The sequence below is a fragment of the Bacillus sp. ABP14 genome (assembly GCF_001831375.1).
Taxonomy (GTDB): domain Bacteria; phylum Bacillota; class Bacilli; order Bacillales; family Bacillaceae_G; genus Bacillus_A; species Bacillus_A paranthracis.
Genome location: NZ_CP017016.1, coordinates 1,427,911 through 1,485,084 on the forward strand (window position 1 = coordinate 1,427,911; position 57,174 = coordinate 1,485,084).

Below are 57,174 nucleotides of genomic sequence, written 5' to 3' on the forward strand. Positions count from 1 at the left end.
AACAACTTTCTTTGCATTCTTCTTATCTACTCGAATTACAGCGCCACTTCGTAAAATGCGTGAGGTTGCTTTTGAGGTGTCGCGTGGGAAGTTTGATGCAAAAGCTCCTATGGTATCCCAGGACGAGATTGGTGAGCTTGCAACAGCCTTAAATCAAATGGGGAAACAGTTGAAGTTTAATATGAATGCCCTGCAGCAAGAGAAAGAGCAGTTAGCTAGTATTTTAAGTAGTATGGCAGATGGGGTTATTACATTAAATCAAGAGGGTGAAGTCGTTGTAATCAATCCGCCGGCTGAACATTTCTTACAAGTTTGGCAAGAAGAAAAAGAGATAGAGCTCAGTAAAAAACTACCTTCTGAACTTGTTGAACTATTCCATCTCGTTGTAGAAAGCGAACAACAACAAGTGGTTGAAATTAATTTACAAAAAGGTAACTATGTAGTTCTTATGACGCCGCTTTACAATCAAACGAAAATTCGCGGGGCTGTAGCTGTATTGCGTGATATGACGGAAGAACGCCGTCTTGAGAAGATGCGTCAAGACTTTATTGCGAACGTATCACATGAACTTCGTACACCGATGGTCATGCTTCAAGGGTATAGTGAAGCGATTTTAGACGATATTGTGCAAACAAAAGAAGAAATTAATGAGTTTGTTCAAATCATTTATGACGAATCCGTTCGTTTAGGTAAACTTGTAAATGAATTGTTAGATTTAGCGCGTATGGAAAGTGGTAATGTAGAATTACATATAGGTGAAGTTGATATTCATCCTTTCGTTGAAAAAATAGGTCGTAAATTCCAAGGGATTGCAAAGGATAAAGAAGTCGCGTTAACGGTTGATTTCAAAAATCCAATTGAGCAATACCCGTTTGATGCAGATCGTATGGAACAAGTATTGACGAATTTAATTGATAACGCAATACGTCATACGAACGCAGGTGGACACGTAACACTTGTAATTGATACGAAAAATAATGGTCTTATTTTTGAAGTGCAAGATTCGGGCGCTGGTATTCCAGAAGAAGATATTCCATTTTTATTTGATCGTTTCTATAAAGCTGATAAAGCAAGAACCCGTGGGAAAAAAGGTGGAACAGGACTCGGGCTTGCGATTGCAAAAAATATTGTGCAAGGCCATGATGGGAAAATTGCTGTTTCAAGTGTTGTTGGAGAGGGAACTACATTCTCTGTATATTTACCGAATCGTATAATTTAGATATGTGTTTTTTAAGTTGATAATGAATAAAGTTCTACTGTTGTTTATTTTTTTGTAAAATCAATTAAATAAATAATAGTAGAACTTTTTTTCTAACTTAGTCGAATAAAGAATGATGAGAGGGGTGTCGTAAAGTGATGAAATTATATACAAAAACAGGAGATAAAGGGACAACAAGTGTAATAGGCGGCAGAGTGGATAAAGATAATATCCGAGTTGAAGCATATGGCACGATAGATGAGGCGAATTCTCATATTGGATATGCGATGACTAAACTACAAGGCGGGTCTTTCGGAGATATTTACAATGAACTTGAAACGATTCAACATGAACTATTTGATTGCGGGGGAGACTTGGCGATAGTAGGCGAGAAAATTCCTTATAAAGTAAAAATTGAAATGGTCGAAAACTTAGAAAGTAGGATTGATTCGTATATAGAAGAAGCACCGCCACTAGAACGGTTTATTTTACCAGGTGGAAGCGAGTCGGCAGCTGCTATTCATATTGCACGTACAGTTGTAAGGCGAGCAGAACGATGTATCGTGTCCCTGCAAAAAGAAGGAGAAATAAATGAAGTTGTTCTAAAGTATGTAAATAGATTATCTGATTATTTATTTGCAGTAGCTAGAGTAATAAACGCTCGATTACAAGTAAAAGATGTAGAGTATAATCGCAGTGCAATCGTTTTTCGTGATAAGAAAGAGAAGGAAGTGGAGTGATTCACTTTCTTTTTTTGTATAGTTTTTTCTGTAATATACCAAAATAGAGAAGGTATGGTCGTAATTAGAAAACGGAGGATGTATATGAAAGCTTTAAAATATGGCGTCATGTTATTGACAGTACTGTTTTTATCTCAATTACATGTGTACGCAGAGGGAAATCAATGGGCATGGCCTGTTGAAGGGCAGATAAGTGATTATTTTGGGACAAGGCACGGAAAACACTACGGTATAGATATAGCGGCACCGATCGGCGCGCCTGTGTCAGCTATTCAAGAAGGTAAGGTAACAAAGTCTTATTATTCAAGTAGTTATGGAAATGTTGTTTTTATTAAACATGGAGAATATGAGGCTGTGTATGCACATTTAAATAAGAGATATGTAGTTCAAGGGGATTATATTTCAAAGGGAGAAATAATTGGAGAAGTAGGAAATACAGGAGAATCCCGAGGTGCACACTTACATTTAGAAGTTCATCAAGGAAGATGGACGATGGCAAAAAAAAATGCGATGAATCCATTGCTTGTTTTACATGAACAAAGAAATGAAGCAGTTTCTTCATCGTTATACGTCGTCCAAAAAGGCGACACTCTAGTTAGCATTGCGCGGAAATTTAGAATGTCAGTTAAGGAAATTCAAGAAAAAAATGGGTTGCAACAAGAGCTGATTTATCCAAATCAACAATTATATGTAAAGTAAAAAAAAGAGCTAGTTTATAACTAGCTCTTTTTTACCAAAAAATAAAGACACATATAAATCCAGAAATAGCTAAGTAGCTATATAAGTAAAATACTTTCGCTCTTGTTTTTTCGTTTGTTCGAAATAGTACAATAGTCGGTTCAATTAAACCAATTGTCAAACAAAGTAAACCAAGAAGCATACAACCGATTGAAATAGAGTACAGGGCGATTTGTGGTCCTTGAAATGGAATCATCCATTTTAATAAAAATGCAATGAGTGCAGTATAGCAAATGCTGCCGATGTATTTATTCAATGGTGCATTAGAACGGAAACCAGGAAGCTTTTTTAAGAAAGAGCGGGAAACAACTTCAGTTTGTAAAGATGTATGCTCTTCTATTATTTTTTGAGCTTCTTTTCCTTTTTGGAAAAGGGATAATATCCAGTTTCGCTCACCTTGAAAAATAAATTGTGAAGTTGTCAAATAATGATCAACCTTTACTTTATTCCAACTCTTCCATGGATGACGCTCACATAATTTTAATTTACTTTCTGTCTTTTTATCATACTGATAAATACTGATGCCATCTTCATCGAAAGCAGCATAGTATGTCTCGCTTGAGAATGTGCCTAAATCAATTGGACAGTAGAAAAGTAATTCTTTTTTTAAGTAAAAGTATTCTTTCCTTAAGTTTTTTTTCATTGTTTCTCGAATAGAGTGTCTCTTCTCTTTCTTCATGACATTTCCTCCATAATCCAGAAAATGTTCTTATCTTAACAATTCAACATCTTATCACTTTTAATTATATATGACTAGGGGATTCATAGGAGAAATGCCGAATACTAAAAAATATGGAGTGTATTGTAAAATATAATGAATGATTTTGATTATGTAAAATTAATAACTTATTTTTAATAAGTTACGGTTTTTTTGTTCACAATACGATCATGTTGTTGTATAATGAAGTAGAAAATAGAATATCGGTCTATCTTCGGGGCAGGGTGAAAATCCCGACCGGCGGTGATGAACTATATGTGATTTTGTTCTAAGCCCGCGAGCCGTTAAGGCAGGATTTGGTGTGATTCCAAAGCCGACAGTACAGTCTGGATGGGAGAAGATGGAGGTTCAAGCGTTCAAAAAAGATAGGTATTTGAACGTCTGTTTGATGTGCCTTAAATTCTCCCTTTGTGTAAAACACAAAGGGTTTTTTCGTTCTATGAAAAAGTAGGCATAGCAGAACCTTTCCACTTTCCATGAGATGATCGATGGAAAAGGAGAGAGAAAGATGAAACAAAAAAACAGTGTAGTGCAGATGGTGAGTGTAGCAATGCTAAGTAGTATTGCATATTTACTGATGATGTTGGATTTCCCGTTCCCAGGGCTTCCGCCATTTTTAAAAATTGATTTTAGTGATGTGCCAGCTTTAATTGCTGCGATTATTTTCGGACCAGTTGCAGGGGTAATTGTAGAAGCGATAAAGAATATTTTACATTACGGGATTCAAGGGAGTTTAACGGGAGTACCAGTTGGAGAAATTGCTAACTTTATTGCAGGATGTTTATTTATTGGACCAGCAGCTTTCTTATTTAGGAAGTATCGTACTGTTAAGAGTTTAACGACAGGATTAATGCTAGGGACAATTACAATGGCGCTCATTATGAGTGTATTAAATTACATCATCATATTCCCAGCTTACACTTGGTTTTTAAATTCACCAGCTATGTCTAGCGAAGCGATAAAAACAACGGTTGTAACGGCAATCTTACCATTTAATTTGATTAAAGGAATTGTTGTAACAATTGTATTTGTAGCGTTATTCTCACGCCTGAAAGTATGGGTATTTGCAAAAATGAAAAATGCATAAATATAAAATAAAACCATTAGTAGTATACAACTACTAATGGTTTTTTATTAAGGAGACTGAAAATAGAAAACAAAAAATACCCCTCAAATGAATGAGGGGTATTTTTTGAAGTTAATAAAAGACTATTCGAATTTTAAAGCATCGCCGTCGAATGATTCGTCAGCAACTTTAATTGAGTCAGTTGGACAACCTTCGAATGCATCCATCATATCTTCAAGTAATACATCTGGAATTTCAACGATACCTTGGTTATCGTCTAATGTTACGAATGCAATACCTTCATCATCATAGTCATAAATGTCTGGTGCAGCAGCACCACAAGCACCACATGCAATACAAGTATCTTTATCAACGATTGTATATTTTGCCATCTTTTTTCCCTCCTGATAATATGTATGTGAAAAGCTCGCCATAAAAATTATAACCTTATTGTAAAACGGTTTTTAAAACTTTTCAACATAAAATTATAATGATAATCCTTATCAATTAGAGTGTCAACTAATTTTTGCATTATGTCATAAGATTTTCAAAATACGTAAATGTTATTTCGTTTGGTACAATATAATATATACAAGTATATATTGCCCATATGATAAGTTTAATGAGTAACGGTAGAGGGCGCAATCATATCAAAAGTAATTAGGTTAGATTGAAAGGTGGAAGCGGTAATGCAACTGCAATATACTGTATTGTATTGTTTAAAACAATTGAATGGTGAAAGAACCGTTTCTTCTATTTATTATTTATTAAAGGGAAAACGTTCTTCGCAAACGTTACAAGATGGAAATATGTTCCGAATTTCTTTTTTGTTTGGAATATATAAATCGTTAAATAGAAATGAATATGATCGTGAAGTTGCAAAGTTGTTGCAAGCAGATTTAATTCAAGAAATACATGAAAATACATATTTGTTAACACCTAAAGGTAAAAAGCAGTTACATACATGGGAGGAAGGGTATGCTTTTCCAGCCCATTTGCATGGTTTGCACTATGGTGAATTAGGTGAAACGTTTTGGAAAAGATTATCTTTAATTATTCAAACTGTATCTAATTTACAACAGAATAATACGAAGTTTATTCCTATTCAACAAGATACAGAAATAATGGTGTGGGTGAAGCGCTTTTTAACAGGTATGCCATATAGGCGAAGTGAATTGGCGAAAAGATTATGGAAAGAAATACATATTCTTTTAGGGAAATGTGATGTGATAGAAGCGACAATTGTAACATATAGATTAACAGGATATGAACGTATCGGTTGTACATTGCAGCAGTTAGCGGAAATTACGAAACGAGATATTTTCAGAGTATATTTTTTATTTTGGGGTACAATTCATTTCCTTATACAAGAAGTTCGCGATAAAGAAAATGAATTTCCGTTATTAGCTGAGATTATCTCTTATCCAAATGAGAGAGCTGAATTATTTAGTTTATCAACAAAAAAAACATATAATTTTTGGAGACAAGGGCGCTCATTAGAAGAAATAGCGACAATTAGAAATCTAAAGGTAGCAACGATAGAAGATCATTTTGTTGAAATTGCTTTGCGAGAAAGAGATTTTTCTATTGAGATGTTTATGGAAAAAGACAAAATAGATAAAGTAACAGAAGTAATTGATGCATTACAAACACGTAAGCTGCGTGAGTTGAAACAAGCTGTTGGAGAGGGTATCTCTTATTTTGAAGTTCGTCTTGTATTGGCGCGGATGGAGGGTATAAATGAAACTTGAGGAATATTTATATAGGTGGTTTGGATATTCTGAATTTCGTCCAGGTCAAAAAGGGGTAATTACAGATTTATTGGAAGGAAAAGATGTTATAGCGATGCTTCCGACCGGAAGAGGGAAGTCTATGTGCTATCAACTTCCAGGGCTCATGCAAGAAGGGACAGTACTTGTTGTATCACCATTATTATCTTTGATGGAAGATCAGGTTACACAATTAAAATATGTTGTGAAAAACCGAGTGATAGCATTTAATAGTTTTCGGACATTACATGAAAAAAGAGAAGCAATGAAAAGGTTAGCTTCCTATAAATTTATTTTTGTTTCACCTGAGATGTTGCAGTCGGAATTGTTAATAAGAGAATTGAAGAAAGTTCATATTTCATTATTTGTTGTGGATGAAGCTCATTGTATTTCGCAATGGGGTTATGATTTTAGACCAGATTATAAAAAACTAAATGTAGTTATTGAAAATATCGGGTCTCCTACGGTGCTAGCATTAACTGCAACAGCGACGAAAGATGTACTCCGAGATATAGCAGAGAGTTTGAATTTGGAGAATGTGACGCAGCATGTGTATTCTATTGATCGTCCAAATATAGCAATGGAAGTACAATTTGTGGAGACGATAGAAGAGAAGAAAGAGGCGCTTTTGGAACAGGTGATGTATTTACAAGGGCCGGGGATTGTATATTGTTCAAGCAGAGCGTGGACAGAACGTTTAACGGAATATTTAAGAGGAAAAGGCGTTACTGGTGTCGCTTTCTATCATGGTGGTATGGAACATGAAGAGCGCATGTTAATTCAACAGCAGTTTATGAATGACCAGTTGCAGCTTGTAATATGTACAAGTGCTTTTGGTATGGGAGTAAATAAATCAAATACGAGATACATTATTCATTTCCACTATCCGACTAATATAGCTTCTTATTTACAAGAAATCGGAAGAGCTGGAAGAGATGGTGAACCTAGTATAGCTATTTTACTATGCAGTCCGTTAGATCACGATTTACCAATTTCAATCATTGAAGATGAATTGCCAAGCCAGTCACAAATACAATTTTTATTTTCTTTACTGCAGGAAAGAATGTTTCAAACGAAAGAATTACCAATAGAAGAGGTAGAAGAAATTTGTTATAATGCAGCAAGATTTAATGAACAATATTGGCGTTTCATCCGCTATCATCTTGAAAAGCTTGGAATCATACAACAGAGAAAATTAATATTAGAGAGCTTGTCAGATGAAATTATGACAAGATTAATAGCTGAAGTAGAAATCAGGCTACGTAATAAATATAGTGAGCTAGAAAACATGAAATCATGGATACAAGTGAAAGAATGTAGACGAGAATATTTGCTGCGACAGTTCGGTTACAGAAAAGAGGGCGAGTTAAAGAATTGCTGCGACTATTGTCATATTACAAAAACAGATTATAAAAAAAGACAAGCGCAACAATCGGATTTCGACTATAATTGGGAAACAGAGTTACAAAAGCTTTTCGGTCTAGAAAAGATGGGGGAATGATGAACATTCAAAGGCATAATATTGAAGACATGAGTCCGAAAGAAATAAGGCTGAATCTGTATATCACACAGTTCATTATTATCGGTATCGGTTGTTTACTAGCATATATACTATTCCGAGATATAAAATCGGTGTATAGTCTGTGGAAATGGGAACCGGTGTCTATACTTATAATAGGTGGCTTGTTAGCGATTGGTATTGTGTTATTAGATTATGTTGCAATGCGAGTATTTCCAGAGTCTTGGTTTGATGATGGTGGTATTAATGATAGGATGTTTCAAGGGATGTCGGTTATGCATCTACTTGTTATTACATTCATTATCGGCTTTGCGGAAGAATTTTTATTTAGAGGTGTAGTGCAGACGCACTTTGGAATTGTAATAGCGAGTTTTGTATTTGCAGTGTTACATATTCGGTATATGAAAAAGCCATTTTTGTTTTGTTTCGTCTGTTTAATTAGTTTTGTCTTTGGTTACGTATTTGAATGGACAGGAAATTTGTTTATAACAATCTTTGCACACTTTCTTGTTGATTTTATAATGGGACTCCAATTAAGAAAATAAATGGAAGGTGGTGGTGAACAACATGAGGAAACGAATTCCTGATTTTGAAGAGGAATTAGAAGTTGAGCGAGTGGAAGAAAAAGAAGGTTTACCGCCGCGTAGTGAAATTCATAGAAATAAAGAAAAAAAACAAAAGTTTAAAATGAATCATATTTTCGTTCGAGTTTTAACATTTCTATTCATATTACTACCAATTAGCATCTTATGGTATACAGATAAATATATTCAGGTGAAAAGTGATAGTAATAACGCTGGAAAAAGTGCATTTGAGGTCATTTTCTTTGATTCAGCTAAATCTCAGTCCGAGGCATCATCTGAGAAAGTCGTCACGCATACGGTGAAAGAGGGAGAAACTTTAGAAAGTATAGCGAAGCAATATTTTTCAGATGAAACTGGGATCGAAGTGATTAAAAAGTATAATGATTTACAAAAAGATGAAGTGAATGTAGGTCAAGAATTAAAAATTCCGATAAAAGATAAGTCCACAAAGCGAGAGAGTTAGTAAAATACTTACTATAAAAACTGGGAATTATCTTTATGAGGAAGGGAGTAAAAAATATATGATATGGATTATCTTATTAAGTACTCTCGTTTGTATTGGTATTATATTTCTTCTTGTAATGTATACGGAAGCAACGCGTGATACGGTGCTAGAACATACTTTAATATTTGAAGAATTTCCGAAAAGTTTTCAAAAAGTAAATGTATTCTTTATATCAGATATTCATAGAAGGGGCATTTCGAATTCGTTAATTGAACAAGTAAAAGGAAAAGTAGATCTTGTAATTATTGGTGGTGATTTAGCGGAAAAAGGTGTCCCTTTATCGAAAATCTCTGCAAATATACAAAAGTTAAGAGCGATAGCTCCTGTATATTTTGTATGGGGAAATAATGATTATGAGATTGAATATCATGAATTGGATGCTTTATTATTAGAAAATAATGTGAAAGTTTTAGATAATACAAGAGTTGTATTTGAGTCTGAATTAGGAGAGAAAATTTGTTTGCTCGGTGTAGATGATGTTGGCTTGAAACGTGATCGTTTAGATTTAGCGTTGGCTGATTGTAAAGAAGATGGTTTTCGCATATTAATTAGCCACAACCCTGATATAATAAATAAAATATCTGGAAAAGAACAAATTTCACTTGTGTTAAGTGGACATACACATGGAGGACAGATTCGATTATTCCCATCTAAAAAATATTTAAAAGGTGGCGTATATAAGCATTCAAATATGACTCTTTTTGTTAGTAATGGGTATGGAACAACGTTGGTTCCACTTCGCTTCCGAGCACCTGCTCAAACACATATTATTACGTTATGCGGAGGGAAATGATGCCAACTCTAAACGGAAAATATAACATAAAAGCTGTTTCGAATATAATTGGAATTCAACCAAGTACGCTTCGTGCATGGGAAAGACGATATCAAATTATAGCCCCAAAGCGGAATCACGCGGGGCATCGATTATATACAGAAGAGCATATTCAAATTTTGAAATGGTTAATGGACAAGGTTTCATCCGGCATGATGATTGGACAAGCAGTTCAATTATTAGAAGGGAATCGTTTGCAGAGTAATGTTCAAAATGAAATACATTACGATAGAGAAGTTGTTTTAGTGGACGATTTACTACAAGCTTTGTTAAAATTTGATGAAATTACAACTTCTGCATTGTTAAACGAGGCTTTTAGTATTTATGCAACAGAAAAAGTTATAGCAAGTATTGTTCTTCAAGTGTCAAATAAATTGTTAGCGTTAAAAAATAACAATGAAGTTACAATGGTGCAATTCCAATATGTCGTATCATTTTTACAAACGCGTCTAGGGATGGTATATCATAATGCATCATCGTTTTCTTCTATACACAAAGTTGTCGTGTTAGAAAGTAATATGTTGAAAGGGTTTGTTTTCTCAACGTATTTACGATTAAAAGGATATGATGTGATATATATTCGGGCAAACTTAGCGGAAGATAGTATTTCGTTAGCTGTTGAGCAAATAAGACCTAAATATGTAGTAATCTCTTGTGATGACGGACGAGAACGGAAGAACGCAATGAGCTATGTGGATTTTTTGCAAGAAAAAAATGAGAACCTTTCTGTTGGGATTATAGGAGAAATAGGTGCTCGAGATCAGTTGAACATTCAAACAAGCCTAATTGGTGATACGAAAGAAGAATGGGATAATTGGTTAAACATGTTAGAATAGTTGTTCGAAAAGAACCATCTATTTTCTATTTCATATAATAAAAATTATATTCATTGGTTGCGTAGGGAGGGTATGAGATGAGGCTGGAACGATTAAATTACAATAAGATAAAAATTTTCTTAACATTTGATGATTTATCTGAAAGAGGATTAACGAAAGAAGATTTGTGGAGAAATGCACCGAAAGTACAGCAATTATTTCGTGATATGATGCAAGAAGCAAATAAAGAATTAGGATTTGAAGCGGATGGTCCGATTGCAGTTGAAGTATTTTCTCTACAAGCGCAAGGAATGGTCGTAATTGTAACGAAAGAACATCAAGAAGCGGATACAGATGATGAGTTTCGTGACGAGTTTATTGAAATGCAAGTGACTCTAGATGAAAGCGAGCATATCCTTTATGAGTTTGCTACACTAGATGACGTAATTAACCTGTCGAATCGTTTATATAACCTTGATGTAACTGGCGGAAAATTATATACGTGGGATGGGCGTTTCTATCTTTGGATGGAAGAAGAGGAGCAAATTCAATTACTGAAGGCAGATTTTATAGCTATTTTAGCGGAATATGGTAATCCGTCTACAGCAACTATTTATCGTCTAATGGAGTATGGTAAAGAATTAATGGCTTCTCAAGCAATTGAACAAATACACAATTACTTTGTGAAAAAACAAAACCTTAGCTAATGTAACATAGCTAAGGTTTTGTTTTTTTACCTTACTTAAATGTATCTTTTCAAAGTACTGTACATGAATACAATAAAAAATATTTAAATATTTAAGTATTTTACTTTTCTAAAAGTAATAAAAGGACTATAATGATAGTGAAAACGCTTGCAAAAGAAAATACTTTGTATATATTTGTTAGCGTTTTCTATTGCATTCCAAATTTAACGGTGTATACTAGGCAATGAAGGTTTACTAAACAAGTGAAATTACAGGGGGTTTACTTACTATGGTAGCCGAAAAGGGAACTCAAACAAAAACACAACAACAAAGGGAACAACATTTTGAACTATTGAATTCAACACAAATTGTTATCAGTGAAGCGTTAGAAAAATTGGGTTATCCAAACGAAGTATATGAATTATTAAAAGAACCAGTTCGTATGATGACAGTGAAAATACCAGTTCGTATGGATGACGGGACTGTTAAAATATTTACAGGATATCGTGCACAACATAATGATGCTGTTGGTCCAACGAAAGGTGGAATTCGCTTCCATCCGAATGTAACAGAAAACGAAGTGAAAGCACTTTCAATTTGGATGAGTTTAAAATGTGGTATTGTCGATTTACCATATGGCGGAGGTAAAGGTGGAATTATCTGTGACCCACGTGAAATGTCATTCCGTGAGTTAGAAAGATTAAGCCGCGGTTATGTACGAGCAATTAGTCAAATCGTAGGGCCGACGAAAGATATTCCAGCTCCAGATGTATTCACAAACTCTCAAATTATGGCATGGATGATGGATGAGTATAGCCGTATCGATGAATTTAACTCACCAGGATTTATTACAGGTAAGCCACTTGTATTAGGTGGATCACATGGACGTGAAACAGCAACGGCGAAAGGTGTTACAATTTGTATTCGCGAAGCTGCAAAAAAACGCGACATTGATATTAAAGGTGCACGCGTTGTTGTTCAAGGATTCGGTAATGCTGGTAGCTTCTTAGCTAAATTTATGCATGATGCAGGTGCAAAAGTTATTGCAATCTCAGATGCTTACGGCGCATTGCATGATCCAAATGGATTAGATATTGATTATTTATTAGACCGTCGTGATAGCTTCGGTACAGTAACAAAACTATTTAATAATACAATTTCAAACAAAGAATTGTTAGAACTTGATTGTGACATTTTAGTTCCAGCTGCAATTGAGAATCAAATTACAGAAGAAAATGCTAATGATATTAAAGCAAAAATTGTTGTTGAAGCTGCAAATGGTCCAACAACATTAGAAGCAACTAAAATTTTAACAGATCGCGGAATTTTACTTGTTCCAGACGTATTAGCGAGTGCTGGTGGGGTAACAGTATCTTACTTTGAGTGGGTACAAAATAACCAAGGTTACTACTGGACTGAAGAAGAAGTAGAACAACGTTTAGAAAAAGTAATGGTAAGATCATTTGATTCTATTTATGAAACAGCACAAGTTCGTAAAGTGAATATGCGCTTAGCAGCGTATATGGTCGGTGTTCGTAAAATGGCTGAAGCAAGTCGCTTCAGAGGTTGGGTATAATATTATATTGTGAGAAAACGTGATTCCTTTCGAGGGAATCACGTTTTTTTGTTGAGGTATTAGAGTGAGGTGTTGTAAATGGGAAATGAAATGATGGAACGGGTAGAACAATTAGAAGAAAAGGTTAAGAGGTTAGAGGGAGAACTCGTAAAAACGAAGCAAGACCGAAAAGCAAGTACCGCTCGGGTGTTCGGAGAAGGATTATTGTTTTTAATATTTGGTGCGGTTGTAGTAGGACCGATTATCGCTTTTGTATTAGTAATTATTAATTGGTTTGTTGAAAAATAAAATAAAAACAAAAAGAACGCTTGTTCTACACGAACAAACGTGCTATACTCTCTTTAGATAAACAAAACGGAAATGATTTTAAGGAGAGATAAATGATGAAAATGACAGTAGACCAAAGATTTATGATGCCAGCAGATGTTGTAGAACGAGTGGAAGTATTAAGAAACAAACAAAGTAAGCGCGGCACATTATTACAATCAGTAAATAAATTTTTCGGTTTAGATACGAAAGAAGATTGTGTTTGGTTTTACGGTTTTTATGGAGTTGCTGTAAGTATTTTATTATTTATGGTGTTCACATCAAATATTTTCGATTTTCTCTTCGCGTAAGAAATATGCTATAAGGACATTGCTACCGAATACATATATAAAGAAGTAAGGTAATCTTCTGAAGCGGGAGTTGGTAGTAATGGCGATGTTTCCTATAGAGCGTAACTATATTGGATATGGAAGTTCACGACCGGGTATTCCTCTTTCTAAAGTAAGGTTTATTGTAAGTCATGATACGGGGAATCCTGGTAGCAATGCGATTGGGAATCGGGATTATTTTAATGAAATACAGCCGAAAGCTTCGGCACATACATTTATAGATGATAAAACGATATTGGAAATTATTCCTATAAATGAAGTTGCCTACCATGTTCGATATGGTGTGCCGACAGATAATGACTTATATGGGTATGATGCCAATAAGGCTGCCATTGGAGTAGAGCTTTGTTATGGTGGTGATGTTAACTTTTGGGAAGCATATACCCGTTTTACGTGGTATCATGCGTATTTATGTCAAAACTTCGGCTTGAATCCGAAAAAAGATATCGTATCACATAAAACACTTGACCCAGCTAGAAAGATTGATCCTGAAAATGTATTAGGGAAACAAGGTATTAAATTTCAGCAGTTTTTAGCAGATGTCTATCGGATGTACGTTTCGTTTAGATGACAAACATATGAAAAATGAATACAATAAAGATAGGTGCCTACTGCTGTAAGTAGGTTTTTTCTTGTTTTTATAAATAGTGTATTGGTAGAAGACTAGGAGTGAACCGAGTATGCAGAAAGAAACAGCTATTATAATTGGAGGCGGTCCGTGCGGATTAGCAGCAGCAATTTCGTTGCAAAAGGTAGGGATAAATCCGTTAGTAATTGAAAAAGGAAACATTGTAAATGCAATTTATAATTATCCAACTCATCAAACATTTTTCTCCTCTAGTGAAAAATTAGAAATTGGTGATGTAGCTTTTATTACAGAAAATCGTAAGCCTGTTCGAAATCAAGCGCTTGCGTATTATCGTGAAGTAGTAAAGCGTAAATCTGTACGTGTAAATGCTTTTGAACGAGTGGAGAACGTTCAAAAAGATGGAGAAGCTTTTCAGGTTGAGACGACAAAGCGTGACGGAAGTAAAGAAATATATATAGCGAAATATATTGTAGTAGCAACTGGATATTATGACAATCCAAATTATATGAATGTTCCTGGTGAGGAATTGAAGAAGGTAGCTCACTATTTTAAAGAAGGACATCCTTATTTTGATCGAGATGTAGTCGTTATAGGTGGGAAAAACTCGAGTGTAGATGCCGCTTTAGAGCTTGTGAAAGCTGGTGCGCGTGTAACGGTTTTATATCGCGGAAGTGAGTATTCACCAAGTATAAAGCCGTGGATTTTGCCAGAGTTTGAGGCGTTAGTCCGAAATGGTACAATTGATATGTATTTCGGGGCTCATGTGAAAGAAATTACTGAACATACATTAACGTATACAGTTGATGGCGAAGCATATACAATCCAAAATGATTTTGTATTTGCGATGACTGGTTACCATCCTGATCATAGTTTCTTAACAAAGATGGGTGTTCGGATTGATGAAGAGACAGGACGTCCAATTTATGCAGAGGATACGATGGAAACGAACGCTGAAAATATTTTCATTGCAGGTGTAATTGCTGCTGGAAATAATGCAAATGAAATATTTATTGAGAACGGTCGATTTCATGGGGATGCGATTGCGCAAACCATTGCAACAAGAGAAATATAAAAAGAAGCTGTCGGAATAAACTTCGACAGCTTCTTTTTTAATCGTGCATAAACATGTTTTGGATTGCTTCATGAGAAGTTGTATTCTCTAATGCAACTAATAATTTAATACGTGCTTTTTGAGCGTTTAAACCGTATGTGAATACAATACCCATATCTTTTAATTGTTTGCCGCCACCTTCATATGAATATACATCTTGAACGATCCCGTTGAAACAGCGAGAAACTAATACGACAGGAATTCCTTTATTTATTAGCCGTTCTAGACTAGGAAGTGTTCTTGGAGGTAAATTACCTTGTCCAAGCGCTTCAATAACAATCCCGTCTACCGGAAGATTTTCAATTGCTGCTAACAATGTATCGTCCATACCAGCGTACGCTTTTAGAACGACTACATTTTTAGAAACCTTATTTACTGAATATGTTTCGTGATGTACTAAAGCATGGTGGAATACAACACCACGTTTTGTTACCATACCGATTGGTCCATACTGTGGACTTTGGAATGTTGCTACATTACTTGTATGTGTTTTCGTTACGTTTGTAGCGCAATGAATTTCGTCGTTTAATACGACTAAAACGCCTTTTTCGGCAGCTTCACTACTGCTAGCGACTTTTACAGCTGATAAGAAGTTATATAGACCATCAGCACCTAATTCATTGCTAGAGCGCATTGCGCCTGTTACAACGATCGGAATAGTTGCTTGTACTGTTAAATCTAAGAAGTAGGCCGTTTCTTCTAATGTATCCGTACCATGCGTAATGACTACGCCATGAATGTTGTCTTGTTTTACTCTTTCATCAATGATGACTTGTAATTGTAACATTTCGCTCGGTGTCATATGAGGAGATGGTAGATGAAACACATCTTCAACGATTAAATCAACATCGTCTTCTAAATCAGGAATGAATTTTAAAAGAGGATTTTTTTCACCTGGTTGTACGACCCCAGTTTCTTTATCTTCCTCCATTGCAATTGTTCCACCTGTGTGTAAAACTAGGATTCTTTTCAATGCTTATACCCCTTTCAAGTAAAAAAATACATTTAGAACATAACATGTTTTGAGTAAATTCGACAATGGAAATGTATAAAAGTATGCCTCGAAAATGACAATAAAATGAAATGCTATATGTACGATGTATAAAATTACGAAACGAAATGTGCAAATACAGTATAGGAGGGAGCCATTACGTTGAAAAAGATGGAGAGAATGCTTATTCGTATATTAATAATACAATTCATTTGTCTTTCTGTTGTGCAATTGTTATTTATACATAAGTCATCAGTGAAATATTTATCTAAAATTGTTTATTATGAAGGTGTCATGGTAAAAAACAGAGCAGAAATCTTACGGGTGAATAGGTAGTTTTCATTTTCTTCTATGAAGGATTATGCTACAATAATTGAGGATTTAATGACGTGAAGCAAATGAAAAGAAGCAGGAGAATACCTGCTTTTCGTTTTGTTTTATAAGTGAAAAAATGAGGTGTTACAATGGATAAACGAATTTCAATTGCTATAGATGGTCCAGCAGCGGCTGGAAAAAGTACAGTTGCGAAAGTTGTGGCGAAGAAGCTTTCTTACGTTTATATTGATACAGGCGCAATGTATCGTACAATTACATATGCAGCCCTTGAGCAAAAAGTGGACATTGAAAATGAAGAGCAGTTAATGGAAGTTGTAAAAAATGTGAAAATTGAGTTTCAGCAAGGAGAAAATACACAACTTGTATTTTTAAATGGACAAGATGTTTCGGAAGTCATTCGTACACCTGAGGTGACGAATCGAGTATCGATTGTGGCAAAACATCGCCTTGTTCGTGAAGAAATGGTACGTCGTCAACAAGAGTTAGCAGAAAAAGGCGGCGTTGTAATGGATGGCCGTGATATTGGTACACATGTGTTACCAGATGCTGAAGTGAAGATCTTTATGCTTGCTTCTGTTGAAGAAAGAGCAGAGAGAAGACATTTAGAAAATATGAATAAAGGCTTCAATTCTAATTTAGAGCAGTTAAAAGAAGAAATTGCTCAGCGTGATAAATTAGATTCAGAACGTGAAGTTTCTCCTCTAAAAAAAGCTGATGATGCATTGGAATTAGATACAACTTCTTTATCAATTGAAGAAGTTGTCCAAAAGATTATGAGTATTGTTTCAGGAGTGTTTGCGAAATAAAGAAAGGGCATAGCCCCTTTCTTTTTTTATTTATGAAATGTAAAGGATACGTGAATTGTGAGTCTCTTTCCTTGACAAATAATCAGATTTGTAAGAAGTTAATAAAAGAGGGATAAAACTTTCAGAATATATTCGCTATTATATTTCAAAACATACTTTCTTCAAGATGATTTTGCTGTATACTATTTATATAGGTTTAATATATTTTCTAGTGAAATGTATGAAGCTTACGTATGTGATGATAAATTCTTAAACATGCAAATGAAAACAATTGTTTTCATTTCGTATATACATAAAAAATGCTTTGTCAATTCTGTAGGGAGGTATTTCCATGGTAGAGAAAATGAATGAAGAAGTTATGGATTCAAAAGAATTACAAGTTGGTGACGTTGTTACAGGTTCTGTAACGAAAGTTGAAGAGAAACAAGTGCTTGTAAATGTTGGATACAAAACAGATGGCGTAATTCCAATTAGTGAATTAGCTAACGTTCATATTGAAAAAGCAAGCGATGTTGTAGAATTAGATCAAACACTAGAATTAAAGGTTATTAAGTTAGAAGAGGATGATCTTGTATTATCTAAACGTGCTGTTGATGCAGAAAAAGCATGGGTAGAATTACAAGAGAAATTTACTTCTGGTCACGTATTTGATGTTACCGTAAAAGATATCGTGAATGGTGGATTAGTTGTGGACCTTGGTGTTCGTGGCTTTATACCAGCTTCACTTGTAGAAGTACATTATGTAGAAGATTTTACTGACTATAAAGGCAAAACATTAGCCGTGAAAATTGTTGAATTGGACCGTGAAAAAAATCGTGTGATCCTTTCGCATAAAGCGGTAGTAGAATTAGAACTAGATTCTAAGAAGAAAGAAGCAATTTCTTCATTAAAAGAAGGCGACGTTGTTGAAGGGACAGTACAACGACTAACGGATTTTGGTGCTTTCGTTAATGTTGGCGGTGTGGACGGTTTAGTTCATATTTCACAAATTTCACACGAACGTGTAGAGCAACCTTCTGAAGTATTAGAGCAAGGTCAAAAGGTAAAGGTGAAGGTGTTATCTGTGGATGCTGATACACAACGTATTTCTTTATCAATTAAAGCAGCTCAACCAGGACCTTGGGAAAATATTGCTGGTGAAGTAAAAGCTGGTGATATTCGTGAGGGAATAGTAAAACGTCTTGTTACATTTGGTGCATTCGTTGAAATTTTACCTGGCGTCGAAGGTCTTGTGCATGTATCTCAAATTGCAAATCGTCACGTGAAAAATCCAAATGAAGTATTGGAAATGGGACAAGAAGTAAAAGTGAAAGTACTTGAAGTTCATGTAGCAGAGAAACGTATTTCTTTAAGTATAAAAGAAGCGCTTGAGGAAAATAATGTAACTGAAGATTATAGTCAGTATGAACCGAATGCTGATTCTGCTACTTTCCAATTAAGTGACATTATTGGTGAACAACTGAAAAAATTAAAGAAATAAAGAGGGGTACAAGTGGTAAGGGCAAAACGTAAATTAGATCATATTGAATACGCTCTTTCTACTGGTCAGTCTCGTACGCATGGCTTTCATGATATTGATTTTGTGCATCAAAGCTTGCCAAATTCAAATTATGACACAATAACATGTGAAACAAAAATCGGCGAACTTTCACTAAGTTCGCCGATTTTTATCAATGCGATGACTGGTGGTGGAGGAGAGAAAACGTTACATATTAATGAGCAATTAGCATATGTAGCGAAACATCATAATCTTGCTATGGCTGTAGGATCGCAAATGGCTGCGTTAAAAGATGAAAGTGAGGCTGCTTCTTATAAGATAATTAGAAAGGTAAATCCACATGGGGTTTTCTTTGCTAATTTAGGTAGTGAGGCAACTACTGAGCAGGCAGAGCGTGCCGTTGATATGATTGAAGCGAACGCATTACAAATTCATTTAAATGTCATACAAGAGTTAACGATGCCAGAAGGAGACCGTGACTTTACTGGTGTGCTTCAGCGTGTTGAGAAAATTGTTTTAAATAGTAAAGTTCCTGTCATTGTGAAAGAAGTTGGATTCGGAATGAGTAAGGAAACAATGCAACAGTTAGCGAGCATAGGTGTAACGGCAATTGATATTGGCGGACAAGGTGGTACGAATTTTGCTGCTGTTGAAAATGAAAGAAGACAGCGAATGCTTTCTTATTTTAATAACTGGGGCATACAAACAGCAACCTCGATTATTGAAGCAACCTCTACAAATAATAACCTCTCTTTTATTGCATCTGGGGGTATACAAACAGCGCTTGACGTAGCGAAAGCAATCGCATTAGGGGCGAATACAACTGCTTTTGCTGGATACTTTTTACGCATTTTAATGCAAGATGGCATCGAGAAGTTAGTGGATGAAATTGATCTTCTACATACAGATTTGAAATTTATTATGACAGCTCTCGGTGCGAAGACGATAGAAGAGTTACAATCTGTACCTCTTGTTGTAAAGGGCGAAACGTATCATTGGTTAACGCAGCGTGGTATTGATACGACGCATTATAGTAGGAGATAAAAAATCAACCGTTTGGTTGATTTTTTGTTTTCTATTCATTTTAGTAATATAAAGCGAGGGATGGAATTGATATTCTAGAAAAATGAAATAATTCCTATATATAAACAGTATCTTGTAAAATTTGCGACTGAGAAATGTAGATAATGTGCCATTGAATTATTGCAGAAGGTTTAATTTTGCTAAGAAAAATAGGTATGGATAAAAATAAAGTTTAGAAAGATTTGTATGTGAAATGTTATTTCAATATGAATAGAAATTATGAAGAAATATGTAAAAGACGGTTTCGTACAATATCGAAACCGTCTTTTTGTATTCATTAGTGCTGATTCTGTTTTCGAGCTTGCTCAGGTGTATCAAGTCCAGTTGCACCCGGATATTGTAGTGATTGGTCACGATCAGATTCAACGCGGCGAGATTCTCTTAGTTTTCGTTCTTGACGATCTTTACCCATAATGAATAGCACCTCCTTATTAAAAGTGTTGCTGTTATATGAAAAAACTATGCGCGAAGAAAGTGGATTAACTTTCATAAAAAGTTCCCATAATGGAAAACATAGGAGGTGAAATGATGGAAGGGAGTACTTTTTATTTTGTAGCTTGGATAGGGTGGATTGTCGTAACATTTTTTATGAAAAAGGACTCTATTCGGTGGAAGATAAGCGCCTGTATATTGATTTTTATTATTTGTTCTCCGTTACATGTAACGATTGCTTCATTCACAGTATCAGTAAATGCACTTTTACTTTCTGGTATAGCTTTTATAGGACTCACCCTCTATTCTATTTGGAAAAAATTATATAGCTTACTTTCGGCACTTATTATTGCAATGTTATATACAAGTTTTCATTTGTTAGAAGTATATGATCCAATTTGGATTGTGGTGGACAGGTTGTTTTTGTTAAGTAGTGCTCTTGTATATGCATCCGTTTTATTACATGAGGATCGCATATTACGACTATGTTCTCTTTATATAGGAATGTTACAGGGAGAATTGTTTGTGACAATTATTTTTCGGAAACTGCATTTTCCTTACGATTACGGTAGTTTAGCGTTTTTTGATATCGTTGCTGTTTCTACATTATTCATGGCAATTTTATTTTGGATTGCGAAAGTCTCCGTACACATGGAACAGTTTAAGAGGAAAACACGTAAAAGAAAGGCGAGGGTAATACATGATTGAATATACACCGGCCATTTTATGCGGCGTAATAGCAGGGACAGTAACGAGAGTGCTCATGCTTCGGACAGATACCCGGCAATATCCGACGAGGCTCCACGGGAAAATTATTCATATTGCGATGGGGTTAATTGCGGCGGCTTTAGGAGCGATTGCGATTCCGTCTATATTGAAAAAAGATTTTTCTGCCATTACGTTTCTTACGTTAGCAGCAACACAGTTTCGTGATGTGCGTAATATGGAAAGAAATACATTGCAACAATTAGATGGTTATGAGCTTGTACCACGTGGGAATACATATATTGAAGGAATTGCATTAGTTTTTGAAAGTCGCAACTATTTGGCGATGTTAACGTCGTTTGTAACGACGTTTGCTTATATAGGGTTCCGTTCATGGATTGCTGGAGTAGTTATGGCTATCATCGCATTTTTTATCGCGAAAAAATTAATGTCTGGTAAGAGGTTGCATGATCTTGTTGATATCGAGCATGTTCCACTTCGTTTTGAAGGAGCGGGGCTGTATATTGATAATATTTACATTATGAATATTGGATTGCCAGCAAGACAAGAGGAAATTATGAAGTATGGAATGGGTTTTATTTTAAGACCGAAATCAATTGATGCGATGGTGACAATCTCTAACTTAGGACAACGACAAGCTATTTTACATGATGTTTCTGTTGCTTTAGGAATTTATAGAGATTCTGGTACGCCGGCACTTGTACCGTTAGCAAAGCGTGATTTAGAAGATGGCAGGGTTGGAATCTTTGTCTTGCCACAAGATCAAGATGTGGAGAAAGCAATAGGTGTCATAGGGAACGTGCCGACGTTAGAAAGTGCTGTTCATATGTCATCGGAAGCCCCGAAAGGAAGGGGAGAAAAGAGATGATGTTAGAAAGTGTAATTCTTGCAGTTATTACAACGACCCCGGAGAAATTTGCTGGTGGTGCTCCTCTGTTTACTTGTGAATCGACAGAGGAATTAGAATTTGTTGCAAATAATTTAGAGGCAATTCTAGATGGCATTGCGCATCGCTTACAAGAGAATGTATATATTATTGTGAAACATTAGCAACGTGTGTTATAATGTGAGTTGTTTTGATACGTTGAGAAATATTCTGGAATGCAAATCCCTTCTTGCACAAAGAAGGGTTTTTTACATAATAAACAGAAGCAAGTTGAAAGGATGAAAGTATATGCCGAAACCAGTAATAGCAATAGTAGGCCGCCCGAACGTAGGGAAATCTACTATTTTCAATAGAATTGTTGGAGAGAGAGTTTCAATCGTAGAAGATATTCCAGGTGTAACGCGCGATCGTATTTATAGCGCTGGAGAATGGTTAAATCATGAATTTAACATTATTGATACAGGTGGAATTGATATTGGAGACGAGCCATTTTTGACACAAATTCGTCAACAAGCTGAAGTGGCAATTGATGAAGCGGATGTTATCATTTTTATGACAAATGGTCGTGACGGTGTAACAGCAGCTGATGAAGAAGTTGCAAAAATATTATATCGTTCAAATAAACCGGTTGTACTTGCAGTAAATAAAGTGGACAATCCGGAAATGCGCAGTGATATTTATGATTTCTATGCATTAGGATTTGGTGAGCCATTCCCAATTTCAGGTACACACGGATTAGGGTTAGGTGACTTATTAGACGAAGCTGCACAGCATTTTCCAAAGATTGAAGAAGACGGATATGATGAAGATACAATTCGTTTCTCTTTAATTGGACGTCCAAACGTAGGGAAATCATCACTTGTAAATGCTCTTCTTGGTCAAGAGCGTGTAATTGTTAGTAATGTAGCAGGAACAACTCGTGATGCGGTCGATACACCATATAGTAAAGATGGGAAAGATTATGTAATTATCGATACAGCTGGTATGCGTAAAAAAGGGAAAGTGTATGAAAGTACAGAAAAGTATAGTGTACTTCGTGCACTAAGAGCGATTGAACGTTCTGACGTTGTTTTAGTCGTTTTAGACGGTGAAGAAGGAATTATTGAACAAGATAAAAAAATCGCTGGATACGCTCATGATTCAGGGCGAGCTGTCGTTATCGTTGTTAACAAATGGGACGCAGTGAAAAAAGACGAGAAAACAATGAAAGCATTTGAAGAAAACATTCGTGCTCATTTCCAATTTTTAGAGTACGCACCGATTGTATTCTTATCTGCAAAAACGAGAAAACGTACACAAACGCTAATACCGGTTATCGATGAGGTAAATGAAAGTCATAGTATCCGTATTCAAACGAACGTATTAAATGATGTAATTATGGATGCGGTAGCGATGAATCCAACGCCAACGCATAACGGTAGTCGTCTGAAGATTTTCTATGCAACACAAGTTGCGGTAAAACCACCAACATTTGTTGTGTTTGTAAACGATCCAGAACTATTGCATTTCTCATATGAGCGTTTCTTAAAGAATCGTTTACGTGAATCATTCGGCTTTGTGGGAACGCCGATTCACATTATCGCTAGAGCAAGAGACTAATGGAGAGGATGTGATTTTATGACAAAAATCACAGTAGTTGGAGCAGGTAGCTGGGGAACAGCGTTAGCGATGGTATTAGCTGACAATGGGCATGATGTACGTATTTGGGGAAATCGTTCTGAACTTATGGATGAGATTAATACAAAACATGAGAATAGTCGATATCTTCCGGGAATTACATTGCCAAGCACAATCGTAGCCTACTCTTCTTTAGAAGAAGCATTAGTAGATGTAAATGTAGTATTGCTTGTAGTACCAACGAAAGCGTATAGAGAAGTACTACAAGATATGAAGAAATATGTATCGGGTCCGACTACTTGGATTCATGCAAGTAAAGGAATTGAACCTGGTACGTCAAAACGTATTTCGGAAGTGATTGAGGAAGAAATTCCAGAGGACTTGATTAAAGATGTTGTTGTACTGTCTGGACCGAGTCATGCTGAAGAAGTTGGGTTACGTCAGGCGACAACTGTTACGTCTGCAGCAAAGCGTATGGAAGCGGCTGAGGAAGTACAAGATTTGTTTATGAATAGTTACTTCCGTGTATACACAAATCCAGATATCGTTGGAGTTGAACTTGGTGGTGCGTTAAAAAATATTATCGCATTAGCTGCTGGGATAACTGATGGTCTTGGATTAGGTGATAATGCGAAAGCGGCATTAATGACGCGTGGTTTAACGGAGATTGCTCGTTTAGGAAGAAAAATGGGTGGAAATCCGTTAACGTTTGCTGGTCTAACTGGTATGGGAGACTTAATTGTAACTTGTACAAGTGTCCATAGCCGAAATTGGCGTGCTGGGAATTTGCTTGGAAAAGGACACTCTTTAGAAGAAGTGTTAGAAAGTATGGGTATGGTTGTCGAAGGTGTAAGAACAACGAAAGCTGCGCATGAGTTGGCAGAGAAAATGGAAGTGGAAATGCCGATTACAGCTGCTTTATATGACGTCTTATTCAATGGGAATAATGTAAAAGATGCAGTGGGCTCATTAATGGGGCGTGTTCGAAAACATGAAGTGGAAGCTATACCTGACTTACTTTAAAGAAAAGCGACAGAAGTACAATTGTACTTCTGTCGCTTTTTATTTTTTTGGGTCTTTTCACCATTTTTTTATTTTTGCATAGGATGAAGAGTAACTTGAGGAGAGGGTGAAAAGAATGGATAACAACATTTTTAATAACATTGAAAAAGAAGCGAAAGTGAATAAAGAAGATATTTTTAAATTAGCATCATCTGTACAAAATGCGAATTTACGTGATGAGACTGTACTTCGTCAATTGATTCATCAAGTGGCTCTTATGGCAGGACGTGAGGTGCCGAAAGAACAAGAGGATCAAATTGTAAAAGCGATTATTAACAATAATATGCCGACAGATTTTGGCTCGTTAAGCAAAATGTTTAAAAAATAAAATATGAGAAACAAAGAGTTTGTAAATTGCATATGATAGCCATGAAAGTATGGGAATAGAGCTGTTTTGGGCATATTTGGTCAACCGAAGCGAGAGGTATGCTTGCTTCGGTTTTATTTTTATCTAGACTGGTGGAAAATGTTGAAAAACCTATTGATTAAAACTACATATTCTCGATTTGTAGTAAAATGTTCTTTTTTGTATTTGTTTAAAGATTTTAATTTGTTAAAATAGTATAAAAATAGATTAATAAAAAGGGGTGTGTATATGTCGGAAGGGCTTATAAAAATGTGGTTTGCTTTAGGAGCAATTGGATTTATGTTTTTTGCAGTAAGTTTTATTTTACTAAGCAGATATAAAATAAAGAATAAAGTTTTGAAAGGGATTACAGCATTGGTAGCGTACACCCTCATGATTGTGTCAGGAATTGTTATTTTTCTTGTTGTATTTAGTGGTCCTGTACAGCAGTAAAGGGCATGGTACGGAGCGAGTTATATTAGTATGAAAAGGTGATTACTAGTGAAAAAAGTCCATATTATTTTAATATTTTGTTGTATGAGCATTTTAACAGGATGTCTGTATCCAAAAGAAAATATGAAACAAAATGCTGTTCCTTATGAAGATCAGCTACAAGTCGTTCAAAAAGCTGTTGTGACATTTAAGGAGCAAAATGACGGGATATTGCCAATTAAGACGCGGGATATGAATACGCCTATTTATCAAAAATATCCAATCGATTTTCAAAAGATTTCTCCGCGTTACATACAAGAAGCACCAGGGAATGCCTATGAAAGCGGGGGAGTATATCAATACGTATTAATAGACGTTGAAACAAACCCAACAGTAAAGTTAATTGATGTTAGGATGGCTGAACAAATTCAGCAATTATCATTAAAGCTTAGGATGTATCGAGATGAACATCAATATCCACCTTTTAAAAAGGTAATTTCAGATGGTGTGTATGAATTAGATTTCAGAAAACTTGGATATAAAGATGTACCGCAAGTGACAAGTCCGTATTCTGGTAAAGGCCTTCCTTTTGTAATTAATGAGAAGGGAGAAATTTATGTTGATTATAGAATCGACTTATATGAAGCGTTGAAAAAAAATGAAGGGCAATTTAAGGAGGGAGAAGATATTCGAAATATCCTTTCGAAAGATTCTCCGTTTGTACCTGCGTATTCTTTACCGTATACGGTAAAGAATGGAGAACCAATTTTTTTAAAATCATAAGTCATGAACCTTTCTTTTAGTGAATAAGTTCTAGAAGAAAGGTTTTTTATGTTACACAACTTGCGATGCAAACAAAAGGTATTTTTTAATAGTCATATGAAATTGGACAAAATTATATGATATATTGTCCGAACTTCTAGAATACCATTATATTATATCAGATATTATAGGCAACGTTAGAGAAGGTATTAGTTGACTATAAACGTGGAATTATTCCCAAAAATATTGAGGGAGGGAATCAATTGGAAAAGGTAGATATTTTTAAAGATATTGCGGAACGCACAGGCGGTGATATTTATTTTGGAGTTGTAGGAGCTGTTCGAACAGGGAAATCAACATTCATTAAAAAATTTATGGAACTTGTAGTTATTCCTAATATTGAAAATGAGTCTGACCGTCAAAGGGCGCAGGATGAACTACCTCAAAGTGCTGCTGGCCGTACAATTATGACGACGGAACCGAAATTTGTTCCAAACCAAGCGGTTTCTATCGAAGTAGATGAAGGTCTTGAAGTGAATATTCGATTAGTAGATTGCGTCGGATATACTGTTCCAGGAGCAAAAGGTTATGAAGATGAGAATGGCCCGCGCATGATTAATACTCCTTGGTATGAAGAGCCTATTCCATTCCATGAAGCTGCAGAAATCGGAACACGTAAAGTAATTCAAGAACATTCAACAATTGGTGTTGTAATTACAACAGATGGAACGATTGGTGAAATTCCAAGAAGAGATTATATAGAGGCAGAAGAACGCGTCGTAAATGAGCTAAAAGAAGTCGGAAAACCTTTCATTATGATCATTAACACTGTACAGCCGTATCATCCAGATACAGAGCAATTGCGCCAAAGCTTATCTGAAGAATATGATATCCCAGTCATTGCGATGAGTGTTGAAAGTTTAAGAGAAACAGATGTATACAATGTACTTCGAGAGGCGTTATTCGAGTTCCCTGTTTTAGAAGTGAATGTGAACCTTCCGAGCTGGGTAATGGTACTAAATGAAGGGCATTGGTTACGCCAAAGTTATCAAGAAGCCGTTCAAGAGACTGTGAAGGATATAAAACGTCTTCGTGATGTAGACCGTGTCGTATGGCAGTTTAGTCAGTATGAATTTATTGATCGAGCGAGCCTAGCTGGCATTGATATGGGGCAAGGCGTAGCAGAGATTGATTTATATGCACCAGATGAATTATATGATCAAATTTTAAAAGAAGTAGTAGGAGTAGAAATTCGAGGGAAAGATCATTTATTGAAGCTTATGCTCGATTTATCTCATGCGAAAATAGAGTACGATCAAGTGGCGGATGCTCTGCGTATGGTCAAACAAACAGGATATGGTGTAGCGGCGCCTGCGTTAGCTGACATGAGTTTAGATGAACCAGAAATTATTCGTCACGGTTCAAGATTTGGTGTGAAATTAAAAGCTGTAGCTCCATCTATTCATATGATTAAAGTAGATGTGGAGTCTACGTTTGAGCCAATCATTGGTACGGAAAAACAAAGTGAAGAACTAGTTCGTTACTTAATGCAAGATTTTGAAGATGATCCATTATCAATTTGGAATTCTGATATATTTGGACGTTCACTGAGTTCTATTGTTCGGGAAGGCATTCAAGCGAAACTATCTTTAATGCCAGAAAATGCGAGATATAAATTAAAAGAAACGCTAGAAAGAATTATTAATGAAGGATCTGGCGGATTAATTGCGATTATATTATAAGAAAAAATCCCTCTCATCGTAGAGGGATTTTTTAATTTTCGCATATAGAATAGGAAAATAAACAGCTATTATCTAATATATTGTTGTAAATTGTCAAGTTTCATCAGATTTTCACATTTTAAGAGTAACAATTTCCTTAAAAATATTGAATTATAAAGGAGAATCGTATAATATAGGCGTTGATAATGATTTATCTACATCTTTGTAGTATAGAATTTGCAAAAATTGCCTACAAATGAAAGTAAGACTCATTTTATGATCATTATACAGTCTTATCTTTGGGAGGAGGTGAATGGCATGAACAAGACAGATTTAATCAATGCTGTTGCAGAAGCAAGTTCCCTTTCTAAAAAGGACGCAACAAAAGCAGTAGACGCTGTTTTTGATTCTATCTTAGAAGCTTTAAAACAAGGTGATAAAGTACAACTGATCGGATTCGGTAACTTCGAAGTTCGTGAGCGTGCGGCTCGTAAAGGTCGTAACCCACAAACAGGTGAGGAGATTGAAATCGCTGCAAGTAAAGTACCTGCATTCAAACCTGGTAAAGCATTAAAAGATGCGGTTAAATAATCCTTACATATTAACAGGGAAGAAGAGTTTCCTTTTTGGAAACTCTTCTTTTTGCTTTTAAAAACATAAATATGCTAGAATGTGTTCGTATCACTTTTAGGTTTTCGGGAGGGCTAGCGGATGGCAAAAGTTAATTTAGAACAAATTGAACATGCAGTACGCCTTATTTTAGAGGCAATTGGAGATGATCCTAATCGAGAGGGAGTACTTGATACACCAAAGCGTGTTGCAAAAATGTACGCAGAAGTGTTCTCAGGTATGCATGAAGATCCGAAAGAACATTTACACAAAGTGTTCGGAGAAGATCATGAGGAGCTTGTACTAGTAAAAGATATACCGTTTTATTCGATGTGTGAGCATCATTTAGTTCCATTCTATGGAGTTGCTCACGTTGCATATATTCCGCAAGGCGGAAAAGTGACAGGGTTAAGTAAATTAGCTCGTACTGTAGATACAATTGCACGTCGTCCACAACTGCAAGAACGTATTACATCAACAGTAGCGAACTCTATTATGGAAGTACTAGAGCCGCATGGTGTAATGGTAGTAGTAGAAGCGGAACATATGTGTATGACGATGCGCGGTGTGAAAAAGCCAGGTGCAAAAACAGTAACAACAGCAGTACGTGGTGTGCTAGAAAATGATGCTGCAGCACGTAGTGAAATTTTATCTTTTATTAAAACGAAGTAAAGAAAAGTGGGAAACTGCTTTTCTTTTTTTTTTTTGTAAATAAATGATATAGTTTTAGCGAGGCAGAGTGAGAATAGAAAGATTACTTAAAAGAATAGAAGATGTTATGTAGTTCGGTAGAAGTTTGGAAAGAGTAGCCAAGTTTTGGTTATAGAAAATAGAGTGTATGTGTTATAATAAGTTTTATGAATTAGAAAACAAGGGTGATTTTTGTGTGTGACATCTACGGAGGGTATGCGGGTATAAGAGAGAAATTGATGGTGAAATTACGCCATCCTTATTTTATAAACTATATTGAAGAACCATTTATTGATGAAGAGAAAATCGCATTGTTATATGGTGCTTTAAAAGGTGCAAATTTACATATAGAACAAATTGAGCATTATGTAGTGACGATTATGCTTGTGCAAATTGCGCTTGATACACATGAAAGAGTATCAAATAAAGCAGGGGAAGAAGCGAATGAATCGCATAAGCGTCGCCAGTTAACAGTGCTTGCTGGTGATTACTATAGCGGGTTATATTATTACTTATTGTCTATGAATCGTGATATTGTTTTAATTCGTGCGCTTGCTGAAGGAATTAAAGAAATTAATGAACACAAAATAATGTTATATCAAAAAGCGCATAAAACGGTGGATGACATAATGGAAAGTGTAGTAATGATTGAGTCTGCACTGTTGCAAAAAACATGTGATCATTTTCATTTAGCGCATTGGAAGCCGTTTATAACGTATGTACTAGGAAAAAATCGTCTCCAAAAAGAATGTGAACTACATGTTAATAAACAACATTCACCTGTTTTTCAAGCTGTTCAAGGGATTGTGAACGATAAAGCAGATGCAGAAACAGTTATGAATGGATGGATGATGAAACTTGGAAAGAAAGAAAATCAATTTTTAGAAAATCACACAGATATAAGCGAAATAAACTCTGTGTTAAGAGATACATCGAAGACATAAGCAATTTTACATTGGAAGAAGGTACGAGCATGCAACAATCAAAAGAAGAAAGAGTACATGATGTATTTGAGAAAATCTCTGATAAATACGATGTGATGAATTCTGTAATTAGTTTTCAAAGACATAAAGCGTGGCGCAAAGAGACGATGCGCATTATGGATGTAAAACCAGGTAGTAAAGCGCTTGATGTATGTTGCGGAACAGCGGACTGGACAATTGCGCTAGCTGGAGCGGTGGGTGAACAGGGCAAGGTTGTTGGTTTAGACTTCAGCGAAAATATGTTATCTGTTGGTAAGCAAAAGGTAGAGGCGTTACAACTAAAACAAGTAGAACTTCTGCACGGGAATGCAATGGAACTTCCATTTGAAGATAACACGTTTGATTATGTAACGATTGGATTTGGTTTACGTAATGTACCGGATTATATGCACGTATTAAAAGAAATGACGCGTGTAGTAAAACCAGGTGGAAAAGTAATTTGTTTAGAAACATCTCAACCAACAATGATTGGTTTTCGACAAGGTTATATTTTATACTTTAAATATATCATGCCGTTATTTGGAAAGTTATTTGCGAAAAGTTATAAAGAATATTCATGGCTACAAGAATCTGCTAGTACATTCCCAGGTATGAAAGAATTGGCTAATATGTTCGAAAAAGCTGGACTTGAACGTGTGCAAGTGAAGCCATTTACTTTTGGGGTAGCAGCGATGCATTTAGGCATGAAACCAGAATCAAAATAGAAAAAAGAAGTTTTAGGTTAAGGTGAACAATATGAAGTTACAACTTATGTACTCTTTTTTACGATCGGATATTAATGTGATAGAAAAAGAATTAAAAAAGACAGTTGCTTCTGAACAGCCATTAGTAGAAGAGGCGGCATTACAACTTATTGAAGCTGGTGGGAAGCGAATTCGTCCTGTATTTGTGTTGCTTGCGGGGAAATTTGGAGATTATAAGTTAGATGCAATTAAGCATGTAGCTGTTGCGTTAGAACTTATTCATATGGCTTCTCTTGTTCACGATGATGTTATTGATGCTGCGTTTTTACGACGTGGTAGTGCAACTGTGAATGCGAAATGGGGAGATCGTATTGCAATGTATACAGGGGACTATTTATTCGCTAAGTCTCTTGAATGTATAACGAATATTGAAATTCCAGAGGCGCATCAGGCGCTATCGCATACCATTTTAGAAGTTTGTAAAGGTGAAATCGAACAAATTAAAGATAAGTATAACTATGACCAAAATTTAAGAACATATTTAAGAAGAATAAAGCGAAAAACCGCTTTATTAATTGCTGCAAGTTGCCAACTAGGAGCGATTGCTGCTGGCGCTAATCGTGATACGGTAAGCCGTCTGTTTTGGTATGGCTATTTCGTAGGGATGTCGTATCAAATTATTGATGACATTTTAGACTTCGTTTCTACAGAAGAGAAACTTGGAAAACCTGCTGGGGGCGATTTATTGCAAGGAAACATTACGCTTCCTGCCTTATATGCTATGGAAGATCCAATCCTTTGTAAGAAAATCAGATCTGTACATGAAAATACAACAGCGGACGAAATGAAAGAAATTATTGAAGCTGTAAAAAATAGTGCTGCTATTGATAAAGCATTTGCGTTTAGTGAACGTTATTTACATAAAGCATTAGAAATGATAAAACCACTCCCACGTGGACAAGCAAAGTATGCATTACAAAATGTAGCAAAGTATATTGGAAAACGAAAATTTTAGTGTTTTTTCTAAAAAATAAAATAATCTCTCTATTTCAAAACTATTGCACAATTGTGATAAGGGTGTTAATATGTGTGTGGGGATATACAATTACATACATAATTCAGAAGTGGAGAGATTTTTTATGGAAAAAACATTTCTAATGGTTAAACCAGACGGTGTACAACGTGCCTTCATTGGGGAAATTGTAGCTCGTTTTGAGAAGAAGGGCTTTCAATTAGTTGGTGCAAAATTAATGCAAGTCACTCCAGAAATCGCTGGACAACACTATGCTGAGCACACAGAAAAACCTTTCTTTGGTGAATTAGTAGACTTTATTACATCTGGTCCTGTATTCGCAATGGTATGGCAAGGTGAAGGTGTAGTAGATACAGCTCGTAACATGATGGGTAAAACAAGACCACATGAAGCAGCTCCTGGAACAATTCGTGGAGATTTCGGTGTAACTGTTGCAAAAAACATTATCCATGGTTCTGATTCGTTAGAAAGTGCAGAGCGCGAGATTGCTATTTTCTTTAAAGAAGAAGAATTAGTTGACTACTCAAAATTAATGAATGAATGGATTTACTAATTATTTTGAAATAATTTGTAAACGCTTTAATCACTGTGATAATAGTAGAAAGTGCAAGGAGAATAGGGGTATTCTTCTTGCACTTTTTTTATTTCTATTAGTTACGAAGTTAGAGCTGTTATGATATATTGATATGTAAAGTAAAGGCCTATCGGAGAATAAGCGAATGGCTGATGTATGAATAACTCTTTCATATTTTTAGAGTAATGAAAGATAAAATTATTACTTAATATAGCGAGATAAATACATATACGAAAAGAGGAATAACGTATGCGATATATTACAGCTGGTGAGTCTCATGGTCCACAACTTACAACGATTATAGAAGGTGTTCCAGCCGGACTACCATTAGTAGCGGATGATATAAATGAAGAGTTAGCTAGAAGGCAAAAGGGATATGGGCGTGGTAGACGCATGCAAATTGAAACAGATCAAGTGCAAATTGTAAGTGGTGTTAGGCATGGAGAGACATTAGGTTCTCCAATTGCACTTGTTGTTGAAAACCGTGATTTTGCACATTGGACAAAAATTATGGGTGCAGAGCCGTTAACGGAACAAGAAGAAAAAGAAATGAAAAGGAAAGTAACAAAACCAAGACCTGGACATGCTGATTTAAATGGTGCGATTAAATATGGTCATAGAGATATGAGAAATGTACTGGAACGCTCTTCGGCACGCGAAACGACAGTACGTGTTGCTGCTGGTGCGGTTGCAAAAAAAGTGTTAGCGGAACTTGGTATTGCAGTAGCAGGCCATGTAATTGAAATTGGCGGTGTACAGGCTAAAGAGACTACGTATCGTTCAATTGAAGAATTAAAAAGTATTACAGAAGCATCACCTGTACGCTGTTTAGATGAAGAAGCTGGTAATCAAATGATAAAAGCAATTGATGATGCGAAATCAAATGGTGATTCAATCGGTGGCATCGTGGAAGTAATTGTGGAAGGAATGCCAATTGGAGTAGGCAGCTATGTGCATTATGATCGAAAACTAGATGCAAAATTAGCAGCCGCAATAATGAGCATTAATGCCTTTAAAGGGGTCGAGATTGGAATTGGTTTTGAAGCAGCACATAGACCGGGTAGCGAAGTTCATGATGAAATTTTGTGGGATGAAGAGCATGGATATACAAGAAGAACAAATAACGCGGGTGGTTTAGAAGGTGGTATGACGACTGGAATGCCAATTGTTGTGCGCGGAGTGATGAAACCGATACCTACACTATATAAACCTCTGCAAAGTGTCGATATTGATACGAAAGAGCCTTTTACAGCAAGTATTGAACGTTCAGATAGTTGTGCTGTTCCAGCAGCTAGTGTCGTTGCGGAAGCGGTTGTAGCTTGGGAATTAGCGACAGCTTTAATAGAACAATTCGGATTAGATCGTATGGACCTTATTCGTGAAAATATTGAGAAACATAATGAATATGCGAGGGGATTTTAATGGGAAACATACATATTCAAACGAAATCAAAAGAATATGATGTATATGTAGGAAAAGAATCGTTGTCACATTTGACAACAATCGTTCAAAACATGCAGCCATCTGTATCAAATATTATGATCATTTCAGATGAAGCTGTTGCATCTTTACATTTACAGACAGTTGTAGACGCGTTGCAAATAGATCAAAAAGTATTTTCATTCGTTGTACCGAGTGGTGAAAAAGAGAAGTCCTTTGAAAATTTCTATGCGGCTCATACGTCAGCTCTTGAAAATAAATTAGATAGAAATTCTTTAATTGTTGCACTTGGAGGTGGGATGATTGGAGATTTAGCTGGTTTTGTTGCTGCGTCGTTTATGCGTGGAATTCGCTTTGTTCAAGTTCCGACTACTTTATTAGCTCACGATAGCGCGGTAGGTGGGAAAGTAGCAATCAATCATCCGTTAGGTAAAAATATGATAGGTGCATTCCATCAACCGGAAGCAGTTGTATATCATACGCCGTTTTTACAGTCTCTTCCTGAAAAAGAGTGGCGCTCGGGTTATGCAGAAGTGATAAAACATGCTCTAATTGGTGATGTAAACCTATATCATTGGCTAAAAGAAGAAGTGCAAACATTAGCAGATCTTCGTGATGAGAAATTAATCCACATATTAACGAAGGCAATTCCTGTAAAGGCAAACATTGTAGCACAAGATGAAACAGAAAAAGGTGTACGTGCACATTTAAACTTTGGGCATACGTTAGGCCATGCTCTTGAAAAAGAACTAGGATACGGAAATATTACTCACGGTGACGGAGTGGCGGTTGGAATGTTATTTGCTATATTCTTAAGTGAGCAAGTGTATAAGGTTAATCTTGCTTATGAAGAGATGAAGCAGTGGTTTTTAAAGTACGGTTATCCAAAAATGCCACGTGATTTGAATGTAGAACGCCTCGTCGGGTTGATGAAACAAGATAAGAAAGCGAATGCTGGAGCAATACATATGGTACTTATGCAGGAATATGGGGTAGTGAATGTCGTATCTATTCCAGATGAGACTGTTCATATTGCGTTAGAGGCATTTCAAAAGGATATGGTTTAAGAGCTAAGGAGTGCTTGTTTCAAGGTGTCCTCGTAATAGTGACGGTTAAGATAAACGATTGCAGTGAGAGATTATAACCTCATTGTAATCGAATTGAATAAAACGACTGGGGGAAGAAAAATGAGAGTAAAAGAACAATTGTTAACTTTGAGAGCATATGTACCTGGGAAAAATATTGAAGAAGTAAAAAGGGAATATGGATTATCAAAAATTGTGAAATTAGCATCGAACGAAAATCCATTCGGTTGCTCAGCACGTGTAACAGAAGCATTAACTTCTTTAACGAGTCAATACGCTCTTTATCCAGATGGACATGCCTTTGAACTTCGGACACAAGTAGCAAAACATTTAGGTGTTAAAGCGGAACAACTGTTATTTGGTAGTGGATTAGATGAAGTTATTCAAATGATTAGTCGTGCGTTACTACACGAAGGAACAAACGTTGTAATGGCGAATCCAACATTCTCACAATACCATCACCATGCTGTTATTGAAGGAGCAGAAGTTCGTGAAGTACCACTTAAAGATGGCGTTCACGATTTAGATGCGATGTTACAGCAAGTAGATGATCAAACGAAGATTGTATGGATTTGTAATCCGAATAATCCGACAGGTACATATGTAGAGAAACAAAAATTACTTTCATTTTTAGAATCAGTTCCTAAGTCAGCGCTCGTTATTATGGACGAGGCATATTATGAATATGCGGGAGCAGAAGACTATCCGCAAACGTTACCACTTCTTGAAAAGTATGAAAATCTTATGGTATTACGTACGTTTTCAAAAGCATATGGTCTAGCTGCTTTTCGTATCGGATATGCAGTTGGTAATACGGAGTTAATCGGGCAGCTAGAAGTAGCAAGGTTACCATTTAATACATCGACTGTAGCGCAATCTGTAGCACTTGCTGCATTAGAAGATCAAGCATTTTTACAAGAATGTGTGAAAAAGAATGAAGAAGGATTACATCAATATTACGCATTTTGTAAGGAATATAACGTATTCTATTATCCATCTCAAACAAATTTCATTTTCTTAAAACTCGGTATTCCTGGTAATGAAGCTTTCGAACGATTAATGAAGAAAGGCTATATCGTTCGTTCTGGTGCTGCATTTGGTATACATGATGGCATTCGTATTACTGTCGGTTTGAAAGAAGAAAATGATGAAATTATAGAGTTACTGAAAGAACTTGTAAATGAGCAAGTACAGAAAGAGGAAACATATTCTTAAGAGATTGTGAAGGCTCCTATTAGAGGAGTCTTTTTTATCGCATTAAAAAAGTTGAAGTTTGGTAATTAAGTTGTTCTGTAAATCAAGATTGGTATGGCTCGATAATTAGTGGGAGAAGTTATTTGCACGGTCATAAAAGAAAGCGGTACAATAGAAGAAGGTAAGAAGGTAAGAAGGTAAGAAGGTAAGAAGGTATCGGTATCATATCCGAACCTTTTGAACAATTAACTACTCTGTAAGAAGAAGCATGCACATTGTAAAGGTTGCGTTCTAACAATGAGTTGCTTATGATAAATGAACAGAAAAGAATATTTTTTAGAATTAAAGGAGACGTTTATGCAAAAGTTTGAACAAGCTGTTTCATATATTGAAAATGGTGAAGCGGAAAAAGGATTACAATTATTAAAAGAACAATTAAAAATTGCGAATGATGAAGAGAAGTATGATATCGCTCGCTATTATCATACACTTGGATTTACGGATGAAGCGTTAGCTATTACAGAAGACTTACGTTTATTGTATCCAGAGGAAAGTGAATTCACTGTATTTTTAGCAGAATTATATATTGATCTAGACAAAGAAGATGAAGCAATTGAAGTGCTTCATGATATTCCAGAAAATGATGATTTATATGTTCAATCATTATTACTAGTTGCGGATTTATTCCAAATGCAAGGTTTTGATGATGTAGCAGAACAAAAACTATTAAAGGCGAAAGAAATGATGCCTGACGAGCCTGTCATTACGTTTGGATTAGCAGAGTTATATAGTAGTAAAGGTGAAGAACAAAAAGCAATCACTTATTATGAGTCGCTATTAGCGGAACATAAAGTAATGGGTGGTGTTGTCATTGCGCTACGCCTTGGAGAAACGTTAAGCGCGATTGGAAATTGGGAAGAGGCGATTTCTTACTACGAAGCAGGTTTAGAGGAACAAAAAGATATTCACTCATTATTTGGGTATGCCTTCACGTTATACCAAGGTGAAGAATACCAAAGAGCAATTGGTGCTTGGCAAGAACTGAAAGAATTAGATCCTGAGTATGCATCGCTTTACATGTATTTAGCGAAAAGCTATGAAAAAGAAGGGATGTTTCAGGAAAGCTATGAAACACTTCATGAAGGAATTAAAGTAGATGAGCTTTCTGTACCATTTTATGTAGAGTTAGCAAACATTGCGGCGAAATTAGGGAAAATTGCGGAAGCAGAGGAAGTACTTCAAAAAGCGCTTGAGTTAGATCCAGGACATTTAGGTGCAACATTAAAATATGCGTACATCTTAAAGGAACAAGAAAAATATGAAGAGTTAATCGCTGTTGTAGAGCGTGCAATTGATAGCGGAGAACCAGATACACAACTACTTTGGGATCTTGCATTTGCAAAAAAACAATTAGAAATGTATTCGGATGCATTAAAACACTATGAAAGTGCATATACTTCTTTTAAGAATCATCCAGACTTCTTGGAAGAGTACGGTTATTTCTTATTGGAAGAAGGTATGCGAAAAGAGGCGAAAGAAGTATTTACTCAGTTAATACAACTAGACCCGACACAAATTCATATTGAAGAATTGTTATATAATTTAGAGGATTTTTCATAAGTTGGAAGGAAACTGAATGCCGCTTCTTGAATCTAAAAAGAAAAGAGAAAGACAGAGGAGGGACTTAATTGCTATGAATACCCCTGTTTCTGTAAACGAGAAGAAGGATTTTGTAAAATGGTTTTTGAATAATTACCAACTGAAACAGCGTGAATGTGTATGGATTTTGAATTATTTAATGAGTCACGACCAATTGATGCATAAAGTCCACTTCGTAGAGCATGCAAAATATTGTCCGCGTGGCTTAGTAATGTCCGCGAATTGTGTAAAAGATACACCGTTTCACTTTTTTAAACAAAATGTTATGACAACAGATGCTGAAAAATCGTTTCATGATATTCGTTTAAATCGAGATGAGGATATTTATATTCAACTCAATTTTAAATCATCGTTTCAAAATGCCAATTACGTAGCTGTATTAGAAGAAAACCCGTATTTACCAAAGCACATTGAAGTAAATGAAAAAGATCGTTTACTTGCAGAAAGATTTTTAGAAGAAAGTGTATTTTCTTTTAGAAGAGAACGTCTTTTGAAACAAATTGATGAAGCGCTGGATAAGCAAGATAAGGAAGCGTTTCATAGGTTAACAGCGGAGTTAAAGATGTTATAGAATTCATTTGGATTCATAAAATTTTACAAATTTCAGACTTTTTCAAGAAAAACTACCTTAATATAGGTAGTTTTTCTTTTTTTACCTCTTTTAGTATGGTTTAATATATATAAAGTGAAAGTTCTGTCATTTATAGGTGGGGGAGGGAAGACATTTGAAATGGATTGTAAAAGATGTGGAACAGTTTGAGCAAGCAAGAGAATATGTAGATACAGGTATTATACCACTTTTATCAATTTCGGCAGCGAAAGAAATGAAAACGGTAGTAGAACAAGGTGAATTTATTGAACTGTTGAGTATGGAGTTGGAAAGAGAATATAAAGGAAGAGTCCTTTTATTACCTGCATTTACGTATTTAGTAGAAAGTCAAAAAAATGAAAAAGGTCGTTTGCAAGAATGGACAAATCATTTACAAAAGCAAGGTTTTAAGCATATTGCTTATGTTACAAGTGATTTTTCATGGAAAGAAGATATGCAAGAATTGCAGGGAGATTTATTTTGGTTTCCTTCATTAGCGTTAGAACAATTTAGTGATCAAGCGAAAAGAGAAGTGATTCATGCACATATAAAAAATATAATGGTAATGTTAGAAGAAAAATGGGGAAAACAATAATAAACAGAAAGTTCTTATTATTATGAGTAGTATGATATTGACCTGTGCATGAGCGTATTATATCATGATAGTGTCCTAGTTTTTATTTTTTATATAATTTATCACGAGGGGACAATTTCTGATAGAGGGGGGAAATTTTCGTGAGCGAGAAAGAACATCGTGTGTCAAGAAGACAGTTTTTAAATTACACTCTTACAGGGGTAGGAGGCTTTATGGCAGCGGGTATTTTAATGCCGATGACGCGATTTGCGCTTGATCCGGTGTTAAGAAAAGAAGCGGGAACGGATATGGTTGCTGTTGCACAAGTAAAGGATATTACAACAGAGCCGAAACGTTTCGATTTTAAGGTGAAGCAGGTTGATGGTTGGTACAAGTCCGAAGAGCCAAAATCAGCTTGGGTTCATAAAGATGAAAGCGGAGACATTGTTGCGTTCTCTCCAGTATGTAAACATTTAGGATGTACAGTGAACTGGAATTCGGACAAAGCACATCCGAATCAATTCTTTTGTCCATGTCACGGGGGCCGTTACACAAAAGACGGGATAAATATTAAAGGCACGCCGCCCCTTGCTCCACTTGATGTATACGAATCTAAAGTGAAAGATGGAACGCTGTACCTAGGAAAAGCGAAGCCAAGAGGGGGTGCAAAGTAGATGCTAAATAAAATTTATGATTGGGTAGATGAAAGGTTAGATATTACACCAATATGGCGTGATATCGCTGATCATGAAGTACCTGAACATGTAAACCCGGCACATCACTTTTCTGCATTCGTTTATTGCTTTGGCGGACTTACCTTTTTCGTTACTGTAATTCAAATTTTATCTGGAATGTTTTTGACGATGTATTATGTGCCTGATATTAAAAATGCTTGGGAATCGGTTTATTATTTGCAAAATGAAGTTGCATATGGGCAAATTGTTCGTGGTATGCACCACTGGGGTGCTAGTCTCGTAATTGTAATGATGTTTTTACATACACTTAGAGTTTTCTTCCAGGGTGCGTATAAAAAGCCTCGTGAGCTAAACTGGATTGTTGGTGTTCTTATTTTCTTTGTTATGTTAGGTCTTGGTTTTACCGGATATTTATTACCGTGGGATATGAAAGCGTTATTTGCTACGAAAGTAGGGATTCAAATTGCAGAGCAAACGCCGCTTATTGGTCCTTACATTAAAACATTACTCGCTGGTCATTCCGAAATTGTTGGCGCTCAAACATTAACTCGCTTCTTTGCTATTCACGTCTTCTTCTTACCAGCAGCACTTCTAGGTTTAATGGCCTTCCACTTCATCATGATTCGCAAACAAGGTATTTCCGGTCCGCTATAAGAGATTGCTAAATTAAAGGGGAAAGAACTAAAGGAGGGAGATTATGCATCGCGGCAAAGGGATGAAGTTTGTAGGAGATTCTCGGGTACCAGTAGCTCGGAAACCAAATATTCCAAAAGACTATTCGGAATACCCAGGGAAAACAGAAGCATTTTGGCCGAACTTCTTGTTAAAAGAATGGATGGTTGGTGCAGTTTTTTTAATCGGTTATTTATGTTTAACAGTGGCACATCCGTCACCGCTTGAAAGAATGGCGGATCCAACTGATGCTGGGTATATACCACTTCCAGATTGGTATTTCTTATTCTTGTATCAGTTATTAAAGTATTCTTATGCTTCTGGCTCATTTACTGTAATTGGAGCGTTCATTATGCCAGGGATTGCGTTTGGCGCATTACTGTTAGCTCCATTTCTTGATCGAGGCCCAGAAAGACGCCCATTGAAGCGTCCTGTAGCAACGGGATTTATGCTTTTAGCAGTTGCATCGATTATCTTTTTAACTTGGGAATCTGTAGCACACCACGACTGGGAAGCTGCAAAAAAACAAGGAGCAATTGTAAAAACAGCACCAGTTGATAAAAATGATGACGGTTATAAATTAATGCAAAAAAATACTTGTTTAACATGTCACGGTGACAATTTACAGGGCGGCGCAGCAGCACCAGCACTGCAAAACTTAACTTTAAAGCCAGAAGAAATTGCTAAAATTGCGAAAGAGGGAAAAGGTTCCATGCCTAAAGGTGTATTTAAAGGTACAGATGAGGAACTGAAGAAGCTTTCGGAATTCGTTGCAAAATATAATAAAAAATAATAAAAAGCTGACTACAAAATTTGTAGTCAGCTTTTTATTTTGATGATAGAAAGTTTACTATATAATAGAGTAGAGTTTGATGAAAGAATGAAAGGTGTTGGACATACAGCTTGGTTTACTTGTATGCAATGTTAAGGCAACGCTCTGTATTATTATTTTTATTAGTTGTTAACATATTAGGTACAATATACGGATTTATATGGTATGGAAATCAATTAAAAGAAACTTCACCTATATTTTGGCCGTTTGTACCCGATAGTCCTATGGCAAGTCTCTTTTTTGTCTTTGTTTTAATCGCTTTTTTAATAAAGAGAAATTGGGGATTAATAGAGGCGCTAGCGATTGTTACTTTAATAAAATATGGTATATGGGCTGTTGTTGTAAATGGGGTTATGATCTATGTAAAAGGTCCTATTGGCCTTATCGGGTATATGTTAATGCTTTCGCATTTTGCGATGGCAGTACAAGCAGTGCTATATGCACCGTTTTACCGTATAAAAAAATGGCATTTTGCGGTAGCCGCTATATGGACATTACATAATGATGCAATTGATTATTTGTTCTGGCAAATGCCGAGATACGGAATTATGCATTTGTTTGTAGGAGAAATTGGTTATTTTACGTTTTGGCTAAGTATTGCTGTGCTATGTATTACATATTATTATTGCTTACGCGAGAATCGAAAACAGTTTTCTTTATGATAGTTAGAATATGTAGGGGGAGAAAATGAAGAAAAATAAGAGTGGTACAAAAATATTAGATCGATTGATTACGATAGTTGTTTCATATAGCATAGCATTTTCTATATTTGCACTCGCAACAACGGCGGTTGTATACGGAAAATGGCTATATTATTTTGAAATTGATTTTTTAAACATTCCAGATTTAGCAGATATGACGAAGGATGATATTAAAAGAAACTATGATGTGCTTATCACATATTTATCTCCGTTTTATGACGGTGCATTACAGTTGCCCACATTAGATATGTCTACAAATGGCCGTATTCATTTTGTAGATGTGAAAAACATTTTAGTAAAGATTCAATATGTAATGTATGCAACAATTATGATTGCAATGATAGGCGGCGTTTATTTGTTAAAAAAGAAAAATGAAAAGTTTTTACTACATGGATCTATTTTAACAATCATTTTTCCGATAGCGTTAATGTTACCGATTGCTATTAATTTTGAAAAGAGTTTTGTGATATTCCATAAGCTTTTATTCAGTAATGATTATTGGGTTTTTGATCCTGAGAAGGATCCGATTATATTAATGTTACCAGAAGAATTCTTTATGCATGCTGCGTGTGCTATTTTATTATTCATTTTATTTGGTAGCATACTTTGTTACAGTTTGTATAGATACTTTTTAAAAAAGAAAAGGATGTCAAATAAAAAATTCTCTGCTTAAAGAGAATTTTTTTGTTTGTAAAACGATAATATATTTTTCGGTCCAGTTCTGTTCTATTCTTGTCCACATTAACATATTTTGTACTAGTAGTTATAGGGGGGACCGTGATGAAGAGAACATTAATTGGACTGATTGCATTTCTAATTATCATGTTTCCGTTACGTATATATGCTGAGGAGTGGAGTGAACTAACAGGGTTGTTAGATGACTCATTACAATTAGTGAAGCGTAATGAAGATGAAAAAGCAGTACAAGTATTACAACATTTCTCGGAGCAGTTTGTCATAAAGGAGAATGAAAAGAAGCAGGAAGTAACGCCAGATCAAGTTAGAGTTATTTCTTTAGCTTACGACAAGGCGAAACAATCTCTCGCGGAAGAAGATGTAAGGAAACAAGTTAAAATCGATAATGTGTTAGCCCTGCAGCTCGCTGTCGATGCGCAAGTATCGAAATATCAACCACTTTGGATGGAAAGAGAAGGAAAAGTAATGGATGCCTTTTCTCAAATGGAAAAAGCGATGAAAAAAGAAGATACGGGACAGTTTCAACAAACGTTAAACACATTTTTACATGAATTTAATATTATTTATCCAAGCTTAATGATTGCCTTGCCAGAAAATGAAGTGCAGCGTGTAAATGCCCATTTATCTTATTTGGATGAATTTCGTAACGTTATGTTAAAAACAAAAGGTGGGCAAATGCAATTAGGAATCATTAAAGGGGATTTGCAAAAAATATTTCATACAGTAAAAAAAGATGAAATTGCACCTTCTCTCATTTGGTTTATGACAATTACTGGAGGTCTTATTTTATTCACATTAACTTATGTTGGGTGGAGAAAGTATAAAGGAGAGAGAGAAAAAAGAAAAAGTAATGTACATTCTAAGAATAGATAATGTAATAAATAAAGATTCGGATTGTAAGGTTTATTCATTGACAATGGTGGCAGAAGAAAATAGAATGAGAAGTACTATAATTAAAACTTCAATGGAGGTTCATGATGTTTTATTTAATTTACTTCGCGATCATAATGATCATACCGTTGTATGCACAGTCAAAAGTACGTAGTGCCTATAGCAAGTATTCACAAGTTTATTCAACATCAGGTATGACAGGAGCAGAAGTGGCTCGGAAAATTTTAGATGAAAATGGATTATACAACGTAGCCGTTGAAGAAACACCAGGTCATTTATCAGACCATTATGATCCAACTGCCAAAACAGTTCGATTATCAACAGATAACTATTACGGTCATTCAGTTGCTGGTACAGCAGTTGCAGCACACGAAGTAGGACACGCAATTCAAGATGCAAAAGATTATAACTTTATGCGTATTCGTCATTCGTTAGTGCCAGTTGCGAACTTTGGATCGAATATTTCTTGGATATTTATTATGATCGGTATTTTTGCATCGATGGCCAACATGATATTTTTAGGTATCATTTTAATGGCAGCAGGTGTTGTGTTCCAACTTGTTACATTACCAGTTGAGTTTGATGCATCAAAGCGTGCTATGCAACAAATTGAAGCGTTAGGTATCGTATCAACAGATGAATATGGGCAAGCTCGTAAAGTATTAAATGCGGCAGCATTAACATATGTAGCAGCTGCAGCCGTAGCGGTATTTGAATTATTACGTCTCGTATTGATTTATACTGGTATGCAGCGTAGCGATGACTAAAGACTATCAATTTTGATAGTCTTTTTTGTTTTGTGGATTGAATTATATAATGTATTGCAAATAGAAATAATAGAAGTAATGTGGAAAGGCGGTGGGGGAAATGAAATATCCAGACCATTTAGTAAAACAGGTGAAAGAGCGTAGTGCTCCTTATCAATTAGAAGGTTTTTTAAGTGGACAAGGCCCTGAAAATCCGAAATTTATGTTGTTAGGAGAAGCGCCTGGTGAAACAGAAATTCATAATGGGATTCCGTTTAGCGGGAGAGCGGGAAAACAATTAATGGGCTTTTTAGAACGTATTCACGTTACAAGGGAAGAAGTATATATTACGAGCGCTGTTCGGAGTAGACCTTATAAGTGGCGAGAGAAAAAAGAACGAAATGGTGAGATCGTACAGAAAAAGTATAATAGAACGCCAAATCAAGGAGAAATACTCGCCCATGCACCTTTGTTAGATTATGAATTAGAGAAACTAAATCCGAAGCTAATCGTCACACTTGGCAATATCGGTCTTCAACGTTTAACAGGAAAAGATAAAAAAATCACAGATGTACACGGGCAATTATTAAAACAGCCCATTCAAAAATTAAAGGATATGCAAAGTGCAGAATTTACATGGTCAGAGAAAGAATATCATATTTTTCCGACCTTCCATCCTGCTTCTATTTTTTATAATCGGAGCTTATTGGAGCTTATTTATGAGGATTTAGAGAAACTTAAGCAATATGTAATAAAAAACTAGAAAAGCTAAAAAGCTTTTCTAGTTGTGTTTATGTATGTAATGGGTTTTTATTTTCATCCAACGTAAAACCTTCACCAACTACATCATGTACGTCACTTACTGCAACAAATGCATGAGGATCTACAGAAGTAATAATATTTTTTAATTTCACGATTTCATTTTTAGCAACAACGCAATACAATACGTTCCGTTCCACTTTTGTATAAGATCCAACAGCTTTTAAAAAGGTTGCTCCGCGCTCCATCTCAGATAAAATCTTAGCAGCAATTTCATCGTTTTTATCGGAGATAATAGTTGCTCCTTTTGCTGCATAGGCTCCTTCTTGCATAAAATCAATGACTTTCGCCCCGATAAAAACAGCAACTAACGTATACATACCCTCGCGATATGATAAATAGGTAAGGATAGAGACGATAATAACGATAGCATCAAACATAAACATCGTTTTCCCCATACTCCAGCCAACATATTTATGAGCGAGTCTCGCAATAATATCTACACCGCCAGTAGTTCCGCCGTATTTAAATATGATCCCGAGACCGATACCAATAAATGCCCCAGCAAATAAAGCGGCGAGTGTCATATCATTTTGTAAGTTTACATGTAAGTTGAGAACTTCGTAACGCTGAAAAATCCATAGAAATAAAGATACGCTAAAGGTACCGATTAGTGTATAGATAAATGTTGTTCTTCCAAGTAATTTCCAACCAATGAAAAATATAGGAATATTTAAAACTAAGTTTGAATAAGAAGGATCAAACTTAAATAGAAAATACAATAATAGTGTAATACCGGTAAATCCACCTTCTGCAAGGTGATTTTCAATATTGATATTCACAATACCGAAAGAAAAAATAGCGGAACCGATTAAAATAAAAATGATATTTCGAATCTTCAAATTTGATGTCATATAGAAATCCCCCTAATTATGTAAATGGCATTGCTCCGCTGAAACGGTAAAACATAATGATAAGTAATTTCTAGTTGCTAGTGAAAATAGTGAAGGCTATAAAAATCGATTGGTTCTGGTTGATTTTTTGCCAAAAACGCAAAAGAAGTTTCACTTTATTATAATCTTTCCCAAAAAGGGTCGCAAATAGGTGTTTGGCGGGGAATAATATTTGTCAAATCGCGATGAATTGGCTAACATGAAAGAGGAAGGATTAGAGGTGAATTGTATGGAAACGAAAACGATGAAGGATATGCAGAAAGAAGTTGATGCATATATTGGTCAGTTTAAAGAAGGTTATTTCAGTCCACTTGCAATGATGGCTCGTTTAACGGAAGAAATGGGGGAGCTTGCAAGAGAGGTTAATCATTATTATGGTGAGAAACCGAAGAAAACAACTGAAAAAGAACGTAGTATTGAAGAAGAGCTTGGAGATGTATTATTTGTTATGATTTGTATGGCAAATAGTTTAAATATTGATTTAGAAACAGCACATAACATTGTAATGAATAAATTTAATACTCGCGATAAAGATCGCTGGACACGTATTGATGAGGGAGAGAAAGAATAATGAAAGAAATTAAAGTAATTATCGCTGGACCAAGAGGACGTATGGGACATGAAGCAGTTCTTCTTATGGAAAGAACGGAACATTTTAATTTAATAGCAGCAGTGGATTATAAGCATGGTGGAGAGAAAATCTCTGATTTACCGGGAATGCCAGCGCTAGATACACCTATTTACGCAGATTTACATACTTGTTTAGAGGAAGTAGAAGCAGATGTGTTGTTAGATTTAACAACGCCAGAAGTTGGGAAACAACACGTTACACTAGCAGTTGAGCGTGGACTTCGTTCTGTTATTGGTACAACTGGATTTACAGAAGAAGAGCTAAAACAATTAACCGAGACTGCGAAAGAAAAAGCAGTAGGAACAATTATCGCTCCAAACTTTGCAATTGGTGCAGTTCTTATGATGAAATTCTCACAAATGGCAGCGAAATACTTCCAAGATGTTGAAGTAATTGAATTGCATCATGATCAAAAACTAGATGCACCATCTGGTACAGCGGTAAAAACAGTAGAATTGATTCGTCAAAATCGTGAATCAAAGCAGCAAGGTCATCCAAATGAAGTAGAGCAACTAGAAGGGGCTCGTGGTGCAAACGTAGACGGCATTCACATTCATAGTGTACGTTTACCAGGACTTATTGCACACCAAGAAGTAATGTTTGGTGGAGACGGACAAATGTTAACAGTTCGTCATGATTCATTCAATCGTGCATCATTTATGTCTGGTGTAAAACTATCAATTGAGACAGTAATGAATCTAGATCATCTTGTGTACGGTTTAGAAAATATTATCGACTAAAGGGGAGACAACGGATGAAAATTGCCTTAATTGCACATGACAAAAAGAAAAATGACATGGTTTCGTTTGCATACGCATATAAACCAATTTTTGAACAACATGAATTATTTGCAACAGGAACGACAGGGCTTCGTATTATGGAAGCGACCGGTTTAGTTGTAACAAGATATCAATCTGGTCCTCTTGGTGGCGATCAAGAAATTGGTGCAATGATTGCGAAAAATGATTTAGACATGGTAATTTTCTTCCGCGATCCATTAACAGCACAGCCGCATGAACCGGATGTGAATGCATTGCTTCGTTTATGTGATGTATATGCAATTCCACTTGCAACGAATATGGCAAGTGCTGAAATGTTAATGCACGCATTAGAGCGAGGAGATTTAGATTACCGCAAGTTAAGAAAATGAGGGGAACAATTATGAGTGGATTACATATATTAGCGTTTGGTGCTCATGCCGATGATGTTGAAATCGGCATGGCTGGTACCATTGCTAAATATACGAAGCAAGGGTATGAAGTAGGTATTTGTGATTTAACAGAAGCTGATCTTTCTTCTAATGGAACGATAGAGTTAAGAAAAGAAGAAGCAAAGGCGGCAGCTCGTATAATGGGAGTAAAAACGAGATTAAATTTAGCGATGCCAGACCGTGGTTTGTATATGAAAGAAGAGTATATACGTGAAATTGTAAAGGTAATTCGTACATATAAACCAAAACTAGTTTTTGCACCGTATTATGAAGATCGTCATCCGGATCATGCAAATTGTGCAAAACTGGTGGAAGAAGCTATTTTTTCAGCGGGAATTCGTAAATATATGCCAGAGATCCCACCACATCGTGTGGAGTCTTTTTATCATTATATGATTAATGGTTTTCATAAACCGAATTTTTGTATAGATATTAGTGAATACGTATCGCAAAAAGTGGAAGCATTAGAAGCGTATGAAAGTCAGTTTTCAACAGGGAGTGATGGTGTGAAAACGCCGTTAACAGAAGGTTACGTTGAAACTGTAGTCGCTCGTGAGAAAATGTTTGGAAAAGAAGTTGGAGTCTTATATGCCGAAGGGTTTATGAGTAAGAAACCGGTTTTATTACATGCTGATTTAATAGGGGGATGTAAATGAAATTAAAAATAGGTATTACATGTTATCCTTCTGTAGGTGGTTCTGGAGTTGTTGGAACAGAATTAGGAAAGCAATTAGCGGAACGCGGGCATGAAATTCATTTTATTACATCCGGTTTACCATTCCGGTTAAATAAAGTGTATCCAAACATTTATTTTCATGAAGTGACGGTAAATCAATACTCTGTATTTCAATATCCACCATACGATTTAGCATTAGCGAGTAAAATGGCAGAGGTTGCACAAAGAGAAAATCTAGACATTTTACATGTGCATTACGCAATACCGCATGCCATTTGTGCTTATTTAGCAAAACAAATGATTGGAGAGCGTATTAAAATTGTTACAACCTTGCATGGAACAGATATTACTGTGTTAGGATCCGACCCTTCGCTAAATAATTTAATTCGTTTTGGTATTGAGCAATCTGATGTTGTGACGGCTGTCTCGCATTCATTAATTAACGAAACGCATGAGCTTGTAAAACCAAATAAAGACATTCAAACGGTATATAACTTTATAGACGAACGTGTATATTTCAAACGTGATATGACCCAATTAAAGAAAGAATACGGTATAAGTGAGAGTGAAAAGATACTCATTCACATTTCAAACTTCCGTAAAGTGAAACGTGTGCAAGATGTTGTGCAGGCATTTGCTAAAATTGTTACAGAAGTAGATGCGAAGTTGCTTCTTGTTGGAGATGGACCAGAATTTTGCACGATTTTACAGTTGGTGAAAAATTTACATATTGAAGATCGCGTCTTATTCTTAGGGAAGCAAGATAATGTTGCAGAACTACTTGCGATGAGTGATTTAATGTTGCTTTTATCAGAGAAGGAGAGTTTTGGTCTTGTTTTATTAGAAGCGATGGCGTGTGGTGTACCTTGTATCGGAACAAGGGTTGGAGGTATTCCAGAAGTCATTCAACATGGTGATACAGGATATTTATGTGAAGTTGGCGATACAACAGGAGTGGCAGATCAAGCCATTCAGCTATTAAAGGATGAAGAACTTCACCGTAATATGGGAGAGCGAGCAAGAGAAAGTGTTTACGAGCAGTTTCGCTCTGAAAAAATCGTCTCACAATATGAAACGATTTACTATGATGTACTAAGGGATGACAAAAATGGAAAGATTTAAAAAAGCTAGTTCTATTATTGAGACTTTAAAGCAACAAGGGCATGAGGCTTACTTTGTCGGTGGAAGCGTAAGAGACCTTATTATCGATAGGCCGATTGGAGATATTGATATTGCGACATCTGCTTTACCAGAAGAAGTGATGGCTATATTTCCAAGACATGTTCCTGTTGGTCTTGAACACGGAACTGTAATTGTAGTAGAAAATGGTGAGCCTTATGAGGTAACCACTTTTCGAACAGAGAGTGAATATGAAGACTTTCGAAGACCTAGTAGTGTTCAATTTGTTCGTTCATTAGAAGAGGATTTAAAACGTCGTGATTTCACAATGAATGCAATTGCAATGACAGAAGAAGGAAAAATGGTCGATTTATTTGCTGGACAGGAAGCGATTCAAAAGAGAGAAATTGTGACAGTGGGAAATGCTGCGGATCGGTTTCAAGAAGATGCCCTGCGAATGATGCGTGGTATTCGGTTCGTAAGTACGTTAGGTTTTTCTTTAGAGACGAAAACGAAGCAAGCAATTGAAACATATGGACATTTACTGGAACATATAGCAATTGAGAGAATTACAGTGGAGTTTGAAAAACTGTTAACTGGCACATATTGTGTGAAGGCTCTCAAACAATTAGTAGAAACGAAACTATTTTCTCATCTACCATATTTACAGATGTCAGAAGAGAAATTGTTAAAAGCTACGCAGTATAAATGGGATTCTTTTGAAGCAGACATTGAGGCGTGGGCGTTTTTCTTATATTGTATCGGGGAAGAACATCCAGCTGTCTTTTTACGTCAATGGAAGTTTTCGAATAAAAAAATAAAAGATATCGTCGCAGTATTATTAACAATCCGTAAGAGAAAGGAGAAGGATTGGGATACAGTTCTTCTTTATAAAACGGGAATTCATATAGCTGAAATGGCAGAAAGAGTATATGAAGCGATGATTGAAAGCTATGATCATACAGCTGTTAACCGGGTACAAACGTTGTTTCAAGCATTGCCAATTAAGAGTCGACAAGAGATGAATGTGACTGGGAATGATTTGTTAAACTGGGCAAGTAAAAAGCCAGGTCCGTGGGTTGCTGAAATGATTCAAAAAATTGAAGAAGCAATTGTACAAGGAAACGTAGTAAATGAGAAAGAGTGTATAAGGGAGTGGCTGCAAGAATGCAATCTACTATAAGAAAGCAGTTATTGCAAGTTTTTTCGGAAGCGGATGGCGAGTTTGTATCTGGTCAAACGATTAGTGATAAACTTGGTTGCTCAAGAACTGCTGTGTGGAAACATATGGAGGACCTTCGGAATGAGGGATATGAACTTGAAGCTGTGCGTCGATTAGGTTATCGAATTGCAAGTAAGCCAGACAAAGTGACTGCGAATGAAATACAGTTAGGGTTACAAACGAAACATATTGGTAGAACAGTGTATTTTGAAGAGTCCGTTGAATCGACGCAACATATTGCAGCAAAGCTTGCTTATGAAGGTGCAGAAGAAGGAACAATTGTTGTGGCAGAAGAACAAACAGCGGGTAGAGGTCGTTTAAGCAGAAAATGGCATTCACCAAAAGGAACAGGAATTTGGATGAGTATTATTTTACGTCCATCAATCCCGGTTCAACATGCACCACAACTTACTTTGTTAGCCGCTGTTAGCGTTGCGCAAGCAATTGAAAAGTGCACAGGTGTAAACGTAGGAATAAAATGGCCGAATGATATTTTAATTCAAGGGAAAAAGGCTGTAGGAATATTAACAGAAATGCAAGCTGATCCTGATAAAATTAATGCTGTCATTATGGGTATTGGTATTAATGCGAATCAAAAGCAAGAACATTTTGATGAGGAAATTCAGCATATTGCTACTTCTTTAGCGATTGAATCTGGTAAGCCAATTGTTCGTGCGGAGCTTATGCAACAAATCTTTTTACAACTAGAAAAATTATATGAAGAGTATTTACAAAATGGTTTCTCTGTCATTAAAATTCTTTGGGAAAGTTACGCTGTGAGTATCGGGAAAGAAATTAACGCTCGAACGATGAGAGAGACGATTACGGGTGTAGCAAAAGGAATTACAGAGGATGGTGTATTGCTTCTAGAAGATCATGAAGGAAAAGTACATCACATTCATTCTGCGGATATCGAAATTAAGTAAAAGAAGTTCCTATTTTGGAACTTCTTTTTTATTTCAATATTAATAAAATCTTTTAATATTTAAGTTTTATTTTAAAAGATCGTCCAGTTGAGTTTGCTTCTTATTTGACGATTACTTTACCTTCCATTCCTTTGAGGAGATGGTATCGACATATTAATTCATATGTACCGGCACTGTTAGGTTTCACGGTAATGTTTTTTTCTTTTCCTGACTCGACGACGACGTCAATACCGAGTTTTTTGATTGTAAAGGTATGCTCACTCTTACCTTTATTTTTCAACAGTAATGTTGTTGATTCGTTAATTGGAATCGTGATGACGTTTGGATTAAAGTAATCATCGTTTAGCTCAACTTCAATCACTTTCGCTGACGCAATAGGTTGTGCCAAGTCGTTAACTGAGGCAAATACATTGAGGGAATTTAAAGTTGTTATTACCACAAGCATCACAAGAAAACCGATGAATCGAAATAACCATTTGTTTATAGACATTCGCAATTCTAATTCTCCTTTTGTAAGTATATCTCCTCAATTAACCTGCATCATTATTTTAAGAGTTATACTATGCATGTAAACAAATTTGTTTATCTTTCTATGCATACGTTATTTAAAAATTTCACATACCGTAATAAGAATAAAAATTATTTTTTCAAAAAAATGTAGTAATTCCTTTTTGGAGTTTGCTATAATTAGTTCGAATATGGGCAGTATCAGAGCGAACTGCACCATGATTCGATGCAATACGAAAAATAATAACTTGGATTCTGCCTTGATCCAATAACGGACTGGGACAGAGGGATGAATAATGCCGACTAACACACAACCCTTCTGCCCTTTTATGGCCAGAGGGGTTTTTTATATGATTTCGGCCATCTCCTCTCTCCTGTATAAAGGAGGAGTAGTTTTTGAAAACAAAAACAGATTTTTTGAAAATGAAAGAGCAAGGTGAGCCGATTACAATGCTAACGGCGTATGATTATCCATCTGCTAAGTTAGCAGAAGAAGCGGAAGTTGATATGATTTTAGTTGGAGATTCCCTTGGGATGGTTGTGCTCGGCTATGATTCAACAGTACCTGTAACAGTAGAGGATATGATTCATCATACGAAAGCTGTACGCCGAGGAGCGAAAGAGACGTTTATTGTAACTGATATGCCATTTATGTCGTATCATGTGTCGCCTCAAGATACGATGGTGAATGCACGCCGCATCGTTCAAGAGAGTGGTGCTCATGCACTGAAGGTAGAAGGTGCAGGAGAAGTGATATCAACTATTCATTACTTGACGAGTGCGGGAATTCCTGTCGTGGCACACTTAGGCTTAACTCCTCAATCTGTAGGAGTGTTAGGTGGCTATAAAGTACAAGGAAAAGATGCTGAAAGTGCAAAAAAATTAATAGAAGATGCGAAGAGATGTGAGGAGGCTGGTGCGATAGCACTTGTATTAGAATGTGTGCCAATGCAGCTAGCAGAATTTATTTCGAAGCAACTAACAATTCCAACGATTGGAATTGGAGCAGGACAAAAAGTGGATGGGCAAGTACTCGTTTATCATGATCTTATCTCATATGGCGTAAATCGTGTTCCGAAATTTGTGAAGCAATATACGTCTGTTCAAGAGGAGATTGTGCGAGGGATTTCACAATACGTAACTGAAGTAAAGACAGGTCAATTTCCGGAAGAAAAACATTCATTCACAATGAAAGAGGAAGAATGTTTAGCGTTATACGGAGGAAAACAATAATGAAAATCATAAATACAGTGCAAGAGATGCAGCAAATTACAAACGAACTACGTGCAAGTGGAAAAAGTATTGGTTTTGTCCCAACGATGGGTTATTTACATGAAGGTCATGCGACTTTATTACGTAAGGCAAGAGAAGAAAATGAAATTGTAGTTTTAAGCGTGTTTGTTAATCCGCTACAGTTTGGACCAAATGAAGATTTAGATCGATACCCTCGTGATATTGATAGAGATGAAAATGTAGCAAAAGAAAACGGTGTAGATTATTTATTTTATCCGAGCGTAGAAGAAATGTATCCAGCAGAACAAACGACAACAGTAGAAGTTATGAAGCGTACCGATGTGTTATGCGGAAAACAAAGACCTGGTCATTTCGCTGGTGTTGCGATTGTACTAATGAAACTATTTAATATTACATTGCCAACACGTGCTTATTTCGGTATGAAAGATGCACAGCAAGTTGCTGTCATTGAAGGATTTGTCGCTGATTTTAATATTCCGGTTACAATCGTACCGGTGGATATTGTAAGGGAAGAAGATGGATTAGCCAAAAGTTCTCGTAACGTGTATTTATCACCAGAAGAGCGTGAAGAGGCTCCTCATTTATACCGCAGTCTATGTATAGCGAAAGAAAGAATTGAGACAGGAGAACGTAATGCAGAAATCATTACAACTCTTGTGAAGGAGTATATTGAGACGTATACGAAAGGCACTGTAGATTATGCTGATTTATATACGTATCCTTCACTACAAGTAGTGGATAAAATTGAAGGACGAATCATTTTAGCAATTGCAGTTAAATTTGACAATGTACGATTAATTGACAATATAACATTAACGGTTAAATAAGGGGGAGCATCTATGTTTCGCACAATGATGAGAGCGAAGTTACATCGCGCAACAGTAACAGAAGCAAATTTAAATTATGTAGGTAGTATTACAATTGATGAAGATTTAATGGATGCAGTAAATATTGTAGAAAACGAAAAAGTCCAAATTGTAAATAATAATAATGGTGCTCGCTTAGAGACATATGTTATTAAAGGGGAACGTGGTAGCGGTGTTGTTTGTTTGAATGGTGCAGCTGCAAGGCTTGTACAGCCAGGAGATAAAGTTATTATTATTTGCTACGGTCTAGTGGCAGAAGAAAATATTCATAAACAAGAGCCGAAAATTGCAGTATTAGACGATGATAATCAAATTATTGAAATGTTAGGTGCTGAAAAAGCGGGTACGATATTATAAGTAAGAAGGCTATCTCTATTATGGAGATAGCCTTTTTTGTGCATCTTTTCATTAAGATGAGATAAAACGTGGTATAGTAACATTATATAATTTTCTGTTTGATAGGTAAGAAATTGAGGTGTTACATATATGAGTAAGCGTTATGTCGTTGTGGATTTAGAGACGACAGGGAACTCCTGGAAGGATGGGAAAGATAAAATTACCCAAATTGCAGCTGTTGTAGTGGAAGATGGAGAGATATTAGAGATTTTTTCATCTTTTATTAATCCGAAGAGAGAGATTCCACCATTTATTACAGAGTTAACAGGGATTGATGAGAGTATGGTTAAGCAAGCCCCGTTATTTGAAGATGTAGCCCCGATGGTTGTTGAGCTATTACAAGGTGCAGCTTTCGTTGCACATAACGTTCACTTTGATTGGAATTTTTTAACGGAAGAATTAAGGCAGGCTGGATATACAGAAATACATTGTCCAAAAGTTGATACAGTTGAGTTGGCGCAAATTCTTTTGCCAACGGCTGATAGTTATAAATTACGTGATTTAGCTAAACAACACGAATTAGAGCATGATCAACCGCATCGTGCGGATAGTGATGCTCTTGCAACAGCGGAATTGTTTTTACAATTTTTAAATGAAATTGAGAAGTTACCCCTTGTCACCTTGCAATCGCTTTATGAATTGAGTGATGTGTTTCAAAGTGATATAGCGGATGTGCTTTCTGAAAATATTTTAAAGAAAATGATGCATGGTAAAAAAGGAGCAGAGGGATATGAAGTGTATCGAAATATTGCCCTTCGAAAACGGAATTATTCTTTAAACTTAAGTGAAACATGTGCATTTAAATTTGATGCTTTCTTGCATAAGACAATTGATAAACTTGAGTCGAATATGCCAAATTTTGAAAAAAGAGAAAGCCAACAGAGTATGATGAAGGAAATATATACAGCGCTAAGAGATTCTAGGTTTTCACTAATTGAAGCAGGAACAGGAACAGGAAAGACTCTTGCATATTTGCTTCCAAGTATTTATTTTGCAAAGAAAAAAGAAGAACCTGTCATCATAAGTACCCAAACTGTACAACTGCAGCAACAAATACTAGAAAAAGAAATTCCATTATTACAGAAAATAATGCCATTTTCATTTGAAGTAGCTCTTCTGAAAGGAAGAAAGCATTATCTTTGTCTACATAAATTTGAATATGCTTTGCAAGAAGAAGAGAAGAATTATGACATGGCGCTCACGAAGGCAAAAATTTTAGTGTGGTTATTGCAAACGGAAACGGGCGATCGTGATGAATTAAATATTCCTGAGGGCGGAAAGTTACTTTGGAACCGGATTTGTAGTGATGTACATAGTCCGGGTGGGATGCAAAGCAACTGGTTTAGTCGTTGTTTTTATCAACGAGCAAAGAATAGAGCATTATTTGCAGATATCGTTATTACAAATCATGCGTTATTATTTCAAGATTTTTCAAGTGAAGAACCACTGTTTGCTTCATGTGAACATATTATTTTTGATGAGGCTCATCATATCGAGGAAGCAGCGAGTAGAACATTAGGTGAACAGTTCTCCTGTATGTATTTCCAGCTAGTTTTATCTCGTCTTGGTACGCTAGAAACAGATGATGTACTTTCTAAAGTATATAAAATGATGAAAAAATCAGAGCAAGCCTCCCGTTCTACTTTCCGCATGGTAAGTCATAGTTTGAAGGAATTGAAATTTGATGCGGATGAGCTATTCCAAATGTTACGTGCATTCATCTTTAAACAAACAAAGCAGGAACAAGGGATAAGCAATATGCCACTCATTTATCGATATAACACGGAAGTAGAGAAAGGTAAGTTATGGGATAGTATTACCGAGTTAACAAATCGCTTTGTATATGATGTAAGAAAATTACTCTCTACACTTGAGAAGCAAGTTGATATATTGCAAAGTAAATTAGAATGGGAAATGCATGTTGTTACAGGTGAATTTATGCATTTAATTGAGTTGTTGAGAAAGATGGCGCATTCTTTACAAGTACTCATTTTAGAAAAAAATTTATATGTGACATGGATGGAAACTGAAACGAAGGGAACCATTCATTCAACTGTTTTATATGGACAACCTGTTCATATTGGTGAAAGATTTGCTGATGAATTTTTAACAGAGAAAAAGAGTGTTATTTTCACATCAGCAACGCTAACAGTAAACGATTCATTTGACTATATAAAAGAAGAGCTAGGCTTACATGATTTTGCTCCAAATACATTACAGGTCCCATCACCATTCCATTTTGAAGAACAGATGAAATTAATGGTTTCAACGGATGTGCCCTTTATTAAGCAAGCAAGTAATGAAGAATATATTGAATCTGTGTCGGCTCATATTGCAAAAATAGCGAAAGCTACAGAAGGTAGAATGCTTGTTTTGTTCACTTCGTATGAAATGTTGAAAGAAGCGTATACGAATTTGAAAAATGATGAGGAATTAGAAGGCTATTTATTATTAACGCAAAGTGTGAATAATAAGAGCAGAAGTCGTCTCATTCGTAAGTTTCAAGAGT

Annotated in this window: 66 protein-coding genes and 1 riboswitch (2 of these 67 cut by a window edge); of the genes, 60 read left to right on the forward strand and 6 right to left on the reverse strand. The window is 35.9% G+C overall.

Features of this window, described 5'->3' with window-relative positions:
- From resE to BGI23_RS07520, 3 genes are all read left to right on the forward strand, one after another.
- Positions 1-1,219, forward strand: the 3' portion of a protein-coding gene (gene resE / locus BGI23_RS07510; RefSeq protein WP_000964669.1) for a sensor histidine kinase ResE. 557 nt of this gene lie to the left of the window's left edge; 1,219 of the gene's 1,776 nt are visible here — the last part of the coding sequence; its start codon lies off the left edge, out of view; it ends in the stop codon at positions 1,217-1,219.
- A gap of 137 nt (positions 1,220-1,356) precedes the next feature.
- Positions 1,357-1,938: a cob(I)yrinic acid a,c-diamide adenosyltransferase gene (locus BGI23_RS07515; RefSeq protein ID WP_000781286.1), complete on the forward strand. Its 582-nt coding sequence runs from the start codon at positions 1,357-1,359 to the stop codon at positions 1,936-1,938.
- 84 nt (positions 1,939-2,022) lie between these two features.
- Complete coding sequence (locus BGI23_RS07520) at positions 2,023-2,637, forward strand: peptidoglycan DD-metalloendopeptidase family protein (protein ID WP_000645699.1); 615 nt, start codon at positions 2,023-2,025, stop codon at positions 2,635-2,637.
- A 31-nt stretch (positions 2,638-2,668) separates the two neighbouring features.
- Here BGI23_RS07520 and BGI23_RS07525 read toward each other — a convergent pair whose 3' ends face one another.
- Positions 2,669-3,355: a hypothetical protein gene (locus BGI23_RS07525; protein ID WP_000711807.1), complete on the reverse strand. Its 687-nt coding sequence runs from the start codon at positions 3,353-3,355 to the stop codon at positions 2,669-2,671.
- A 245-nt stretch (positions 3,356-3,600) separates the two neighbouring features.
- Positions 3,601-3,740, forward strand: a riboswitch (FMN riboswitch).
- Between the two features lie 162 nt (positions 3,741-3,902).
- On the opposite strand from BGI23_RS07525, the gene BGI23_RS07530 reads away from it, so the two are divergent.
- A complete protein-coding gene (locus BGI23_RS07530; RefSeq protein ID WP_000810855.1) occupies positions 3,903-4,481 on the forward strand; it encodes an ECF transporter S component in 579 nt (192 codons plus the stop codon).
- 122 nt (positions 4,482-4,603) lie between these two features.
- Here BGI23_RS07530 and BGI23_RS07535 read toward each other — a convergent pair whose 3' ends face one another.
- On the reverse strand, positions 4,604-4,852 hold the full coding sequence (locus BGI23_RS07535) for a ferredoxin (protein ID WP_001151996.1): 249 nt from the start codon (positions 4,850-4,852) through the stop codon (positions 4,604-4,606).
- 297 nt (positions 4,853-5,149) lie between these two features.
- On the opposite strand from BGI23_RS07535, the gene BGI23_RS07540 reads away from it, so the two are divergent.
- The 12 genes from BGI23_RS07540 (at position 5,150) to BGI23_RS07595 (ending at position 15,063) form a co-directional block, all read left to right on the forward strand.
- The gene (locus BGI23_RS07540) at positions 5,150-6,211 is read left to right on the forward strand and encodes a YpbB family protein (protein WP_070805606.1); all 1,062 of its coding nucleotides are present in this window, start codon (positions 5,150-5,152) and stop codon (positions 6,209-6,211) included.
- Complete coding sequence (locus BGI23_RS07545; RefSeq protein ID WP_016717008.1) at positions 6,201-7,730, forward strand: RecQ family ATP-dependent DNA helicase; 1,530 nt, start codon at positions 6,201-6,203, stop codon at positions 7,728-7,730. The genes BGI23_RS07540 and BGI23_RS07545 overlap by 11 nt, the downstream gene beginning before the upstream one ends.
- Positions 7,730-8,293 (forward strand): CPBP family intramembrane glutamic endopeptidase, encoded by a 564-nt coding sequence (locus BGI23_RS07550; protein ID WP_070805607.1) that lies wholly within the window; start codon positions 7,730-7,732, stop codon positions 8,291-8,293. The genes BGI23_RS07545 and BGI23_RS07550 overlap by 1 nt, the downstream gene beginning before the upstream one ends.
- 22 nt (positions 8,294-8,315) lie before the next feature.
- Positions 8,316-8,795 (forward strand): LysM peptidoglycan-binding domain-containing protein, encoded by a 480-nt coding sequence (locus BGI23_RS07555; protein ID WP_070805608.1) that lies wholly within the window; start codon positions 8,316-8,318, stop codon positions 8,793-8,795.
- A 58-nt stretch (positions 8,796-8,853) separates the two neighbouring features.
- On the forward strand, positions 8,854-9,630 hold the full coding sequence (locus tag BGI23_RS07560; protein ID WP_070805609.1) for a metallophosphoesterase: 777 nt from the start codon (positions 8,854-8,856) through the stop codon (positions 9,628-9,630).
- Positions 9,630-10,505, forward strand: coding sequence for a MerR family transcriptional regulator (locus tag BGI23_RS07565; RefSeq protein ID WP_070805610.1), 876 nt, complete (start codon positions 9,630-9,632; stop codon positions 10,503-10,505). The genes BGI23_RS07560 and BGI23_RS07565 overlap by 1 nt, the downstream gene beginning before the upstream one ends.
- A gap of 77 nt (positions 10,506-10,582) precedes the next feature.
- On the forward strand, positions 10,583-11,191 hold the full coding sequence (locus tag BGI23_RS07570) for a genetic competence negative regulator (RefSeq protein ID WP_001235392.1): 609 nt from the start codon (positions 10,583-10,585) through the stop codon (positions 11,189-11,191).
- A 268-nt stretch (positions 11,192-11,459) separates the two neighbouring features.
- The gene (gene gudB, locus BGI23_RS07575; protein WP_000225176.1) at positions 11,460-12,746 is read left to right on the forward strand and encodes an NAD-specific glutamate dehydrogenase; all 1,287 of its coding nucleotides are present in this window, start codon (positions 11,460-11,462) and stop codon (positions 12,744-12,746) included.
- A 78-nt stretch (positions 12,747-12,824) separates the two neighbouring features.
- Complete coding sequence (locus BGI23_RS07580; protein WP_070805611.1) at positions 12,825-13,034, forward strand: hypothetical protein; 210 nt, start codon at positions 12,825-12,827, stop codon at positions 13,032-13,034.
- 92 nt (positions 13,035-13,126) lie between these two features.
- Positions 13,127-13,363 (forward strand): DUF3961 domain-containing protein, encoded by a 237-nt coding sequence (locus tag BGI23_RS07585; protein WP_001983018.1) that lies wholly within the window; start codon positions 13,127-13,129, stop codon positions 13,361-13,363.
- Positions 13,364-13,442: 79 nt separating this feature from the next.
- Positions 13,443-13,973, forward strand: a complete 531-nt coding sequence (locus BGI23_RS07590; protein ID WP_001240643.1) for a peptidoglycan recognition protein family protein — start codon at positions 13,443-13,445, stop codon at positions 13,971-13,973.
- Between the two features lie 109 nt (positions 13,974-14,082).
- Positions 14,083-15,063, forward strand: a complete 981-nt coding sequence (locus BGI23_RS07595; protein WP_070805612.1) for a YpdA family putative bacillithiol disulfide reductase — start codon at positions 14,083-14,085, stop codon at positions 15,061-15,063.
- Positions 15,064-15,100: 37 nt separating this feature from the next.
- Here BGI23_RS07595 and ansA read toward each other — a convergent pair whose 3' ends face one another.
- A complete protein-coding gene (gene ansA / locus BGI23_RS07600; protein ID WP_000822000.1) occupies positions 15,101-16,075 on the reverse strand; it encodes an asparaginase in 975 nt (324 codons plus the stop codon).
- 180 nt (positions 16,076-16,255) lie between these two features.
- Between ansA and BGI23_RS28355 the strand changes: the two genes are divergently transcribed.
- The 4 genes from BGI23_RS28355 to BGI23_RS07620 all read left to right on the forward strand — a co-directional run bounded on the left by BGI23_RS28355 (position 16,256) and on the right by BGI23_RS07620 (position 19,777).
- The gene (locus BGI23_RS28355) at positions 16,256-16,429 is read left to right on the forward strand and encodes a YpfB family protein (protein ID WP_000738062.1); all 174 of its coding nucleotides are present in this window, start codon (positions 16,256-16,258) and stop codon (positions 16,427-16,429) included.
- A 128-nt stretch (positions 16,430-16,557) separates the two neighbouring features.
- Positions 16,558-17,235 (forward strand): (d)CMP kinase, encoded by a 678-nt coding sequence (cmk, locus tag BGI23_RS07610; protein ID WP_070805613.1) that lies wholly within the window; start codon positions 16,558-16,560, stop codon positions 17,233-17,235.
- A gap of 331 nt (positions 17,236-17,566) precedes the next feature.
- Positions 17,567-18,715, forward strand: a complete 1,149-nt coding sequence (gene rpsA / locus BGI23_RS07615; protein WP_000229565.1) for a 30S ribosomal protein S1 — start codon at positions 17,567-17,569, stop codon at positions 18,713-18,715.
- 12 nt (positions 18,716-18,727) lie between these two features.
- Entirely contained in the window at positions 18,728-19,777 is a 1,050-nt protein-coding gene (locus tag BGI23_RS07620; protein ID WP_000251030.1) for a type 2 isopentenyl-diphosphate Delta-isomerase, read from the forward strand.
- 316 nt (positions 19,778-20,093) lie between these two features.
- Here BGI23_RS07620 and BGI23_RS28110 read toward each other — a convergent pair whose 3' ends face one another.
- Complete coding sequence (locus tag BGI23_RS28110) at positions 20,094-20,228, reverse strand: YpzI family protein (RefSeq protein WP_000513900.1); 135 nt, start codon at positions 20,226-20,228, stop codon at positions 20,094-20,096.
- 116 nt (positions 20,229-20,344) lie between these two features.
- Between BGI23_RS28110 and BGI23_RS07630 the strand changes: the two genes are divergently transcribed.
- The 29 genes from BGI23_RS07630 to BGI23_RS07770 all read left to right on the forward strand — a co-directional run bounded on the left by BGI23_RS07630 (position 20,345) and on the right by BGI23_RS07770 (position 44,909).
- Positions 20,345-20,956: a YphA family membrane protein gene (locus BGI23_RS07630; protein ID WP_000399224.1), complete on the forward strand. Its 612-nt coding sequence runs from the start codon at positions 20,345-20,347 to the stop codon at positions 20,954-20,956.
- On the forward strand, positions 20,949-21,842 hold the full coding sequence (locus BGI23_RS07635; RefSeq protein ID WP_070805614.1) for a YIEGIA family protein: 894 nt from the start codon (positions 20,949-20,951) through the stop codon (positions 21,840-21,842). The genes BGI23_RS07630 and BGI23_RS07635 overlap by 8 nt, the downstream gene beginning before the upstream one ends.
- Positions 21,839-22,024 (forward strand): capping complex subunit for YIEGIA, encoded by a 186-nt coding sequence (locus BGI23_RS07640; protein WP_000979054.1) that lies wholly within the window; start codon positions 21,839-21,841, stop codon positions 22,022-22,024. The genes BGI23_RS07635 and BGI23_RS07640 overlap by 4 nt, the downstream gene beginning before the upstream one ends.
- A gap of 124 nt (positions 22,025-22,148) precedes the next feature.
- Positions 22,149-23,459, forward strand: a complete 1,311-nt coding sequence (gene der / locus BGI23_RS07645; RefSeq protein WP_001125893.1) for a ribosome biogenesis GTPase Der — start codon at positions 22,149-22,151, stop codon at positions 23,457-23,459.
- 18 nt (positions 23,460-23,477) lie between these two features.
- Positions 23,478-24,500: an NAD(P)H-dependent glycerol-3-phosphate dehydrogenase gene (locus BGI23_RS07650; protein WP_048551571.1), complete on the forward strand. Its 1,023-nt coding sequence runs from the start codon at positions 23,478-23,480 to the stop codon at positions 24,498-24,500.
- 115 nt (positions 24,501-24,615) lie between these two features.
- Positions 24,616-24,867 (forward strand): stage VI sporulation protein F, encoded by a 252-nt coding sequence (locus BGI23_RS07655; protein WP_000369754.1) that lies wholly within the window; start codon positions 24,616-24,618, stop codon positions 24,865-24,867.
- A gap of 267 nt (positions 24,868-25,134) precedes the next feature.
- The gene (locus tag BGI23_RS07660; protein WP_001288998.1) at positions 25,135-25,338 is read left to right on the forward strand and encodes a DUF2768 domain-containing protein; all 204 of its coding nucleotides are present in this window, start codon (positions 25,135-25,137) and stop codon (positions 25,336-25,338) included.
- Between the two features lie 48 nt (positions 25,339-25,386).
- Positions 25,387-26,100 carry a hypothetical protein gene (locus tag BGI23_RS07665; RefSeq protein ID WP_070805615.1) on the forward strand — a complete coding sequence of 238 codons (714 nt, stop codon included), beginning with the start codon at positions 25,387-25,389 and terminating at the stop codon, positions 26,098-26,100.
- Between the two features lie 242 nt (positions 26,101-26,342).
- Entirely contained in the window at positions 26,343-27,821 is a 1,479-nt protein-coding gene (gene spoIVA / locus BGI23_RS07670; protein WP_000416519.1) for a stage IV sporulation protein A, read from the forward strand.
- Between the two features lie 297 nt (positions 27,822-28,118).
- On the forward strand, positions 28,119-28,391 hold the full coding sequence (locus tag BGI23_RS07675; RefSeq protein WP_001043860.1) for an HU family DNA-binding protein: 273 nt from the start codon (positions 28,119-28,121) through the stop codon (positions 28,389-28,391).
- 120 nt (positions 28,392-28,511) lie between these two features.
- The gene (gene folE / locus BGI23_RS07680) at positions 28,512-29,081 is read left to right on the forward strand and encodes a GTP cyclohydrolase I FolE (RefSeq protein WP_001151482.1); all 570 of its coding nucleotides are present in this window, start codon (positions 28,512-28,514) and stop codon (positions 29,079-29,081) included.
- Positions 29,082-29,293: 212 nt separating this feature from the next.
- A complete protein-coding gene (locus tag BGI23_RS07685) occupies positions 29,294-30,043 on the forward strand; it encodes a heptaprenyl diphosphate synthase component 1 (protein WP_041184091.1) in 750 nt (249 codons plus the stop codon).
- A 29-nt stretch (positions 30,044-30,072) separates the two neighbouring features.
- Positions 30,073-30,786 carry a 2-heptaprenyl-1,4-naphthoquinone methyltransferase gene (gene menG, locus BGI23_RS07690; RefSeq protein ID WP_001187667.1) on the forward strand — a complete coding sequence of 238 codons (714 nt, stop codon included), beginning with the start codon at positions 30,073-30,075 and terminating at the stop codon, positions 30,784-30,786.
- Positions 30,787-30,817: 31 nt separating this feature from the next.
- Complete coding sequence (hepT, locus tag BGI23_RS07695) at positions 30,818-31,780, forward strand: heptaprenyl diphosphate synthase component II (protein ID WP_000776082.1); 963 nt, start codon at positions 30,818-30,820, stop codon at positions 31,778-31,780.
- Between the two features lie 124 nt (positions 31,781-31,904).
- Complete coding sequence (ndk, locus tag BGI23_RS07700) at positions 31,905-32,351, forward strand: nucleoside-diphosphate kinase (protein ID WP_000415885.1); 447 nt, start codon at positions 31,905-31,907, stop codon at positions 32,349-32,351.
- Between the two features lie 270 nt (positions 32,352-32,621).
- Positions 32,622-33,794, forward strand: a complete 1,173-nt coding sequence (gene aroC / locus BGI23_RS07705; protein WP_001269362.1) for a chorismate synthase — start codon at positions 32,622-32,624, stop codon at positions 33,792-33,794.
- Positions 33,794-34,879, forward strand: a complete 1,086-nt coding sequence (aroB, locus tag BGI23_RS07710; protein WP_070805616.1) for a 3-dehydroquinate synthase — start codon at positions 33,794-33,796, stop codon at positions 34,877-34,879. Before aroC ends, aroB begins: the two co-directional genes overlap by 1 nt.
- Before the next feature lie 120 nt (positions 34,880-34,999).
- Positions 35,000-36,112, forward strand: a complete 1,113-nt coding sequence (gene hisC / locus BGI23_RS07715) for a histidinol-phosphate transaminase (RefSeq protein ID WP_070805617.1) — start codon at positions 35,000-35,002, stop codon at positions 36,110-36,112.
- Positions 36,113-36,448: 336 nt separating this feature from the next.
- Positions 36,449-37,711, forward strand: coding sequence for a tetratricopeptide repeat protein (locus tag BGI23_RS07720; RefSeq protein ID WP_048557432.1), 1,263 nt, complete (start codon positions 36,449-36,451; stop codon positions 37,709-37,711).
- A 73-nt stretch (positions 37,712-37,784) separates the two neighbouring features.
- On the forward strand, positions 37,785-38,321 hold the full coding sequence (locus BGI23_RS07725) for a ReoY family proteolytic degradation factor (protein WP_001095923.1): 537 nt from the start codon (positions 37,785-37,787) through the stop codon (positions 38,319-38,321).
- Positions 38,322-38,475: 154 nt separating this feature from the next.
- Positions 38,476-38,934, forward strand: a complete 459-nt coding sequence (locus BGI23_RS07730) for a YpiF family protein (protein ID WP_000871301.1) — start codon at positions 38,476-38,478, stop codon at positions 38,932-38,934.
- 140 nt (positions 38,935-39,074) lie between these two features.
- Positions 39,075-39,587 (forward strand): menaquinol-cytochrome c reductase iron-sulfur subunit, encoded by a 513-nt coding sequence (gene qcrA, locus BGI23_RS07735; protein WP_001290418.1) that lies wholly within the window; start codon positions 39,075-39,077, stop codon positions 39,585-39,587.
- Positions 39,588-40,262 (forward strand): menaquinol-cytochrome c reductase cytochrome b subunit, encoded by a 675-nt coding sequence (gene qcrB / locus BGI23_RS07740; protein WP_000932700.1) that lies wholly within the window; start codon positions 39,588-39,590, stop codon positions 40,260-40,262.
- A 43-nt stretch (positions 40,263-40,305) separates the two neighbouring features.
- Positions 40,306-41,073 carry a menaquinol-cytochrome c reductase cytochrome b/c subunit gene (gene qcrC / locus BGI23_RS07745; RefSeq protein ID WP_000554606.1) on the forward strand — a complete coding sequence of 256 codons (768 nt, stop codon included), beginning with the start codon at positions 40,306-40,308 and terminating at the stop codon, positions 41,071-41,073.
- 110 nt (positions 41,074-41,183) lie between these two features.
- Complete coding sequence (gene lhaT / locus BGI23_RS07750) at positions 41,184-41,774, forward strand: lipoprotein heptaprenylglyceryl N-acetyltransferase LhaT (RefSeq protein ID WP_157441028.1); 591 nt, start codon at positions 41,184-41,186, stop codon at positions 41,772-41,774.
- 25 nt (positions 41,775-41,799) lie between these two features.
- Positions 41,800-42,486: a lipoprotein intramolecular transacylase Lit gene (gene lit / locus BGI23_RS07755; protein WP_070805618.1), complete on the forward strand. Its 687-nt coding sequence runs from the start codon at positions 41,800-41,802 to the stop codon at positions 42,484-42,486.
- Positions 42,487-42,593: 107 nt separating this feature from the next.
- Entirely contained in the window at positions 42,594-43,382 is a 789-nt protein-coding gene (gene ypjB / locus BGI23_RS07760) for a sporulation protein YpjB (RefSeq protein ID WP_070805619.1), read from the forward strand.
- Positions 43,383-43,486: 104 nt separating this feature from the next.
- Entirely contained in the window at positions 43,487-44,167 is a 681-nt protein-coding gene (locus BGI23_RS07765) for a zinc metallopeptidase (RefSeq protein ID WP_070805620.1), read from the forward strand.
- A gap of 100 nt (positions 44,168-44,267) precedes the next feature.
- Entirely contained in the window at positions 44,268-44,909 is a 642-nt protein-coding gene (locus tag BGI23_RS07770) for a uracil-DNA glycosylase (protein ID WP_070805621.1), read from the forward strand.
- A gap of 28 nt (positions 44,910-44,937) precedes the next feature.
- On the opposite strand, the gene BGI23_RS07775 is transcribed toward BGI23_RS07770, so the two are convergent.
- Positions 44,938-45,819 (reverse strand): YitT family protein, encoded by an 882-nt coding sequence (locus BGI23_RS07775; protein ID WP_070805622.1) that lies wholly within the window; start codon positions 45,817-45,819, stop codon positions 44,938-44,940.
- A 268-nt stretch (positions 45,820-46,087) separates the two neighbouring features.
- Between BGI23_RS07775 and BGI23_RS07780 the strand changes: the two genes are divergently transcribed.
- Genes BGI23_RS07780 through BGI23_RS07810 form a run of 7 tightly spaced genes read left to right on the forward strand, consistent with a single transcriptional unit; the run spans position 46,088 to position 51,642 of the window.
- On the forward strand, positions 46,088-46,429 hold the full coding sequence (locus BGI23_RS07780) for a nucleotide pyrophosphohydrolase (protein ID WP_070807281.1): 342 nt from the start codon (positions 46,088-46,090) through the stop codon (positions 46,427-46,429).
- Positions 46,429-47,229: a dihydrodipicolinate reductase gene (gene dapB / locus BGI23_RS07785; protein WP_070805623.1), complete on the forward strand. Its 801-nt coding sequence runs from the start codon at positions 46,429-46,431 to the stop codon at positions 47,227-47,229. Before BGI23_RS07780 ends, dapB begins: the two co-directional genes overlap by 1 nt.
- A gap of 14 nt (positions 47,230-47,243) precedes the next feature.
- Positions 47,244-47,639, forward strand: coding sequence for a methylglyoxal synthase (gene mgsA, locus BGI23_RS07790; protein ID WP_000684765.1), 396 nt, complete (start codon positions 47,244-47,246; stop codon positions 47,637-47,639).
- Positions 47,640-47,650: 11 nt separating this feature from the next.
- Positions 47,651-48,355 carry a bacillithiol biosynthesis deacetylase BshB1 gene (gene bshB1 / locus BGI23_RS07795; RefSeq protein ID WP_070805624.1) on the forward strand — a complete coding sequence of 235 codons (705 nt, stop codon included), beginning with the start codon at positions 47,651-47,653 and terminating at the stop codon, positions 48,353-48,355.
- Positions 48,352-49,497, forward strand: coding sequence for an N-acetyl-alpha-D-glucosaminyl L-malate synthase BshA (gene bshA / locus BGI23_RS07800; RefSeq protein ID WP_000768296.1), 1,146 nt, complete (start codon positions 48,352-48,354; stop codon positions 49,495-49,497). Before bshB1 ends, bshA begins: the two co-directional genes overlap by 4 nt.
- Positions 49,484-50,677, forward strand: coding sequence for a CCA tRNA nucleotidyltransferase (locus BGI23_RS07805; protein WP_070805625.1), 1,194 nt, complete (start codon positions 49,484-49,486; stop codon positions 50,675-50,677). The genes bshA and BGI23_RS07805 overlap by 14 nt, the downstream gene beginning before the upstream one ends.
- Positions 50,662-51,642 carry a biotin--[acetyl-CoA-carboxylase] ligase gene (locus tag BGI23_RS07810; protein WP_070805626.1) on the forward strand — a complete coding sequence of 327 codons (981 nt, stop codon included), beginning with the start codon at positions 50,662-50,664 and terminating at the stop codon, positions 51,640-51,642. The genes BGI23_RS07805 and BGI23_RS07810 overlap by 16 nt, the downstream gene beginning before the upstream one ends.
- Before the next feature lie 100 nt (positions 51,643-51,742).
- Here BGI23_RS07810 and BGI23_RS07815 read toward each other — a convergent pair whose 3' ends face one another.
- The gene (locus tag BGI23_RS07815; RefSeq protein ID WP_000026410.1) at positions 51,743-52,132 is read right to left on the reverse strand and encodes a cupredoxin domain-containing protein; all 390 of its coding nucleotides are present in this window, start codon (positions 52,130-52,132) and stop codon (positions 51,743-51,745) included.
- A gap of 413 nt (positions 52,133-52,545) precedes the next feature.
- On the opposite strand from BGI23_RS07815, the gene panB reads away from it, so the two are divergent.
- From panB to dinG, 4 genes are all read left to right on the forward strand, one after another.
- Positions 52,546-53,382: a 3-methyl-2-oxobutanoate hydroxymethyltransferase gene (gene panB, locus BGI23_RS07825; protein ID WP_000853114.1), complete on the forward strand. Its 837-nt coding sequence runs from the start codon at positions 52,546-52,548 to the stop codon at positions 53,380-53,382.
- The gene (panC, locus tag BGI23_RS07830; RefSeq protein WP_070805627.1) at positions 53,382-54,230 is read left to right on the forward strand and encodes a pantoate--beta-alanine ligase; all 849 of its coding nucleotides are present in this window, start codon (positions 53,382-53,384) and stop codon (positions 54,228-54,230) included. The genes panB and panC overlap by 1 nt, the downstream gene beginning before the upstream one ends.
- Positions 54,231-54,242: 12 nt before the next feature.
- Positions 54,243-54,626: an aspartate 1-decarboxylase gene (gene panD / locus BGI23_RS07835; RefSeq protein WP_000490176.1), complete on the forward strand. Its 384-nt coding sequence runs from the start codon at positions 54,243-54,245 to the stop codon at positions 54,624-54,626.
- Between the two features lie 129 nt (positions 54,627-54,755).
- Positions 54,756-57,174: the 5' portion of an ATP-dependent DNA helicase DinG gene (gene dinG / locus BGI23_RS07840; RefSeq protein WP_070805628.1), read on the forward strand. The gene runs 386 nt beyond the window's last position; only the first 2,419 of its 2,805 coding nucleotides appear in the window; it begins with the start codon at positions 54,756-54,758; its stop codon lies off the right edge, out of view.

What these genes read in the sequence shown, in the direction of transcription:
- BGI23_RS07515 (WP_000781286.1), top strand. Translation starts at nt 1,357, where the DNA reads ATGAAATTATATACAAAAACAGGAGATAAAGGGACAACAAGTGTAATA.
- BGI23_RS07520 (WP_000645699.1), top strand. Translation starts at nt 2,023, where the DNA reads ATGAAAGCTTTAAAATATGGCGTCATGTTATTGACAGTACTGTTTTTA.
- BGI23_RS07525 (WP_000711807.1), bottom strand. Translation starts at nt 3,355, where the DNA reads ATGAAGAAAGAGAAGAGACACTCTATTCGAGAAACAATGAAAAAAAAC.
- BGI23_RS07530 (WP_000810855.1), top strand. Translation starts at nt 3,903, where the DNA reads ATGAAACAAAAAAACAGTGTAGTGCAGATGGTGAGTGTAGCAATGCTA.
- BGI23_RS07535 (WP_001151996.1), bottom strand. Translation starts at nt 4,852, where the DNA reads ATGGCAAAATATACAATCGTTGATAAAGATACTTGTATTGCATGTGGT.
- BGI23_RS07540 (WP_070805606.1), top strand. Translation starts at nt 5,150, where the DNA reads ATGCAACTGCAATATACTGTATTGTATTGTTTAAAACAATTGAATGGT.
- BGI23_RS07545 (WP_016717008.1), top strand. Translation starts at nt 6,201, where the DNA reads ATGAAACTTGAGGAATATTTATATAGGTGGTTTGGATATTCTGAATTT.
- BGI23_RS07550 (WP_070805607.1), top strand. Translation starts at nt 7,730, where the DNA reads ATGAACATTCAAAGGCATAATATTGAAGACATGAGTCCGAAAGAAATA.
- BGI23_RS07555 (WP_070805608.1), top strand. Translation starts at nt 8,316, where the DNA reads ATGAGGAAACGAATTCCTGATTTTGAAGAGGAATTAGAAGTTGAGCGA.
- BGI23_RS07560 (WP_070805609.1), top strand. Translation starts at nt 8,854, where the DNA reads ATGATATGGATTATCTTATTAAGTACTCTCGTTTGTATTGGTATTATA.
- BGI23_RS07565 (WP_070805610.1), top strand. Translation starts at nt 9,630, where the DNA reads ATGCCAACTCTAAACGGAAAATATAACATAAAAGCTGTTTCGAATATA.
- BGI23_RS07570 (WP_001235392.1), top strand. Translation starts at nt 10,583, where the DNA reads ATGAGGCTGGAACGATTAAATTACAATAAGATAAAAATTTTCTTAACA.
- gudB (WP_000225176.1), top strand. Translation starts at nt 11,460, where the DNA reads ATGGTAGCCGAAAAGGGAACTCAAACAAAAACACAACAACAAAGGGAA.
- BGI23_RS07580 (WP_070805611.1), top strand. Translation starts at nt 12,825, where the DNA reads ATGGGAAATGAAATGATGGAACGGGTAGAACAATTAGAAGAAAAGGTT.
- BGI23_RS07585 (WP_001983018.1), top strand. Translation starts at nt 13,127, where the DNA reads ATGATGAAAATGACAGTAGACCAAAGATTTATGATGCCAGCAGATGTT.
- BGI23_RS07590 (WP_001240643.1), top strand. Translation starts at nt 13,443, where the DNA reads ATGGCGATGTTTCCTATAGAGCGTAACTATATTGGATATGGAAGTTCA.
- BGI23_RS07595 (WP_070805612.1), top strand. Translation starts at nt 14,083, where the DNA reads ATGCAGAAAGAAACAGCTATTATAATTGGAGGCGGTCCGTGCGGATTA.
- cmk (WP_070805613.1), top strand. Translation starts at nt 16,558, where the DNA reads ATGGATAAACGAATTTCAATTGCTATAGATGGTCCAGCAGCGGCTGGA.
- rpsA (WP_000229565.1), top strand. Translation starts at nt 17,567, where the DNA reads ATGGTAGAGAAAATGAATGAAGAAGTTATGGATTCAAAAGAATTACAA.
- BGI23_RS28110 (WP_000513900.1), bottom strand. Translation starts at nt 20,228, where the DNA reads ATGGGTAAAGATCGTCAAGAACGAAAACTAAGAGAATCTCGCCGCGTT.
- BGI23_RS07630 (WP_000399224.1), top strand. Translation starts at nt 20,345, where the DNA reads ATGGAAGGGAGTACTTTTTATTTTGTAGCTTGGATAGGGTGGATTGTC.
- BGI23_RS07635 (WP_070805614.1), top strand. Translation starts at nt 20,949, where the DNA reads ATGATTGAATATACACCGGCCATTTTATGCGGCGTAATAGCAGGGACA.
- BGI23_RS07640 (WP_000979054.1), top strand. Translation starts at nt 21,839, where the DNA reads ATGATGTTAGAAAGTGTAATTCTTGCAGTTATTACAACGACCCCGGAG.
- der (WP_001125893.1), top strand. Translation starts at nt 22,149, where the DNA reads ATGCCGAAACCAGTAATAGCAATAGTAGGCCGCCCGAACGTAGGGAAA.
- BGI23_RS07650 (WP_048551571.1), top strand. Translation starts at nt 23,478, where the DNA reads ATGACAAAAATCACAGTAGTTGGAGCAGGTAGCTGGGGAACAGCGTTA.
- BGI23_RS07655 (WP_000369754.1), top strand. Translation starts at nt 24,616, where the DNA reads ATGGATAACAACATTTTTAATAACATTGAAAAAGAAGCGAAAGTGAAT.
- BGI23_RS07660 (WP_001288998.1), top strand. Translation starts at nt 25,135, where the DNA reads ATGTCGGAAGGGCTTATAAAAATGTGGTTTGCTTTAGGAGCAATTGGA.
- BGI23_RS07675 (WP_001043860.1), top strand. Translation starts at nt 28,119, where the DNA reads ATGAACAAGACAGATTTAATCAATGCTGTTGCAGAAGCAAGTTCCCTT.
- folE (WP_001151482.1), top strand. Translation starts at nt 28,512, where the DNA reads ATGGCAAAAGTTAATTTAGAACAAATTGAACATGCAGTACGCCTTATT.
- menG (WP_001187667.1), top strand. Translation starts at nt 30,073, where the DNA reads ATGCAACAATCAAAAGAAGAAAGAGTACATGATGTATTTGAGAAAATC.
- hepT (WP_000776082.1), top strand. Translation starts at nt 30,818, where the DNA reads ATGAAGTTACAACTTATGTACTCTTTTTTACGATCGGATATTAATGTG.
- ndk (WP_000415885.1), top strand. Translation starts at nt 31,905, where the DNA reads ATGGAAAAAACATTTCTAATGGTTAAACCAGACGGTGTACAACGTGCC.
- aroC (WP_001269362.1), top strand. Translation starts at nt 32,622, where the DNA reads ATGCGATATATTACAGCTGGTGAGTCTCATGGTCCACAACTTACAACG.
- aroB (WP_070805616.1), top strand. Translation starts at nt 33,794, where the DNA reads ATGGGAAACATACATATTCAAACGAAATCAAAAGAATATGATGTATAT.
- hisC (WP_070805617.1), top strand. Translation starts at nt 35,000, where the DNA reads ATGAGAGTAAAAGAACAATTGTTAACTTTGAGAGCATATGTACCTGGG.
- BGI23_RS07720 (WP_048557432.1), top strand. Translation starts at nt 36,449, where the DNA reads ATGCAAAAGTTTGAACAAGCTGTTTCATATATTGAAAATGGTGAAGCG.
- BGI23_RS07725 (WP_001095923.1), top strand. Translation starts at nt 37,785, where the DNA reads ATGAATACCCCTGTTTCTGTAAACGAGAAGAAGGATTTTGTAAAATGG.
- qcrB (WP_000932700.1), top strand. Translation starts at nt 39,588, where the DNA reads ATGCTAAATAAAATTTATGATTGGGTAGATGAAAGGTTAGATATTACA.
- qcrC (WP_000554606.1), top strand. Translation starts at nt 40,306, where the DNA reads ATGCATCGCGGCAAAGGGATGAAGTTTGTAGGAGATTCTCGGGTACCA.
- lit (WP_070805618.1), top strand. Translation starts at nt 41,800, where the DNA reads ATGAAGAAAAATAAGAGTGGTACAAAAATATTAGATCGATTGATTACG.
- ypjB (WP_070805619.1), top strand. Translation starts at nt 42,594, where the DNA reads ATGAAGAGAACATTAATTGGACTGATTGCATTTCTAATTATCATGTTT.
- BGI23_RS07765 (WP_070805620.1), top strand. Translation starts at nt 43,487, where the DNA reads ATGTTTTATTTAATTTACTTCGCGATCATAATGATCATACCGTTGTAT.
- BGI23_RS07770 (WP_070805621.1), top strand. Translation starts at nt 44,268, where the DNA reads ATGAAATATCCAGACCATTTAGTAAAACAGGTGAAAGAGCGTAGTGCT.
- BGI23_RS07775 (WP_070805622.1), bottom strand. Translation starts at nt 45,819, where the DNA reads ATGACATCAAATTTGAAGATTCGAAATATCATTTTTATTTTAATCGGT.
- BGI23_RS07780 (WP_070807281.1), top strand. Translation starts at nt 46,088, where the DNA reads ATGGAAACGAAAACGATGAAGGATATGCAGAAAGAAGTTGATGCATAT.
- dapB (WP_070805623.1), top strand. Translation starts at nt 46,429, where the DNA reads ATGAAAGAAATTAAAGTAATTATCGCTGGACCAAGAGGACGTATGGGA.
- mgsA (WP_000684765.1), top strand. Translation starts at nt 47,244, where the DNA reads ATGAAAATTGCCTTAATTGCACATGACAAAAAGAAAAATGACATGGTT.
- bshB1 (WP_070805624.1), top strand. Translation starts at nt 47,651, where the DNA reads ATGAGTGGATTACATATATTAGCGTTTGGTGCTCATGCCGATGATGTT.
- bshA (WP_000768296.1), top strand. Translation starts at nt 48,352, where the DNA reads ATGAAATTAAAAATAGGTATTACATGTTATCCTTCTGTAGGTGGTTCT.
- BGI23_RS07805 (WP_070805625.1), top strand. Translation starts at nt 49,484, where the DNA reads ATGGAAAGATTTAAAAAAGCTAGTTCTATTATTGAGACTTTAAAGCAA.
- BGI23_RS07810 (WP_070805626.1), top strand. Translation starts at nt 50,662, where the DNA reads ATGCAATCTACTATAAGAAAGCAGTTATTGCAAGTTTTTTCGGAAGCG.
- BGI23_RS07815 (WP_000026410.1), bottom strand. Translation starts at nt 52,132, where the DNA reads ATGTCTATAAACAAATGGTTATTTCGATTCATCGGTTTTCTTGTGATG.
- panC (WP_070805627.1), top strand. Translation starts at nt 53,382, where the DNA reads ATGAAAATCATAAATACAGTGCAAGAGATGCAGCAAATTACAAACGAA.
- panD (WP_000490176.1), top strand. Translation starts at nt 54,243, where the DNA reads ATGTTTCGCACAATGATGAGAGCGAAGTTACATCGCGCAACAGTAACA.